The organism is Foetidibacter luteolus (assembly GCF_009650435.1).
In the GTDB taxonomy this organism is placed as follows: domain Bacteria; phylum Bacteroidota; class Bacteroidia; order Chitinophagales; family Chitinophagaceae; genus Foetidibacter; species Foetidibacter luteolus.
This window is the reverse complement of sequence record NZ_VVIP01000040.1, coordinates 57672-115342: the sequence shown is the minus strand read 5'-3', so window position 1 is coordinate 115342 and position 57671 is coordinate 57672. Positions and strand designations below refer to the sequence as shown.

At 43.7% G+C, this 57671-nt stretch carries 45 protein-coding genes and 5 tRNA genes (1 of these 50 only partly in view); 21 read left to right on the top strand and 29 right to left on the bottom strand.

Going from position 1 to position 57671, the window contains the following annotated elements; genetic code table 11:
- Positions 1–732: the 3' portion of an RluA family pseudouridine synthase gene (locus F0364_RS12500; RefSeq protein WP_153798122.1), read on the top strand. The gene continues 324 nt to the left of window position 1, outside the view; the window shows 732 of its 1056 coding nt (coding positions 325–1056); the start codon falls outside the window, past its left edge; its stop codon occupies positions 730–732.
- Positions 733–890: 158 nt separating this feature from the next.
- Here the strand turns inward: F0364_RS12500 and F0364_RS12495 are convergent, their stop codons facing one another.
- The 14 genes from F0364_RS12495 to rpsU all read right to left on the bottom strand — a co-directional run bounded on the left by F0364_RS12495 (position 891) and on the right by rpsU (position 7211).
- Positions 891–1370 (bottom strand): DUF4920 domain-containing protein, encoded by a 480-nt coding sequence (locus F0364_RS12495; protein WP_153798121.1) that lies wholly within the window; start codon positions 1368–1370, stop codon positions 891–893.
- 175 nt (positions 1371–1545) lie between these two features.
- Positions 1546–1803 carry a DUF6364 family protein gene (locus F0364_RS12490; protein WP_153798120.1) on the bottom strand — a complete coding sequence of 86 codons (258 nt, stop codon included), beginning with the start codon at positions 1801–1803 and terminating at the stop codon, positions 1546–1548.
- Positions 1804–1948: 145 nt separating this feature from the next.
- Positions 1949–2542: a transcription termination/antitermination protein NusG gene (gene nusG, locus F0364_RS12485; protein ID WP_235921073.1), complete on the bottom strand. Its 594-nt coding sequence runs from the start codon at positions 2540–2542 to the stop codon at positions 1949–1951.
- A gap of 2 nt (positions 2543–2544) precedes the next feature.
- Positions 2545–2742: a preprotein translocase subunit SecE gene (secE, locus tag F0364_RS12480; protein ID WP_153798118.1), complete on the bottom strand. Its 198-nt coding sequence runs from the start codon at positions 2740–2742 to the stop codon at positions 2545–2547.
- Positions 2743–2811: 69 nt separating this feature from the next.
- A tRNA-Trp gene (locus F0364_RS12475) sits at positions 2812–2883 on the bottom strand.
- A 110-nt stretch (positions 2884–2993) separates the two neighbouring features.
- The gene (gene tuf, locus F0364_RS12470) at positions 2994–4181 is read right to left on the bottom strand and encodes an elongation factor Tu (RefSeq protein WP_153798117.1); all 1188 of its coding nucleotides are present in this window, start codon (positions 4179–4181) and stop codon (positions 2994–2996) included.
- 277 nt (positions 4182–4458) lie between these two features.
- A tRNA-Thr gene (locus F0364_RS12465) sits at positions 4459–4530 on the bottom strand.
- A gap of 89 nt (positions 4531–4619) precedes the next feature.
- A tRNA-Gly gene (locus tag F0364_RS12460) sits at positions 4620–4692 on the bottom strand.
- 105 nt (positions 4693–4797) lie between these two features.
- Positions 4798–4880 (bottom strand) — tRNA-Tyr (locus F0364_RS12455).
- Positions 4881–4954: 74 nt separating this feature from the next.
- A tRNA-Thr gene (locus F0364_RS12450) sits at positions 4955–5027 on the bottom strand.
- A 230-nt stretch (positions 5028–5257) separates the two neighbouring features.
- Complete coding sequence (locus F0364_RS12445) at positions 5258–5527, bottom strand: hypothetical protein (RefSeq protein WP_153798116.1); 270 nt, start codon at positions 5525–5527, stop codon at positions 5258–5260.
- A 55-nt stretch (positions 5528–5582) separates the two neighbouring features.
- Positions 5583–5882, bottom strand: a complete 300-nt coding sequence (gene hpf / locus F0364_RS12440) for a ribosome hibernation-promoting factor, HPF/YfiA family (RefSeq protein WP_153798115.1) — start codon at positions 5880–5882, stop codon at positions 5583–5585.
- Positions 5883–6051: 169 nt separating this feature from the next.
- Positions 6052–6948 (bottom strand): phage lytic cycle repressor MrpR family protein, encoded by an 897-nt coding sequence (locus tag F0364_RS12435; protein WP_153798114.1) that lies wholly within the window; start codon positions 6946–6948, stop codon positions 6052–6054.
- 65 nt (positions 6949–7013) lie between these two features.
- Positions 7014–7211: a 30S ribosomal protein S21 gene (gene rpsU / locus F0364_RS12430; protein ID WP_153798113.1), complete on the bottom strand. Its 198-nt coding sequence runs from the start codon at positions 7209–7211 to the stop codon at positions 7014–7016.
- Positions 7212–7873: 662 nt separating this feature from the next.
- Here rpsU and F0364_RS12425 point away from each other — a divergent pair.
- Positions 7874–9292 carry a glycoside hydrolase family 125 protein gene (locus F0364_RS12425; protein ID WP_153798112.1) on the top strand — a complete coding sequence of 473 codons (1419 nt, stop codon included), beginning with the start codon at positions 7874–7876 and terminating at the stop codon, positions 9290–9292.
- 32 nt (positions 9293–9324) lie between these two features.
- Positions 9325–10002, top strand: a complete 678-nt coding sequence (locus F0364_RS12420; protein ID WP_153798111.1) for an SGNH/GDSL hydrolase family protein — start codon at positions 9325–9327, stop codon at positions 10000–10002.
- A 56-nt stretch (positions 10003–10058) separates the two neighbouring features.
- Here F0364_RS12420 and F0364_RS12415 read toward each other — a convergent pair whose 3' ends face one another.
- From F0364_RS12415 to F0364_RS12400, 4 genes are all read right to left on the bottom strand, one after another.
- Positions 10059–10685, bottom strand: a complete 627-nt coding sequence (locus F0364_RS12415) for a DUF8845 family protein (protein WP_153798110.1) — start codon at positions 10683–10685, stop codon at positions 10059–10061.
- Positions 10686–10694: 9 nt separating this feature from the next.
- The gene (locus F0364_RS12410; protein WP_153798109.1) at positions 10695–11189 is read right to left on the bottom strand and encodes an RNA polymerase sigma factor; all 495 of its coding nucleotides are present in this window, start codon (positions 11187–11189) and stop codon (positions 10695–10697) included.
- Between the two features lie 49 nt (positions 11190–11238).
- Complete coding sequence (locus F0364_RS12405) at positions 11239–12096, bottom strand: TraB/GumN family protein (RefSeq protein WP_153798108.1); 858 nt, start codon at positions 12094–12096, stop codon at positions 11239–11241.
- Positions 12097–12372: 276 nt separating this feature from the next.
- Positions 12373–13683 carry a hypothetical protein gene (locus tag F0364_RS12400; protein ID WP_153798107.1) on the bottom strand — a complete coding sequence of 437 codons (1311 nt, stop codon included), beginning with the start codon at positions 13681–13683 and terminating at the stop codon, positions 12373–12375.
- 344 nt (positions 13684–14027) lie between these two features.
- Between F0364_RS12400 and F0364_RS12395 the strand changes: the two genes are divergently transcribed.
- Positions 14028–18935, top strand: coding sequence for a translocation/assembly module TamB domain-containing protein (locus F0364_RS12395; RefSeq protein WP_153798106.1), 4908 nt, complete (start codon positions 14028–14030; stop codon positions 18933–18935).
- A 185-nt stretch (positions 18936–19120) separates the two neighbouring features.
- Here the strand turns inward: F0364_RS12395 and F0364_RS12390 are convergent, their stop codons facing one another.
- Positions 19121–19378, bottom strand: a complete 258-nt coding sequence (locus F0364_RS12390) for a hypothetical protein (protein WP_207632646.1) — start codon at positions 19376–19378, stop codon at positions 19121–19123.
- A gap of 585 nt (positions 19379–19963) precedes the next feature.
- On the opposite strand from F0364_RS12390, the gene F0364_RS12385 reads away from it, so the two are divergent.
- The 4 genes from F0364_RS12385 (at position 19964) to F0364_RS12370 (ending at position 26856) form a co-directional block, all read left to right on the top strand.
- Positions 19964–21073 (top strand): bZIP transcription factor, encoded by a 1110-nt coding sequence (locus F0364_RS12385; protein WP_153798104.1) that lies wholly within the window; start codon positions 19964–19966, stop codon positions 21071–21073.
- 24 nt (positions 21074–21097) lie between these two features.
- Positions 21098–23365, top strand: a complete 2268-nt coding sequence (locus F0364_RS12380) for a M4 family metallopeptidase (RefSeq protein WP_153798103.1) — start codon at positions 21098–21100, stop codon at positions 23363–23365.
- Positions 23366–24042: 677 nt separating this feature from the next.
- Positions 24043–25908 carry a M1 family metallopeptidase gene (locus F0364_RS12375; RefSeq protein ID WP_153798102.1) on the top strand — a complete coding sequence of 622 codons (1866 nt, stop codon included), beginning with the start codon at positions 24043–24045 and terminating at the stop codon, positions 25906–25908.
- 405 nt (positions 25909–26313) lie between these two features.
- Complete coding sequence (locus tag F0364_RS12370; RefSeq protein WP_207632644.1) at positions 26314–26856, top strand: transposase; 543 nt, start codon at positions 26314–26316, stop codon at positions 26854–26856.
- 497 nt (positions 26857–27353) lie between these two features.
- On the opposite strand, the gene F0364_RS12365 is transcribed toward F0364_RS12370, so the two are convergent.
- Positions 27354–27911, bottom strand: a complete 558-nt coding sequence (locus tag F0364_RS12365; protein ID WP_153798101.1) for a hypothetical protein — start codon at positions 27909–27911, stop codon at positions 27354–27356.
- Positions 27912–27967: 56 nt separating this feature from the next.
- On the opposite strand from F0364_RS12365, the gene F0364_RS12360 reads away from it, so the two are divergent.
- From F0364_RS12360 to F0364_RS12335, 6 genes are all read left to right on the top strand, one after another.
- Positions 27968–28264: a hypothetical protein gene (locus F0364_RS12360; protein WP_153798100.1), complete on the top strand. Its 297-nt coding sequence runs from the start codon at positions 27968–27970 to the stop codon at positions 28262–28264.
- A gap of 25 nt (positions 28265–28289) precedes the next feature.
- Positions 28290–28694: a hypothetical protein gene (locus F0364_RS12355; protein WP_153798099.1), complete on the top strand. Its 405-nt coding sequence runs from the start codon at positions 28290–28292 to the stop codon at positions 28692–28694.
- Between the two features lie 152 nt (positions 28695–28846).
- Positions 28847–29929 carry an efflux RND transporter periplasmic adaptor subunit gene (locus F0364_RS12350; RefSeq protein ID WP_153798098.1) on the top strand — a complete coding sequence of 361 codons (1083 nt, stop codon included), beginning with the start codon at positions 28847–28849 and terminating at the stop codon, positions 29927–29929.
- A gap of 458 nt (positions 29930–30387) precedes the next feature.
- Positions 30388–33555: an efflux RND transporter permease subunit gene (locus F0364_RS12345; RefSeq protein WP_153798097.1), complete on the top strand. Its 3168-nt coding sequence runs from the start codon at positions 30388–30390 to the stop codon at positions 33553–33555.
- Positions 33548–34981, top strand: a complete 1434-nt coding sequence (locus F0364_RS12340; RefSeq protein WP_153798096.1) for a TolC family protein — start codon at positions 33548–33550, stop codon at positions 34979–34981. The genes F0364_RS12345 and F0364_RS12340 overlap by 8 nt, the downstream gene beginning before the upstream one ends.
- A gap of 608 nt (positions 34982–35589) precedes the next feature.
- The gene (locus F0364_RS12335) at positions 35590–36393 is read left to right on the top strand and encodes an FkbM family methyltransferase (protein ID WP_153798095.1); all 804 of its coding nucleotides are present in this window, start codon (positions 35590–35592) and stop codon (positions 36391–36393) included.
- 149 nt (positions 36394–36542) lie between these two features.
- Here F0364_RS12335 and F0364_RS12330 read toward each other — a convergent pair whose 3' ends face one another.
- The 5 genes from F0364_RS12330 to F0364_RS12310 all read right to left on the bottom strand — a co-directional run bounded on the left by F0364_RS12330 (position 36543) and on the right by F0364_RS12310 (position 42795).
- The gene (locus tag F0364_RS12330; RefSeq protein WP_153798094.1) at positions 36543–36689 is read right to left on the bottom strand and encodes a hypothetical protein; all 147 of its coding nucleotides are present in this window, start codon (positions 36687–36689) and stop codon (positions 36543–36545) included.
- A gap of 326 nt (positions 36690–37015) precedes the next feature.
- Positions 37016–38182, bottom strand: coding sequence for a hypothetical protein (locus tag F0364_RS12325; protein WP_153798093.1), 1167 nt, complete (start codon positions 38180–38182; stop codon positions 37016–37018).
- An 11-nt stretch (positions 38183–38193) separates the two neighbouring features.
- Entirely contained in the window at positions 38194–40407 is a 2214-nt protein-coding gene (locus F0364_RS12320; protein ID WP_153798092.1) for a hypothetical protein, read from the bottom strand.
- 3 nt (positions 40408–40410) lie between these two features.
- Positions 40411–41241, bottom strand: coding sequence for a hypothetical protein (locus F0364_RS12315; RefSeq protein WP_153798091.1), 831 nt, complete (start codon positions 41239–41241; stop codon positions 40411–40413).
- Positions 41242–42192: 951 nt separating this feature from the next.
- On the bottom strand, positions 42193–42795 hold the full coding sequence (locus F0364_RS12310; RefSeq protein ID WP_153798090.1) for a hypothetical protein: 603 nt from the start codon (positions 42793–42795) through the stop codon (positions 42193–42195).
- A gap of 611 nt (positions 42796–43406) precedes the next feature.
- Here F0364_RS12310 and F0364_RS12305 point away from each other — a divergent pair.
- Positions 43407–43979: a hypothetical protein gene (locus F0364_RS12305; RefSeq protein ID WP_153798089.1), complete on the top strand. Its 573-nt coding sequence runs from the start codon at positions 43407–43409 to the stop codon at positions 43977–43979.
- Between the two features lie 557 nt (positions 43980–44536).
- Here the strand turns inward: F0364_RS12305 and F0364_RS12300 are convergent.
- Together F0364_RS12300 and F0364_RS12295 are read right to left on the bottom strand one after the other, a co-directional pair.
- Positions 44537–45541: a glycosyltransferase family 4 protein gene (locus F0364_RS12300; RefSeq protein WP_153798088.1), complete on the bottom strand. Its 1005-nt coding sequence runs from the start codon at positions 45539–45541 to the stop codon at positions 44537–44539.
- A gap of 1 nt (position 45542) precedes the next feature.
- On the bottom strand, positions 45543–46490 hold the full coding sequence (locus F0364_RS12295) for an NAD-dependent epimerase/dehydratase family protein (RefSeq protein ID WP_153798087.1): 948 nt from the start codon (positions 46488–46490) through the stop codon (positions 45543–45545).
- Positions 46491–46648: 158 nt separating this feature from the next.
- On the opposite strand from F0364_RS12295, the gene F0364_RS12290 reads away from it, so the two are divergent.
- From F0364_RS12290 to F0364_RS12265, 6 genes are all read left to right on the top strand, one after another.
- Positions 46649–47506, top strand: a complete 858-nt coding sequence (locus tag F0364_RS12290; protein WP_153798086.1) for a polysaccharide deacetylase family protein — start codon at positions 46649–46651, stop codon at positions 47504–47506.
- A gap of 125 nt (positions 47507–47631) precedes the next feature.
- Positions 47632–48195: a Crp/Fnr family transcriptional regulator gene (locus F0364_RS12285; protein WP_153798085.1), complete on the top strand. Its 564-nt coding sequence runs from the start codon at positions 47632–47634 to the stop codon at positions 48193–48195.
- Between the two features lie 112 nt (positions 48196–48307).
- Positions 48308–48700 carry a RidA family protein gene (locus F0364_RS12280; RefSeq protein WP_153798084.1) on the top strand — a complete coding sequence of 131 codons (393 nt, stop codon included), beginning with the start codon at positions 48308–48310 and terminating at the stop codon, positions 48698–48700.
- A gap of 574 nt (positions 48701–49274) precedes the next feature.
- The gene (locus F0364_RS12275) at positions 49275–50807 is read left to right on the top strand and encodes a matrixin family metalloprotease (RefSeq protein WP_153798083.1); all 1533 of its coding nucleotides are present in this window, start codon (positions 49275–49277) and stop codon (positions 50805–50807) included.
- A 355-nt stretch (positions 50808–51162) separates the two neighbouring features.
- Entirely contained in the window at positions 51163–51672 is a 510-nt protein-coding gene (locus F0364_RS12270; protein ID WP_153798082.1) for a hypothetical protein, read from the top strand.
- A 316-nt stretch (positions 51673–51988) separates the two neighbouring features.
- The gene (locus F0364_RS12265) at positions 51989–53194 is read left to right on the top strand and encodes a metallophosphoesterase (RefSeq protein ID WP_153798081.1); all 1206 of its coding nucleotides are present in this window, start codon (positions 51989–51991) and stop codon (positions 53192–53194) included.
- Between the two features lie 1024 nt (positions 53195–54218).
- On the opposite strand, the gene F0364_RS12260 is transcribed toward F0364_RS12265, so the two are convergent.
- Positions 54219–56243, bottom strand: a complete 2025-nt coding sequence (locus F0364_RS12260) for a beta-L-arabinofuranosidase domain-containing protein (RefSeq protein WP_153798080.1) — start codon at positions 56241–56243, stop codon at positions 54219–54221.
- Positions 56244–56646: 403 nt separating this feature from the next.
- Complete coding sequence (locus tag F0364_RS12255; RefSeq protein WP_153798079.1) at positions 56647–57474, bottom strand: universal stress protein; 828 nt, start codon at positions 57472–57474, stop codon at positions 56647–56649.
- Positions 57475–57671: the final 197 nt, after the last annotated feature.

The window sequence follows — 57671 nt, the reverse complement described above, 5'->3', positions numbered from 1 at the left end:
CTTAATAAACCAGCTAATATGGTTGTGCACCCCGGCGTAGGCAACTATACCGGCACTTTACTAAATGGCGTGGCTTATTACCTGCAGCAAAACCAGCCGGGACTTACAGACGAAGAGCTACCTCGCTATGGCTTGGTGCACCGTATAGATAAAAATACCACTGGGTTAATAGTGCTGGCCAAAACAGCTTCAGCGGCGGCACACCTGGCAAAACAGTTTTTTAACCATACTGTTCAGCGCAAATACACGGCACTTGTGTGGGGTAATATTGAAGAGGACAAAGGCACCATTAACGCACATATTGCCCGCCACAAACGCTTCCGCAAAATGTTTGACGCCTACCCTGACGGCGACCATGGCAAGCACGCCATAACGCATTATCGCGTACTGGAAAGGATGAATTACGTTACGCTGGTGGAATGCATTCTTGAAACCGGCCGTACCCACCAGATACGGGTACACATGAGATACATTGGCCACACGCTTTTTAACGATTGGGAATATGGCGGCGATAAAATTTTAAAGGGTACCGTTTTTACTAAATACAAGCAGTTTGTAGATAACTGTTTTGCTATTTGCCCCCGCTGCGCCCTGCATGCCAAAACCCTGGGCTTTAAACACCCGGTTACCGGCAAAGAAATGTTTTTTGAATCTGAACTACCACCGGATATCAGCGCTGTTATTGAAAAATGGAGAAATTATGTGCAACACAAACAGCTACCATTAGAATAATAACCAGGCATACGCCTGGTAGATATACATGTTTATGGGGCCCGGCTGGTGGAACATAAAATGAAGCTTCTGTTGCGTCGCACTCTTGTACTACAGTAATTCTATGCACCAATTGCCGTAGCCACTTAAGCCTGCTGCCGTAAGCGAACTGTTTCTAATCAAACAACCAACACTCCCTTAGCCTGTATCACTATTTCTTTTTTGGGTTCCTTTATCGCTTCAATTTCTTCTTTGCTTTTACCGGCATCTTCCGCAAAGTGGCGTAACTGCTCAACAGAAGTTATCTTTTCTTCAGCGGTACCATTAATTACAACAGTTTTTCCATTCAATGCCAAAGGAACGGTAAAAGCGTGGTCTTTCATCCTTACCATCATCTTACCATCTGGGCTTTGCACTTTTATCCAACATCCTTCTTTGGTGCAAACATCTGTAACTACGCCCTTCAATACCACTTCCATTTTTTTCTCGCCATCCTTTTTGCTTTCCATCAGGTAAACCAGCTTCTCCACAGAAACGGCATTCTCAACAATAACCTTATCTCCAAAACTGGCGCCTTTATCTGCAGGCACCTGCGGCGGCTGAGCAAAAGATAATTGTGAAACAAGAATTAAAATAATAATTATCACTAACTTCTTCATATAGGATGGTTTAAGTAACAATGAAAGTTATTGAATTTTAAGTACGTGCTGTATTAAAAAATCTCCTGATGAAAGTACGTCTATAGCAGCAATACTTACAATACGGCTGGTGATGGAGAAAGCTGGTACTCCTTGTTAAGCACGGATACAAGTACATTAGCGTCTAAAAAGACTTTCATTTTTCGTCCTTGAAATAAGTGGCGCTTACATTTTTTCTGCTTCTTTTTAGGGTCTTGTATTCTGCCGGCCCTTCAGCAACCATGCTCACCCATTCAGAAACAGGCAAATCATCAATACGTCTATAGGAATACCTGGTTACTTTGCGATATAAAAATTCAGTAAGCCCCGATAGACTGATACCCTGTTTTTCAGCATACTCCTTTGCAGCTTCCACAACTTCTGCATCAAAACTTAAAGTGATTTTGGCATCCATGACTGTATTTTATACGATAAAACTAAAAAAATTACGCGTATAAACTCCAAAGAAACCAAGATGGAAAGTTGAAGCTCCGAAACTTCAGACAAACAAAAAACCATCCGCGAAAACAGATGGTTCCAAAAATTTGCTACAAATATGGTTACGCAAGCTTTTCTACCTGCATATAATTCAATTCAACAGGCGTAGAGCGGCCAAAGATTTTTACGGTTACTTTTAGTTTCTTCTTCTCATCATTCACTTCTTCAATTACACCATTAAAGTCGTTAAAAGGACCTTCAATAATGCGTATGGTTTCACCAACAATAAAAGGCTCGCTCATGGTAACACCCTGGTCATTCATCTCATCTACCTTGCCCAACATTTTATTCACCTCGGCCTTTCTCAAAGAAATGATATTTCCTTTAGAACCTTTGCCATCAGTTAAGAAGTGCATGATATTGCTGATATTACTGATGTAGTGAATAATGTCATCAGTAAGCTTTCCATTCTCAACTTCCAGCATTACATAACCAGGAAAATAGTTTTTCTCACGCATCACTTTTTTGCCATTCTGCACTTTATACACCTTTTCCATTGGCAGGAATACCTGCTTTATGGATTCTGTCCAGCCATTGCGGGAAACTTCTTTATCAAGCTGCTCCTTAACCTTACGCTCCTTGCCACTAACAACACGCAGAACGTACCATTTGGTTTCAACTTGTTTTACCTCGGGTTCCTGAACTGTATCTGCCATCATTAATTCTTAAACAATGAATAAATTAATTTAAGCACCTGGTTGCTGCCAAAATCCATTACAGCCACCATCGCTGTAATAATTAGTGTCGCCACTAAAACGATAACGGTACTTTGCTGCAGTTGCGTCCAGGTGGGCCAGGTTACTTTTTCCAAAAGCTCCCTGTATGATTCCCTGATGTATGTTGATACTTTATTCATTCAATCCAATTTGCTGATTAGCTAATCTGATAGTGTGCCAAGGGGCACCACTAACCACACTTTTATCTGCACGGGCACTAGGATTCGAACCCAGATCGAAGGTTTTGGAGACCTCTATACTAACCGTTGTACGATGCCCGTATAAAAAAGAACTGCTCTTTAGAAACAAAGTACTCAGGCGTATCCCACCCGAGTACTTTGCAAATTTATGAAACTTTCCAAAGTCTCCCTTAAAGGAGGTTTGGAGGGTTTTATTTGATGATTTCAGTAACCTGACCGGCACCTACTGTACGGCCACCTTCGCGGATAGCGAATTTAAGACCTTTTTCCATAGCGATAGGCATGATCAGTTTTACTGTCAGGCTAACGTTATCGCCAGGCATCACCATCTCAGTTCCTTCAGGCAATACTACTTCACCTGTAACGTCTGTAGTTCTGAAGTAGAACTGAGGACGGTATTTGTTAAAGAACGGAGTGTGACGGCCACCTTCTTCTTTGCTCAGTACGTAAACTTCGCATTTGAATTCAGTGTGTGGGGTAATGCTTTTAGGAGCGCAGATTACCATACCGCGGCGGATATCTTTCTTTTCAATACCACGCAACAGAAGACCTGCGTTATCGCCAGCTTCACCCTGGTCAAGTAATTTTTTGAACATTTCAACACCTGTTACAGTAGAGTTCAAAGGAGCGTCAATCAAACCAACTATTTCAACTGCTTCACCTACTTTAACACGGCCACGCTCAATACGGCCTGTTGCTACTGTACCGCGGCCAGTGATAGAGAATACGTCTTCAACGCTCATCAGGAACGGAAGATCAACCGGGCGGGGAGGCAGCGGAATGTACGCATCAACTGCAGCCATCAGCTCGTCAATTTTAGCTACCCATTTTTCTTCACCAGCCAAAGCGCCGGTTGCAGAACCCTGGATGATAGGGGTATTATCGCCATCGAAACCATTCTTAGTCAGCAACTCGCGGATTTCCATTTCCACCAGTTCCAGCAATTCAGGATCGTCAACTAGGTCAACTTTGTTCATAAACACAACCATACGGGGAACACCCACCTGGCGGGCCAGCAGGATGTGCTCTCTTGTTTGTGGCATAGGGCCGTCTGTAGCAGCTACCACAAGTATGGCACCGTCCATCTGAGCAGCACCGGTAATCATATTCTTTACATAGTCAGCGTGACCAGGACAGTCAACGTGAGCATAGTGACGGTTAGCCGTTTGATATTCAACGTGGGCAGTGTTAATAGTAATACCACGCTCTTTTTCTTCAGGCGCACCATCAATTTCATCATACTTCTTTGCAGTGGCCAGACCCTTCTTAGCCAAAATAGTAGTAATGGCGGCAGTAAGGGTAGTTTTACCGTGGTCTACGTGACCAATGGTACCAACGTTTACGTGAGGTTTTTCCCTCTTAAAGGTCTCTTTAGACATTTTATCGGTTTTTTAGTTGTGTTATAGAATCAATATGTATCCTTCGCAAACTTTCAAAGGATTTTTTATGAGCCCGGCTTCAGGATTTTCATGGGGATCGTCCCTTGCGTCGCACTCTTGTACTTTCAGTTCCATGGTCACCAGCCCACATTATCTTATTTGCACTGGGGTTACCCATAAACTATTTCAAAAAGCTGAGCCGTTGATGAGAATTGAACTCACGACCTTCCCGATACCAATCGGGATGCTGTGTCCCAAATCTCAACGTCTCTTCCGGAGCCGTTGATGAGAATTGAACTCACGACCTCTTCCTTACCAAGGAAGTGCTCTACCACTGAGCTACAACGGCTTCTCAAAGTCATTGAGTCAGCGGGGCCACCAAGCCATTAGTAATATCCTATATGACTATTGACTTATTGACTATATGACCTCAGTCAGAGCGGGAGACGAGGCTCGAACTCGCCACCTATAGCTTGGAAGGCTATCGCTCTACCAAATGAGCTACTCCCGCAAGTTTTGACTAACCGTTTGGCTAATCATCTTATCTGTTGTTAAAAGAACTCGTTTTACAAAAATTAGCTAATTGGCATAAATACCAATTAGCTAACTGTGTAAGTGGGTAGAGAAGGATTCGAACCTCCGTACTCCGAAGAGAACAGATTTACAGTCTGTCGCCTTTAGCCACTCGGCCATCTACCCATTTTTTAATGAGAGCACAAAAGAAAGGAAAATATAAATGCTGTAAACAAATAATATTTTTTGCGCTTCATCAGAGCCACTTGTCGGAATCGAACCAACGACCTACTGATTACAAATCAGTTGCTCTACCAGCTGAGCTAAAGTGGCATTTTACCTGCACCTTAAAAAGAACTTGCCCCCTGCTTCAAAAATAGTATCTAACCTGTTGATGCTAAGTGCTCTAAGGCATTTAAAACACTAATCATCCTGTGTATTAGAGAACTACCTTATTTTTCGGGATGGCAAAGGTAAGAGAAAACTTTATTTGGCAAAATTTTGATGATTTTTTTTTAGAGGAGTTTTCAACGGCTGTGAATAATATTTACAGCATTGCAATCTCAGGGCAAATATACTGTACTCTCAGAGGGATTTGAAGCAGGATAAACAACTTTTAATGTATCGGCGGGTATTACGGTGTTTTCAACCTCGGCGCTGTCGGTAACAATTTGTCCGTTCACTTTAAAAATATAGCTAAGCATCAGTTTGCCATTAGCCGTCATTTTTCTTTCGACAATTTTAGCCTGCCCCTCCAATGTACCAGAGGGCCTGCAACTGCCAATTAATATCGCAGTAATAAAAAAAAGAAGGTGTACCAGATTGTTTTTCATTGCCTTGATATAACAAAAAAAGGGCCTGATTTATTACCAGGCCCTTGAATTTTTTTTAAACGGTTTGTTTCTCTTTTTTACGTTTTATCTGGTTTACGAGTGAATCGAGAGCAGAATCAAATGATTCTTCAAAAGATTTGGAAGACGCTTTCACAAATAGGTTCTGACGGGGGACATGTACCCTTATCTCCGCTATTTTGTCTTTAATCGTGTGTACTACATTATCCAGTTTTAGAAAAACGTCCACCTTGATTATCCTGTCGTGAAAAGTTTGCAGTTTTTCGATTTTCTTGCTAACATACTCAAGCAGTTTCAGGTCAGCGTCAAAGTGCACTGTTTGGATTTTAACGTTCATAGTACATTTTTTTTAGTGAAACAATATTTTAAAGAACTGATGAATAGTTTCATCGGGTATTAACGCCGGAAGCGTAATTGAAGATAAGCCAACCAGTATAAAAAATCAAATTTAAGCCCGGCTTTTTAGGGTTTCTTACATTAAAATTCACTATAATTCTAAGGCCCTGTCAGGCTTTGGGATGGGCCTTTTTATAAGCATCTTTCAGTTTTTCAATGGAGTTGTGCGTATATACCTGGGTAGCTGCCAGGCTGCTATGCCCCAGCAGTTCCTTTATAGCGTTTAAGTCGGCCCCGTTATTGGTAAGGTGGGTTGCAAAAGTATGCCGCAAAATATGGGGGCTTTTCTTTTGGCGGGTGGTAACTTCCCCAAGCCATTTGGTTACCAGGTTATACACATATTTGGGATAGAGTGGCCGGCCTTTTTCTGTAACAAATACACGCCCCTCACCCGGCGCTATTGCTTTTTTGTCCTCAATGTATTGCTGCAATTGCTGTAGCAGTTCTTTTTGGAGGGGAATAATCCTTTCCTTGTTTCCTTTACCCAACACTTTCAGATGGTTGTATGAGCCATCAACCTGCGTTTCCTTAAGGTTTACCAGCTCACTAAGGCGCATTCCTGTACTGTAAAAAAGCAGTAACACAAGCCTGTCTGTACGCCCCTGCCAGTTATCGGGAAATTCAACGTATTCAAAAAGTGTTTTTATTTCATCCTCGCTCACAAATTCAGGCAGTCTCTTGCTAATCTTTGGCGCAACAACGGTTGCCATCGGTGTTTGCGCTATCTCACCCTGGCGGGTCATGAAACGGAAAAAAGACTTTAGTGTAGATATTTTTCGGTTGATGGTTTTGGCGGTGTTGTCATCCCCTTTCAATTCCGCCAGCCAGGACTTTATAATACCCGGCGTAATTTTATTAACCCCCGGCCCGTCAAACTGGCTGATTAGAAAGGAAAAAAACTGCTCCAGGTCTGTTTGGTAGGCAATAACGGTGTTTTGGGAAAAACGCTTCTCAAAACTAAGATAACTGATAAAGGCCTGTACTTGCGGATAACGTTCTGTATGCATAAAAAAGTAGCCATAAAGTTATACAACCTTATGGCTACTAATAAAATTATGCTACGAAAAATGAATTAAGCTTCGATTTTTCCGCTGGCGATTTTCTGCTTGTAAACCGCTTTCAGAATTTCGTTGCGGCGCCTTACTGAAGGTTTGGTAAAGCTCTGGCGTTCTCTTAACTGAAGCAACGCTTTGCTTTTTTCAAACTTCTTTTTGTACTTCTTAAGCGCTTTATCTATGTTTTCGCAATCTTTTGAATCTATTATCAGCATATTTTGTGTATACCCCCTCAGGTATTTTTTTGAGGCGCAAAAATAAGTATTATTTCCAAAAATCCAAATGAATGATGCAAGTGATTTTTTACCTGTCATCTTTACAACATGCTGATGCGGGCTTTATGCTCATTATTCAATATATTTTTGGGGGTGTCCCTCGTACCTCGGGCCGGGCTTTCCGCTATTACTCCGGCACAAAAGCTATGCTGCGATGGCCTCACCGGGGTAACCGCTTCAATCCCTCACCCGAAAAACAGTTACCGGTTACCGGTAGCTGGTTGCCGGTCTGTTGAAGTATAAAAGGCTTATAATTTGTTTAGCTGCGTAAGCGCACAAGCGCTTACCCGCTGCTAACATTGAACGTTGAACAAAAAACATTGAACAACCAAAACTTCTGCCCGGGTCTGAAAAGCTGCCCAGCGAACCAGCCGATGAACGGATTGATTATTATTTATTCTTTCACTGAAAGACTAAATAATAACAAAACCATGTTTGCAACGATGATGCCATACAATTCCGTTGCCCGTAGCCAAAAATTACATACTCCTGCTTACGCTTGTTTTCGATGTACCATGAGACAAGTTCAAAACTGTTGTTACGTTGTCTAATCTTGTATATTGCGCAACTATTCCATCCCTGTAAAATTCATCCATCTAATTATGCAAAGAAGAACATTTATCCAGCAATCAGCTATGGCTGGCGCCGCACTTGCATTTTCAAAGTACAGCAAAGCCGCCGGTGGCGCACAGGATTTTCCGGTAGTAAGGATACCTGAAGCCGAAAGAAAATTTAAAAGTGCAGCAGTAGAAAAAGCCATTGCCGAGGTGAAGAAAAATATTGGCAATAAAGAAATAGCCTGGCTGTTTGAAAACGCTTTCCCCAACACGCTGGACACCACGGTTGATTTTGAAGTAATTGACGGAAAGCCTGATACGTATGTAATTACCGGCGATATTGATGCCATGTGGCTGCGTGACAGTACGGCGCAGGTGTGGCCTTACATTCCTTTATGCAAAGGCGACCAGCATTTGCAGGAACTGATTAAAGGCGTTATTAACCGCCAGGTGAAATGTATTTTACTTGACCCCTACGCCAATGCTTTTTACAAAGACCTGAACAAGGTTAGCGAATGGAAGGAGACAGATATTACGGAAATGAAGCCGGGTATTCATGAGCGGAAATGGGAAATAGACAGCCTTTGCTACCCCATAAGGCTTAGCTATGGCTATTGGAAAACTACCGGCGACACCAGCCCCTTTGATGCACAATGGAAAGAAGCTGCAAAACTGATAGTGAAAACCTTTAAAGAACAGCAGCGCTTTGATGGCCCCGGTCCTTACAGTTTTCAGCGTAAAACGGCCTGGGCTACCGATGGCGTACCACTTGGGGGTTATGGTTACCCGGCCAAGCCAAACGGCCTTATTTGCTCTACCTTCAGGCCCAGTGATGACGCCACAGTGTTTTCTTACCTGATACCCAGCAACTTTTTTGCTATTACCATATTAGGATACCTAACCAAAATACCGGGCCTTGACAGCGCTTTTGTAAAAGAAGTAGCCGACCTGCAGCAGCAGGTTAAAACAGCGCTATATAAACATGCGGTAATTGATAACAAAATTCACGGTAAGCATTTTGCATTTGAAGTAAACGGTTTTGGCAGCTATAACCTGATGGACGATGCCAACGTACCTTCCCTACTTTCGCTGCCTTACATTGACGCTATTAAGGCAAACGACCCGCTGTACCTGAATACACGGAAGTTTGTATTGTCATCTGAGTACAACCCGTTTTATTTTAAAGGAAAAGCCGGTGAAGGTATTGGCGGCCCGCATACCGGTGTTGATACCATTTGGCCGATGAGTATTGTGCTGCGCGGGCTTACCAGCATTAGCGACACTGAAACAAAGCATTGTATTGACACATTGCAGAAAACCCATGCAGGTACAGGCTTTATTCATGAGAGCTTTCATAAAGACGACGCCGGCAAATTTACCCGTAAATGGTTTGCCTGGGCCAATACCATTTTCGGCGAATTTATTTACAAGGTTTACCACGAAAAACCTTACCTGCTTAAATAGCCCGCTATATTTACAAGTAAAAACTTGCTGACATGAATAACAAACTGGTTTTATTGGGCACTTTTATATTATTGCTTGTGATGGCCTCATTTGTTGCTGATAAGAAAAAGAAAGTGGTATTTTTTGGAGACTCTATTACCCAGGCAGGCGTTGGCCCAAAGGGATACATTACCGTACTGGACAATATGCTGAAACAGCAAGGCATAAGCAACTACGAACTTGTGGGCGCCGGTATTGGCGGTAACAAAGTGTACGACCTTTACCTGCGCATGGAAGATGATGTTATCAGCAAATCCCCGGATATTGTGGTAATCTATGTAGGGGTAAATGATGTTTGGCACAAGAGCATGTACGGCACAGGCACCGATGCTGATAAGTTTGAAAAGTTCTACCGGGCTTTGATTAAGAAACTACAGGCCGCAGGGGCCAAAATAGTTGTATGCACACCCGCTGCCATTGGTGAAAAAACAGACTTCAGCAACAGCCAGGACGGCGAGCTGAACAAATTCTGCAACATCATACGCAAAGTTGCCGCCGATGTACAGGTTCCACTGGTTGACCTGCGGCAGCAACTACTGGATTATAATAAGGCCAATAACCCGCAAAACCTGGACAAGGGCATTCTTACAACAGACGGCGTACACCTGAACGACACAGGTAACGAATTTGTAGCCAAAGCCATGTGGGACAAACTGAAAGACGTTAAATAAAATAAACTCTGCGTTTTGATTTCTTTACTAATAGCCGGGCAAAAACCCGGCTGTTTTTATTGGTCATCCAATTCTTTTATCAATCCCTCCAGTTGGCGCAGGTATTTGCCGTACAGTTTATTTAAGTACCACTTGGTAAAATAATACATGCCAATACCCAGTGCTGATATATAAGCAACCATAAAAGCTATAAGCCCTGCATTACTGCCGAATTTAATGCCTTTGTCTTCAATACTTTTATCAGGCTCGTTATACCCGGCCCAAAAAGCAAGAGCAAAACAAAGGGGCAGCAAACTCATGGTAAACTGAAAGTACCGTTTAACAAATTCCCTGAGCAGACCATAAAGGGTAATGATATTTTCTTTAACAGGCATAGGATGGCTGCTGACACGGTTAAGCTTTTTCAGCAGATAAATCAACACTACAAAAAAAGGGATAAGCACTACCGTGAACACACCAAAATATACCCGCATTGACCAATAGCCAGACTTAAAAGCCAGCACCACACAGACAATAATAAATATTACAGCAAAAACAATTTCAAACAAAAGGCTGCGCTTAAGTTTACCCAATACAGAAAGGGTATCTTTTTTAAGCAAAGCAGTAATCTCGTCCTGCGATTTGGCAGGCGGTGCAGTTTCCAGCTTTTGTTTAAGATGCAATTTCAGTTCATCCAGTTCCATACCGCTGTTTTACGAGTACTCATAATGCTTTTTGGTTTCTTCTTTAAGCCTGGTTTTAATGCGGTTCATTTTAACCGCTACATTGTTGGCTGTTATACCGAGTAAATCCCCGATTTCCTTGTAATCGTAGTCTTCCAGGTACAGCATAACAAGGGCCTTATCAATCTTGGATAATTGCCCGATGGCTTTGTACATGGCAGATACCTGCTCTTCAACAGGATCATGGTAATCTGTTTTATCCGGAAAAATTTCAGCCGAAAGCACCTGGGGCTGCCGTTTGTCTTTCCTGAAGAAGGTGATGGCAGTGTTAAGCGCAACCCGGTACAGCCAGGTGGAAAATTTGGCATCGCCCCTGAAGCTGGTAAAAGCCTTCCAGGCCTGCAGGGTAATTTCCTGGAACAGGTCTTCCCGTTCAGCAACATCATCCATATAAAGGTTGCACACCTTATGAATAATATTCTGGTGACGGTTTAAGAGTAATATAAAATCCTGTTCTGTAGGCAATACTTTTGGTTTATGCGTTAAGGTAGCCGTTGTTCAGCTAACCAGCAAATCAGTACAATACAGGCTTTATCTTGTATCCTTTTTTCTTCAGCAAATTCAGCACACCATTTTCCCCTCCCAGGTGGCCAGCCCCAAAGGCAAAAAAGGTAGGTTCCAGCGCAGCCTGCTTTTCAATTTCAGGTATCCACTCTTTATTACGTTTTACCAGCAACTCAGATTCAATAAAGCCAAACCGCTTGTCGCTGGTCATTATGGACTGCATGCTGTCAATATTTTTGCTTTTGTAAATAGCTACCATAGCCTGCAGGGATTGTTTGGTAGAGTCAGGATTGTCCAGCATTTCCTTCAGCATCTCAGTCTGGTCTTTCAGGCTCAGGGAGTTTATGGCTTCCAACTCCCGTTCCGGTGTTTCAAGCCCTTTCACTTCTATTTTATTGTCGTTAGCTTTTTTTGCAAGTGTCATATCCCAGCTTGCAGGCTGGCATTCCATCAGTCGCATCAAAACCAGGCTTACCAGGCCAAAAGGCTTTATTTTGGTAACCATGTCGGCCGAAATGCCAGTCATCTTTTTAAAATTTTCCGAAAAGCTTTTGTACTCGTCTTCGGTAAGCAGGCTTTTCCATGAGGTATCCGTTAACATCATACCCTGCTGCACTTTCATTATCACAGCGGGGTCGTCCATATCCATTTCCAGGTAGAGTTTTTTTGCCCCTTTTAGCTTTTCATCAATCACAGGAGATTCCTGCAAATCTGCAGGGCATATCAAATGAAATGTACCATAGAGGTAAGATGGCGCTACCAGTCCATTGCCGGATACTTCCCACAGCAATGTTTTATCAGCAGCTTTTTGGGCAGTGGCCCCGGTAATAACCATAAAAACAGTAAGTACGCCCAGTATTATTTTCATGCGATAATGATGTTTTGCAGAGTAAGTAGCTCTTCTGCAGGTTTTATTACAGGAAGCGCCACTAAAATTGTTTGACTTAATCACAATTTTACCTGATTTTGCTGATTATCCTGCAACGTGAACCTGTAACGATGCTTAACCGGAAGTTTCTGGCGCCCCCGGCGGCAGAAATATGGCTACCATGCGGGAAAAGCCGCACAGCGAACCCAGCCGTACAAGTGAGTGACACAACGATGCCTCATGCTTATTCCTGCTGCCGGTCCCATAAAAAAAATACTATTGCGCCAGCAATTCAGATGGTATTACCTCGTTACTAAGCAGCCACTCAAATAACTGCCAGCGTTTGGCAGGGTTTGCCTCCGTACCACCTTTTAGCGCTATATATTGTTTTACCAAATCCTGCCCGTAATTGTAGTTAATTACGTAACTGCGGTATTTTTTAATAAAGTTCAGGTAAGTGGCAGCCACTTTATCGGGCATCATCAGGTAGCCGGTAAGCCACTGCAAAACCTGCTGCTCGTTAAGCTGGTTGTTTATAAGGCCGCGGGCAGCTTCGTTACGGGCATAGGCAAGTTTTGCTTTTATTGACAGGGCGGCAAAATAAGCACTTAGCCCGGCTGTATCCAACCCCGCCAGCGGCGCCAGCACGGTTTTTACATACTCTTCCTGCTCACGGCCCGGAAAAGCCATTTCGATACCATAATTGGCACTGCCTTCCGCAATAAGCGATTGGGGGCTGAAGAGCGGGTAAAAAGAAATTTCCGCCATGTTTTTATCCCTATACAGGTTCTTTTCAAGCAACATATTGTACACATGGTGGCCGGGGTAACCTTCGTGGCAGGCAAGGTCTATGGCACGCTCTATAAAAATGGGTATGCCGGTGTTTACCTGTATAAGGCTTTTGTAGTTACCCTGGTACCAGTTGTAGCCGCTCCAGGGTTTGCCGGTAACATATTCCAGCGTAAAACTTTCGCCCTGTGGCAGGTTATAATGGGCAAGCGTTCTCTTGCGGGCCTCTGCAATGGCCGTTTTAAAAATGGTGTCAATCTTATTTGTTGGAATAATAAATTTCGAGGCCATTTTATTAAAGCGTTCAGCTACGCTGCCATTGCCCGGCAATACACTGCCTAACTGCAGCAGCAGGGAATCGTAATACGCTTTGCTGTACACCGGCGCCGTAACGCTGAACAGGTCTTTTGCTTCTTCATCAAAAGCCGCCAGTTCGCCTGAAAAAATACGGATGCGCCTTGCAAATGCTGTCAACTGGCTGTTAAGCCATTTGGCCCTGGCCTGTATGGAATCCGCCATGCCGGTGGCGGCAAAAACGGCCAGTTTTTGCTGCAGGCCAGCTACCTGCGCCAGCAGGCTATCTTTAGGAAATTGGGGCAGCTTAACCGTATCAGGCTTCAGGCTATCGGGGCCGTAATAAGCATCCGTAAAATCGCCGTCATACTTGCCGATGGTAAGTCCCAGCCGCACATAGTCCTGCGCCAGGCTGTCCAGGTTGTTTCCAGTGGTAACGTTATCCTTTGCTGTATTGCATGCAAGCGCAAGCAGCATCATAGTGGCAGTCATTATTTTTCGCATAAAACAAATGTATTAATTGTTTTCAACCGGGGCGGTTTGGCGTATAAGATACCACACGCTGCTCTTCAAAAAAATTTTTATGGGCCCGGCAGCAGGAATTATTAGGAGGCTTTACTTGCGTCGCACTCTTGTACGTTCTGTCCGCTATGCAGCTTTGCCCACCGGGTAGCCCTGGTGGCAGATGTCAACCTTTCCGGCACAGTTGGAGACAGCCTGTGTTAATGTTTTTGTTTTCCTAATTCTCTGTTACAAGATGGTGTACTGGTAATTCGTTATAAGTTATCTTTATTTTTACCCAAAAAAGGTATCGTCTGAAAAAACTGGTTCAAATACTGCCGCGGCTTTTGTTTATCTCTGTTGCTGTTTTTACCGTACTGGGGCTATGGATGTACGATACCCTTACGCCACTGGCACTAATAGCCGTTACTGTTTTCTTTGCCTTATGTATATGGCGGCCAAAAATTGGGGCCCGCATATTGGTTTCATTACTGGGGCTGGTACTGCTGGTTTGGCTATTGCTGCAAATGGAGTTTGTACAAAACTTTATTATTGGCAAGGTAACTACCCGTTTGTCCCGCGATTTAAAAACAGAAGTAACCATTAAAAATGTAAGCTTTTCGCTGTTCAACCGTTTTAACCTGGAAGGTGCTTTGATAAAAGACCAGCGTAAAGACACACTGTTGTACGCAGGCAAACTGAAAGTGCGTATTACCGACTGGTTCTTCTTAAAGAAAAAAATTGAGCTGAAATATGCCGGCCTTGAAGACGCCTTAATTAATCTTGACCGCAAAGATTCCGTATGGAACTACCAGTTTATTGCCGACCATTTTTCATCTAAAGACACACTGCCCCAAACGCCGAAAGTTGACACCGCTTCTAAAGGGGTTGAACTGGATATTAAGAAAATTGACTTTAAGAACGTTATTTTCATTAACAACGATGAGTGGAAAGGGGAACGGATGCTGGTAAAAATTGGCAGCATGGTATTGGATGCGGAAAAAATAGACCTTGGGAAGAAAATTTTCAGGATAAATGAAATTGAACTTGACAAACCTGCTTTTACGCTAAGAGATTTTGATGGCAGGCGGCCGGACAGCCTGAAACCGAAAGATGTGGATACCGGTATGTACTTTAACAAGGGAAATATAAACTTGTTTGTAAAAACGCTGCAATTGACCAATGGTTTTTTTGCAACGGAAAAGCTGGGCGAAACATTACAACCGGGTTATTTTGAAAGTAACAACATCAGGGTAAGCAAGCTTAACATAAACGCCGGTGATGTAACGTTTAACAAAGACACCATTAAGGCCAGCCTGGACATGTCTCTAAAAGAGCGCAGCGGCCTTATTGTGAAAAAACTGAATGCGAAATTCAAGCTTACCCCACAAATAATGGAGTTTGCCCGCCTTGACCTGCAAACCAACAAAAGCCATTTGCGGGATTACTACGCGATGAAGTTCAGGGACTTTAGCGACAACATGAGCGATTATATAGACAGTGTAACAATGGATGTGCGGTTCAGGAACTCGGAAGTTAATTCTGATGACATTGCTTTTTTTGCCCCCGAACTGGGCGACTGGAAAAAAGAAGCGCTGGTGAGTGGCCGTTTTAACGGCACCGTAAGCGATTTTAATGTAAAAAACCTCTTTATTAAAAGCGGCAACGCCACTTACGTAAGCGGCGCACTTGCCATGAAAGGCCTACCCGATATTGACAAAACCATTATCCAGTTTACCGATGGCAATATTCAAACCAATTACCTGGAATCAGCAGTACTGTACAAGGGTCTAAAGGGTATTACCTCCCCCAACCTTACCGCGCTGGGCAACATACGTTTCCTCGGTAGTTTTAAAGGCACAGTTTCAGACTTTACTACAGTAGGCACTGTAAGCAGCAACCTTGGTGGGGCTTATGCCAACGTAAGCATGAAGTTTCCTGCAAAAGGGGTGGCCTCTTACAAAGGAGAACTAACTACCAAACAATTTGACCTTGGTAAATTCATCAACAGCGATGTGCTGGGCAAAGTAACCTTTACCGGCAAAGTAGACGGTAAAGGCTTTTCGCTTAGCCAGCTCAATACCAGCCTGGATGGCAATTTTGAACAATTTGAATTTAACGGGTACAGTTACAACGACCTGGTAATTAACGGCGTTTTTCAAAAAAAATTCTTTAACGGCGAGTTTAAGGCCGATGACCCCAATTTTAACTTTACCAGTAACATACAGATTGACCTTAATGATTCTCTGCCCACCTTTAACATACTTGGAGACCTGGTAAACTCTGATCTGAAGAAACTGAATTTTGTAAATGAAAATTTCCAGCTTACCGGCCTGTTTGACCTGAACTTTAAAGCCACTAATATTGACGACTTTTTGGGTACTGCCAAAGTGCTGAACGCCAACCTGCTGCACGACAGCAGCAGGCTTAGTTTCGATTCTCTTACACTTAGCGCTTACCTGGACTCTACCAACGTAAAAGTGTTGCATGCGGAAAGCAATGAATTCGATCTTCGGCTGCGGGGCCGTTACAACATACTTGATTTACCTAACAGCTTCCAGGCGTTTTTGAATAAATACTATCCCTCGCTTGTCAACAAGCCGGCAACAATACCCAAAAACCAAAGCTTTGTTGTGCAGTTGCAAACCCGCAATTTTGATAAATATGCCCGTATAATAGATAGCCGCTTGTCTGGCTTTGACAATGCTTCCGTTACCGGCTCGGTAAACACTAACGATTCGGGCTTCTATTTCAAGGCGGATATACCCTTGTTAAAATTCAAGCAATACAAAATTGAAAATGCGCAGATCAACGGCATTGGTAATTACGACAGCCTGTATGTTTTTGGGCAAATTGGCAACACCTATACCAGCGACAGTTTTTATTTTCCAAATACCAACCTGGCTATTACCTCAAAGAACGACCATTCTGATGTGCAACTGTTTACCAGGGCAAGTACAGCGCTGGATGATGTAAAGCTGGGGGCAGACGTTTATACGCTACCCGATGGCGGCGTACGCATTAATTTTCAGCCATCTTCTTTTGTGGTTAACGATAAAACCTGGACACTGGAAAAAGAGGGGGAAATCGTCATCCGGAAAAACTTCACATCGGCCAAAAACGTAAAGTTCACCCAGGGTTTCCAGGAGCTTTCCATCGAGACAGAAGAAGAGGATGGCGGCAACACCAATAACCTGGTAGTTAAGCTGAAGAATATAGTATTGGGCGATTTTACCCCAATGATAACCCGTAAGCCAGTTATGGAAGGGCTTGCCAATGGCAGCATTTACCTGCGGGATTTTTATGGCAGGTTTAACGCGGATGCGGATATAACCGCCCAGGAATTCAGGCTCAACAACGATTCCGTTGGCACCGTTAAACTAAAGGCATCATATAACAACACAACAGGCAAAATTAACTGGGATGTACTGTCAGACAATGTTGCCTACAACTTTACAGCAAAAGGCCATTACAACCTGAAGGATTCTTCGGGCATGCCGCTTAATACTACTGTGGCACTTAACAACACCAGGGTTACCGTACTGAATGATATACTGGAAGGTTTGTTCAGCGGCATTGACGGCCAGGCTACAGGCAGCCTTACTATACAGGGCGAGGCCTCATCCCCTGCTATCCTGGGCAATGTTATGCTGCGCAATGCCGGGCTTACGGTTGACTATACCAAAGTGCATTACCTTATAGATTCAGCCTATATCCGCTTTACAGACGAAATGATTGATTTTGGTGAATTCACCATAAAAGATGAAATGAACCGCACCGGCACAGCCAGGGGAAAGATTTACCAGAAAGCCTTTCAAAACATGCGGTACGATTTTGACGTAAGCACCAACAAATTACTGATGCTGAATACCCAAAAGCCAGACAACAGTACTTTCTACGGCAGGGCTATCGGCAAGGCCACCTTTAGTGTAAAAGGCCCCCAGGAGAACATGAAAATCATCATCAAAGGCGAGTCTAACGATACATCTCACATTTTCATCCCTATCTCATCCGGCAAAGAAACTTCCGATGCAGATTTTATTGTATTCAAAAAATACGGTAAGGAACAGTCACCTGAAAAATCAAACGAAACAAAGATTGATATTGACCTTGATTTAACAGCCAATAAAAACGCCGTTATTGATGTTATACTGGATGAGCTTACCGGCGACTACATACAGGCTACCGGCTTTGGTAGGTTACTGATACATGTGCCCGCCATTGGCAACCTTACCATGAAAGGCAGGTACAATATAGACCGTGGTAAATACGATTTTAATTTTCAGTCTTTTATCAGAAAACCGTTTGATTTGCTGCCGGATGTTGGCAACTACATAGAATGGAATGGCGACCCTTACGATGCCCGCATTAACATAGAAGCCCAGTACACCGCCTACAATGTTACCCTTAAGGACCTTGTAATGGGCCAGAACAGGGGGTTGCTAAGCATAGGCGGCAACAGCAACGACATTTACAGCTATCGCGGCGAAGTGTATGTAATTGCTGAACTCTCCGGGAAACTAAGCCGCCCGGATATTAAATTCCGCTTCGATTTTCCGGCTTACACTACCATTAAAAACAACCAGGAAATTGCCGCCGTTTTACGCAGGCTGGAAAGCGATGAAAGCGAAATGCTTAAACAGGCCAGCATGCTGATTGTGTTTGGCTCCTTCTTCCCCGAAACAAGAAATACCAACAACGATTTTGGCCAGATAGGCGCATCTCTTGGTCTTAATACCATATCGCAGCAAATAGCCAGCCAGGTAAACAAAGTGCTTTCAGGCGTGCTGTATAAAATAACAGGCGACAAAAGCCTGCAGTTTGATATCACCACATCATCCTACAGCACCTCATCCCTCATGAGCGGAAACAACAACAACCGTATTGACCGGCAAAACATTGGCGTGAAGATTAACAAAAGCCTGCTTAACGACAAGATCATCATAACATTTGGCGGCGACTTTGATTTTAACCTTGCCAGCACCTCGGCCGTGCAATCCGGCAGTTTTCAATGGCTGCCTGATATTTCCGTGCAGTTTGTACTTTCTGAAGACCGTAAACTGCGGGCAGTTGTATTTAATAAAAGTAGCCTGGATGTCAGCACCACCGGCGGCGGCGCCATTGGCCGCAGAACCCGCCAGGGTGTGGCCCTCTCCTACACCAGGGACTTTGAAAAGCTGTTCGGCAATAAAGAAAAAGAGCCCAAAAAACCAGAACAGCCAAAAGACAGCACCAAAAACAAAGGCGGTAATTAAATCACATTATCTTTTATAAGTTTTCCAAATTGTGCATTGCCCCTACCCTGCGGGAAAAGCTGCATAGCGAATCTCAAAGTACAAAGCCTCGTGTATGAAAAACGGTACTGTAAAAGGAAAATTATACCCGGCATGCAGACGTAGTTTTGCTCTCCAGCACTTGCCCAATAAAAGGTTGACAAGTATTAATCAATAGTTGCGGCATCTATAGCAAACACCTTGCTTTCAAGGGCAACTTCCAGATCGCTGTAGCTTATATACAACTCTTTAGCCTGCGTAATAAGCAGCCTGGCCACATCACAGCAAACAAGGTAAAAACGACTTTCATTAGCAACAGAAAGTGTACTTTTTACCGCCACATTACCTAAGGCAGGATGACACATTTTATTTGCATTTGCTTTTAAGCAAAACGCTGATACTCCTGCATGAATAGTAATTGACATGCTTCGATAAAAAAAGTAAGAAGTTGTAAAGGCATTTGTGATTTTAAGCGGTCAATTGGAAAGGCATTCAACATTTACGGGCAGGTTAGTTTATCAATAAAAATCTTCTTTGTACCCCGCGAAATATTCTTATAAAATTTCCCTGGAGCCATGATTACCGCGGCCACACAACAAACAGCCATAAAAAATCAACATTTGCCGTTACAGCATTGATTATTTTAAAAATAATTTTGCAGAAGTACTTGCATCTTTATTTTACTAAGTATAATTTTATGGCATCCGCGAGATAAAAAAGTCCTCTCCTATTAATTAATTAATCTTTTACCAGATTAAAATGTAACTCTTTTATTTATTACCAAAAGCAACTGTTAGTACAATTAGCATATATGTAACCTGGCTATACAGCCGTGGAAACAGATAGGGCCTGTAGAGGCTTTTGCCCGTTGTACTAATGTACCTTCTTACCTGGACTTGGTATAGTGCAAGTATCTGCACAGATTGTTGCCGCCTGTAAAATAAAGGAAAGTGTGAGCCTCAACCCCTTAATGGAGTAAACACAAATCTTAATGCACAAAAAATTTACACATGAAAAAGAAATCTGCAATAGCAATAGCTACGCTTATGCTATGCATTACGCAAAACATTAACGCTCAGTCATGGGTTATAGGTGGTAACAGTACTACCAAAGACACTACGTTTGGAACAAAAACCAATTTTGGTATCAGGTTTATTGTAAACAATACGGAAAGAATGCGCCTTACCAATGCCGGCTATTTAAGCCTGGGTACATCTGCGGTAAAGGCAAAACTTACTGTTAATGGCGGCCTTAGCAATACATCTGCCATTATGGGCAGCAACAACCGTGGTATTGCCTTTACTTATGATGATCCTGCAGTTGGCTTCAACGTTTACCGCAGCTCTGGCTGGAAAGCTTTGGCAGACGGATACGGTGGTTACATCACTTTAGAGAATACTTCAGGCAGAATGCAATTCGCCACTTCTCCGAGTGCCTTAAAAGATGCCGCCGCCGCCGCTGTGGTGCGCATGAGCATTACCCAGGACGGCAATGTGGGCATTGGTACAACAGTGCCTAATGCCAGGCTGCATGTAAACGGCAGTCAGACACTTAACGGCAACCTTTCCTTCACACTTGGCTCACAATCCATACAGTTTGCCAACCCGGGCGCTTCACCCGCACCCATGATGTACATGTTTGCTTCCGGAACAACCAACCCTGCCAGGATGGTTATTGCCCACTCTCCGGCGTTTCCAAGCTGGGGATTGCAATATTCCGATCCCGCCGACCAGTTTGACTTCCTGGGCGCAGGCATCAGCAGGATGCACATTAACCTCGGCAGCGGCAACATAGGCATTGGCACTACAACACCCGCTTACAGGCTGGATGTGTGCGGTACCATAAGGGCCCGTGAAGTACGTGTAGAAACCGGCTGGTGCGACTATGTATTTGAAAAAAATTATAAGCTGAGATCTATTGATGACCTGGAACAATACATCAACGACAACAAACACCTGCCGGGTATTGCCCCCGCCAGCGAAGTTGAAAAAGAAGGGCTTAAAGTGGCTGAAATGAACAAAGCCATGATGGAAAAGATTGAAGAACTTACTTTATATGTTATTCAGTTAAGCAAAGAGAACAAGAAACTGCAGCAGCAAATTGATGCATTGAAAAAATAAGTATGACAATCAAAAAAAACTATCATGAAAAGCTTTATAAAATACATCACTGAAAACATACGGCCGCCGCTTCTACTGCTGCTTATTTTGTTTATTTCCGGCCAGCTTGTAGCGCAGCAGGGAACGCCGCTCAGTGACAGGTTAAAAAAAATGGCCAAAGCCGGCAGTACACGGGAATGGATAGACTTCTTTGAAGACTCTACCATAAAAGCAACATCTATTTTTAAAGATTACAAAGCCGCTTTCGACCTGGCGAACGACGATGAAATGGTGGTAAAAAAGGTCAAGAAAGACAGGCTTAATTTTTCTCACTACCGTTATCAGCAGTATTACAAAAACATCCCGGTGTTATATGGAGAATATATTATTCACCAGGAACCGGAGAGGATTGTGAAATCCGGTAATGGCAGGCTTATTACCGGCTTAAACCTGGGCAATACAGCACGTGTTTCAGAGCAGCAGGCGCTGGATGCGGCTATTGCTTTTATGGGTGCAGGCAAATACCTGTGGCAAAACCCGGAAATGGAAAAAGAGCTGAAACGCCAGCAAAAAGATCCTTCAGCCACTTATTATCCTAAAGGGTCATTGGTATATGCTCCTTCCAGCAACGATAGTAAGTTTAAACCTACTGACTACAGGCTGGCATGGTTCTTTAAAATATACCCTGACCAATCCCAGGTAATGGCAAAGAATGTGTATGTAGATGCCCTTACCGGCAAAGTAATACACAACGTAAATATATCTATGGCTTGCTCTGCAGGAAGTGGCACTTCAGCTTTTAACGGAACGGTAAACATCAGTACCGAATTTACGGGAACCGTTTACCGCTCTCACAACAACTGCCAGGCTACAGACCTGTATGTGTACAATTGTGGCGGCGGTGGAGCATCCAATACATATTATACAGACCTGGATAATGTTTGGGGCGCTACTGAGCTAACACGCTCTGCCACACAGGCCATGTGGGGTACAGAAATGACTTATAATTATTTCAATGGCCAACATGGCAGGCAAAGCTGGAATGGATCTGCCGGCGACATGATCTCCTATAACAATGCCAATGCAGGCTCTAACAACGCCTGTTGGGGCTGTACCGGTAACTCCGCCATCTTTTATGCAGGAAACACCAACTCATCCACCGATGACTGGAACACCAACGATATAGTGGGCCACGAGTTTGCACATGGCGTAACACAGGATGAAGCCGGTTTAATTTACAGCTACGAATCAGGCGCCCTGAACGAATCATTCAGCGATATTTTTGGCGAAATGATTGAAAGCTGGTCTGAGGGTATTAACGACTATCTTGTTGGTGCAGACAGGGGCGCTATCCGCAGCTTATCCAACCCAAATGCTTATGGCGACCCGGATACTTACCTTGGCACTAACTGGTACATTGGCAGCGGCGATAACGGCGGCGTGCACATCAACAGCGGCGTACAAAATCACTGGTTCTACCTGTTGTCAGAAGGTGGCAGCGGTACGAACGACCTTGGCCAGGCATACAATGTAACAGCCATTACACGGTTTAAAGCCAGGCTTATAGCTTACCGTGCATTAACCGAGTACCTTACTTCCACATCGCAATACATAGATGCAAGAAGGGCTACACTACAGGCTGCGTGGGATCTATACGGCCAATGCTCACAGGAAATAATTTCCGTAGGCGATGCATGGCATGCCGTAGGTGTTGAAGCGCAATCACCTGCATACACACAAAACGCATGCGGCAATTATCCGGCTAACGGCACATGGGTACAGGCCATTTCAACCACTTATGGTGGCAATGGCTGCGCTACTACCATTACCCCAAGCGCATCGGTTGTATATTTTACAGCCCGTGACCGCGTAAGGCTGTTGCCAGGCTTTACTGCCCAAAGCGGCTCTAACTTCATCGCTTACCTGGAGCCATGTTCATCCACAAGATGGCGCACTACAGGCGAACAGGTAATCATGAGCGATCCTGAAAAGGGCATCAAGCCTCCTGTAGCGGTTAATGTTGACAATTCCGGCGAACTGGAAAGGCTGGCGCAGGAACCAGGTGTTGAAGTATCGCCCAATCCTTTTGCGCAATCTTTCATATTAACCATCAATGCAAAGAAGGAAGGAAAAGCGCAAATAGTGCTGTATAATTCCTATGGCGCAAGGGTACAACGGCAGGCTGGTGTTAACCTTATCAAAGGTGTTAACAGGGTAACAGTAGATGGCTCCGCACTTGCTTCAGGCATGTACATGGTTGAGGTAAATATGGGTGATTCTAAACTGGTAAAAAAGGTTATCAAGAGCAGGTAGAATTCGTCAACAAACAATAGCCGGCACTTAAATGGCTATAAAACCTGTTGAAATTTTAATAAAAAAGGGCGTCTTCAGGCGCCCTTTTTTATTTCTCTTCTTTTGCTGTGTTACTGCGTAATAATTGTTGTGGGGGTGCCCCCAAGCTGCGCAAGGGGTCGGGCTTTCCGCTCATACTCCGGCACAAGCCCCTGCTGCTATGGCCTCACCGGGGTATCCGCTTCAATCCCTCACCCAATGGTGAAGCCTGTTGCCTCTTTGCAGGCAGGTTGTGTAGCTGATTTTATAGTACATACGGAAATTATGCAATAGCCTAAGGCTAATGGGTACTGCATCAGGAATTAATGTAAGCCAAAAGCCGGGTAGCGGACTAATGGTTACTGGCTGGCAGACAATATTATTAAGTAAGCTTCAAGAAAATATGCCAGCCAGAAAAAATTTTCTATAAAGCCTGAAAGGCTTTACTAAGAATAGCCCCGGTTGCAAACCGGGGTTACCGAACCGGGACAGCCCAACCCTGCAGGGTTGAACTCTTTCACGGTATCCCATGTATAAAGTATTACGATGAGCCACAACTGTAACATTGTCACCAGCTACTATAATATTGCATAACCCTCTCCTCCATTTTGTAAACGCAAAGTTTTAAGTACATTAGCTGCTACCACAAGCTAATGCTCATGAAATTGATTACCGCCATTTTTATACTGCTTACATTACATGTATCCGCACAGGTAACACTTCCTGTTGCAAGAAATATACAGGCCGCATTTAACAGAGATACACGCAGCAATACAGGGCAACCCGGCAGCAGGTACTGGCAGAACAGGGCAGCATACAAAATCAGCATCAACTTTAACCCTGCTACCAGGCTTATCAGCGGAACAGTTGATATAAATTATTATAATCAAAGCCCTGATACATTAAAAGAAATTGTATTCAAATTATACCCCAACCTGTATAAGGCTGGCGCCATGCGGGTTTACCCGGTAGAAGAGCAGGATGTAAGCAAAGGCATGGCCATAGAAAAACTGTCTGTCAATAACCAGCCGCAGGATGCCGGCGAGGCTATTATCCAGGGCACTAACATGACGGTGCCGGTACCTCCGCTATTCCCCAGCCAACAAATACATTTTACGATAGAATATTCTTACACATTAAACAAAACATCGCATATAAGAACTGGTGAAATAGAAGAAGGCGCTTATTTTATTGCTTACAGTTTTCCACGCATTACCGTGTACGACGATGTAGATGGCTGGAATAGGAACGAGTACCTGGGCACTTATGAGTTTTACCATGACTTCTGCGATTTCAACGTTGATATATCCGTTCCCACCGGTTATGCCGTATGGGCCACGGGCGATTTAAAAAACTGCAGCGAGGTATATACACCTGCCATTTGCAGCCGCATTACAACTGCAGAAACAAAGGATGATATTGTTACCATTATTGATAGCCAAAACCTGCAACAAAAAGATTTCACCGTTGCCAAACCCATCAATACTTTTCGTTTTGAAGCGAAACAGGTTACTGATTTCGCTTTTGCTATCAGCAACCATTATACCTGGCAATCCACAAGCCTTGTGGTAGATTCTGCCACGGGCAGGCGCACCAGGGTTGATGCTGTTTACAATCCCATGCACACAGACTATACCGATGTAATAGCCGAAGCCCGGAAAACGGTAGAGCTGATGAGTTTCCAATTTCCCAAATGGCCCTACCCTTACAGCCACGAAACTGTATTTGACGGGCTGGACAAAATGGAATACCCCATGATGGTAAATGACGTACCGCAGCATGGGGCGCTGGCCAGCTTTTCGTTAACCTCTCATGAAATATTTCACACCATGTTTCCTTTTTACATGGGTATTAACGAAACCAAATATGGCTGGATGGATGAGGGCTGGGCAACAATTGGAGAGTGGTTGCTCACGCCCATATACCTGCCGGGCATTATTGACAGTTTTGCCATGGCCGGATATGAATCTGCCGCCGGCAAAGAAATTGACCTGCCCATCATGACGCCCACCACACAACTGCAGGGCATTTATTATGAAGAAGAAACAGCATTTTCTATTAATTCTTATCCCAAACCCGCCCTGGGTTACCTGTATGTAAAAGATATGCTGGGCGATGAACTGTTCATTAAGGCCCTGCATCATTATATCAAAACCTGGAACGGTAAACATCCCCTGCCCTACGACTTTTTCAACTGCATCAACCAGGCCGCCGGTGTCAATCTCAACTGGTTCTGGAAACGCTGGTTCTTCGATGCCGGTTATCCAGACCTGGGTATCACCAATGTAACAGCCAAACAGGTAACCATCGCATCCAAAGGCAGCAAGCCCGTGCCCATAGACCTCACCCTACACTTTACGGATAACACAACACAATCAATACACCGAACCATTGCCGTTTGGCAGCAAGGCAACACAACGGTTACACTGCCATTACCGGCAGCTAAGAAAATAACCAAGATAGAACTGGGAAGCTTTTACAACGCGGATGTTGATAAGAGTGATAACTTTTGGGTTGGGAAGTAATGCCTTTTGGCGCACATCGTTCTTTTGCTCCCGGTGCGTGGGTACAGGCACCAATGGACTCCCCCGGTGCGTGTCTTCACGCACCGGCATCCTGAACATAAAAAGGCACATTTGATTTCAGCCTGCTGATGCTTGGAGACACACTACGGCTATTACGTGTTGCCAGAATACACGCACCACGGATTTTTGATTGCGTGGGGGAGCACACCATGGATTTGAAACTGGTGCGTGGAGACACGCACCAGGGGTTTTCCTATGTATGCTTCATTTTCCTTCGGTCATTGCATGTCAATTCCCCCCTCGGTGCGTGTCTCCACGCACCGGTATTTAGCAAACAAAAGGCAGATACATTTTAAGCTTTCTTCCGATAATCCCTATATTTATTCCGTACCAATACCCTATGCTTTGTACCAGAGAAAATCGAATGTCAATCCTGGAGAAATATATTTTTGGACGGCGACTATTAACAAATGGCAACAGCTTCTGATCAGCGATGTATATAAAAATGTGATCATCCAGTCGCTTCAGTTTCTTTCCGACAAACAAAAAGTAGATGTGTTTGCCTTTGTCATTATGCCCAACCACCTACACTTTATCTGGCGGGTTAATGAGTTAAACGGCAAAGAATCTCCCCATGCGTCTCTGCTTAAATTCACAGCACATACCTATAAAAAGATGCTGCTGCAACATAACCCAACCGGATTGTCTTCCTATGCTATCAATGCACCTAATAAGCAATATGAGTTTTGGCAACGCGATTCACTGGCAATCTCCTTATTCAATAAAGAAATAGCCGTACAAAAGTTGAATTACCTCCACAACAACCCTGTTTCCGGAAAATGGCGGCTTGCCAAATATCCATACGAGTACCAGTATTCGTCCGCCCGTTACTACGAAACCGGTGAAAAAACTTTTCCATTCTTGAAAAATTTATGGGATGAATTTTAATGTTTACAAGAGGGTGGTGCGTGTCTTCACGCACCACGGGTATTCCTGTGTATGCTTCACTTTCCTTCAGTCATCGCATGTCAATCCCCCTCGCTGCGTGTCTTCACGCACAGGCATCCTGAACATGAAAAGGCACATTTGATGTCAGCCTGCTGATGCATGAGACAAACTACGGCTATTGGGTGGTGCGTGAAGACACGCACCATGGGTTTTCCTGTGTATGCTTCACTTTCCTTCAGTCATCGCATGTCAATCCCCCTCGGTGCGTGTCTTCACGCACCGGCACCCTGAACATGAAAAGGTACATTTGATGTCAGCCTGCTGATGCGTAGAGACACGCACCACGTAGAGCATTTTATTTCCCCCGGTGCGTGTCTCCACGCACCGGTATCCCGAACCTGAAAAGGCACTATTTGCTTTCAGCCTGGTGGTGCGTGGAGACACGCACCACGGATGGAGACTTACCAGTAACAGCATCTTACCTGTTTTTCAAGAAATTATTGCACCCTGTCCACCACACGGGTATAGTAAACTCCACTCTGTATTACCCAGGTAACTTCATACCTGTTTTCGCCGCTGCCGTTGAGCATGTATATGTAGTATTGCCTGCTTTTCTTTGACCAAAACACTTTGCAGTCAGTCTTGTTCTTTTTTCCTCCAGGTGTACAAAAATTAGGGCTGTACAAATCCCTGAATGCAGATTCAGGTAACAGGTAAATGCGTTTGGTATCCCTAACAAATCTTATTTCACTTATTCTTTTATTAGCCTTAACGCCGGTAGATGCTATTATCACATAAATATCCGCGGAAAAGAACCCGTTGTCAAAAACCAACAGGCTGTCACCACATTTCACAAAACGCACTTTTTTAAGTCCTTGAGGCTTTGAACCGGAAGTACTCTGCCGGCCAGCTATAGCAAAAGAACTTATCTCTTTTTTTGTGACGCCATCTTTCAGATTGGCCAGTTTTTCTTCTTCGCGAAAAGTTGTTTGACCGAAAAGAGCCGCAGAAAAAGACAAGGCAAATAATAAAGCAAGCGCATGTTTTGGTTTCATTTAGAAGCGTTAAGTACCTGCTAAAATTCCATATTAATTCCGCCGAAAACAATGGGTTGATCGTTATTGTTTTCAAAAAAGAGTTCCCTCACTTGCACATCTCTACACCAGGGATAAAAAATTCTCAAACAACCGCCTTCGCCAAAAGTTTCTGGCGCCAAAAGGCGGCAGAAACAAAACACCACCCACCCCCCCCAAATGATAAAAACTTGCAAAAAATTAGTTTGCCGGTTGCTGCCTTACCTTTAATTTTACTAATCTTGCCAGCCTTACCGGGCCATCATTTGTATGACGCGGCTAATGCGGCAAGAAAAACACGATGGCTTTCCACACAGGAAAGCTTTGTTTTTTAGGTGGGTTCACCAATCATTTTGAGACATGCTAAAGCTGTTAACAAGGTTATTGCTGTTTTTGTCTTTCCTCCTGTTGGGCGGGCATACACATGCACACCACGACAGTGTTAACTGCTCTCACCGAAAAATTGTTGAAAGCCCCGCACAAGCCGGCCTCTCTTATTCAAACAACAGGGAACTCCTCAGCAAAGCCGGCGCCCCGGGTAAAAGACATGAGTACGATATCGTTAAAGCCGAAGAAATTGAAGATGACGACGACTCCGAATCCTACAGGAAATTCACAGAAACCGGCAAAAGCTACTTTCAATACTACTATGCACGCCCGCCGGGATGTACCGCGGACAGCTTCCATAACCCTTTACCTTCCCGTGAACACCTCTCTTACCTTTCGCCGGATAAATTCATCATCCACCGCTCCATAAGAATCTGATGCCATTGCAGGCGGCATCTACATGCCTGCCACACATACGCTCACTTTTATTGCTTTGCCTGCACTGCATCAAATATGCAGGTAATGGCTGTCATGTTCAGCCGCAAAAATTTCTCACGCAAAACTGAAATAAGAACTCACACTGTTATACCATGAACAGAATTTTCACGCTCATAGGCCTGTCTGCCCTGTTGTGCTACACCGGCTGCAAACCCAAAGAAGAAGAAAAAGAAGCCCCCACCAAGTACCTGGCCACCAGCCCGGTAAAGATGGATACATCGGTGGTGAAAGAATATGTGGCGCAGATAAGGTCTATACGCAACACAGAATTAAGGGCCCAGGAAAAGGGCTACCTGCAAAACATTTATGTGGATGAAGGCCAGTATGTTAAAGCAGGCCAACTGCTGTTTAAGATAATGCCCAAACTTTACGAGGCCGAATTAATGAAAGCAGAAGCCGAGGCCAAAGCTGCCGAGATTGAAGTACAAAATACCAAACCGCTGGCTGATAAAAACGTGGTTTCCAAAAACGAGCTGGCGCTGGCCAATGCCAAACTAGACAAAGCTAAAGCCGAACTGGAACTGGCCAAAGTACACCTAGCTTTTACCGAAATAAGGGCCCCGTTTGATGGCATTGTTGACCGCCTGCACTTAAAGCTGGGCAGCCTGGTGGATGAGGGCGAACTGCTCACCAGCCTTTCTGACAACAGCAAAATGTGGGTGTACTTCAACGTTTCGGAGCCGGAATATCTTACCTATAAAACCGATGCCTCTTCCAACGGTAAAAAGCAGGTAAACCTGCTGATGGCCAATAACCAGCAGTTTAAGTATCCCGGCCTGGTAGAAACCATTGAAGGCGAGTTTAACAACGAGACCGGCAACATTGCTTTCAGGGCCACTTTCCCCAACCCCGACAACCTGCTGCGCCACGGCGAAACCGGTAAAGTGCTGATGAAAGTAGCATTAAAAGACGCCGTGGTGATACCCCAAAAAGCCACGTATGAAATACAGGATAAACGCTATGTTTTTGTAGTGGGTAAAGACAATACGGTAAAGTCCAGGGAGATAACCGTGGCCGCCGAAATGCCCGACCTGTTTGTAATTGAAACCGGCCTTTCTGCCGACGAACGGATATTGCTGGAAGGCATTCAGAAAGTAAGGGACAACGATAAAGTTGCTTACGAATACGAAGAGCCTAAGTCAGTAATCGCCCACCTGCGGCTGAAAGCGGAGTAGTGCCAGATACCAGTTTCCGGTTACTGGTTACAGGTTGCTGGTTACTGGTTACAAGTTGCTGGTTACTGGTTGCAGGATACAAGAAAACTGTAAGCAATTTTTGTCCGGGCGACATTGCTGCTATCGTCGTCTGTTGCGCAATCTTGCGTGGCGAAGCAGCAAGATTGGAACACTTGGGGTGAGGCGTTTCGGGTGAGGGATTGAAGCGGATACCCCGGTGAAGCCCTGTGCAAAGGCTCTGTGCCGGAGTATGAGCGAAAAGCCCGACCCCTTGCGCAGCTTGGGGGCACCCCCAAAAAACCAGATACCGGTTGCCGGTTACAGGTTACAGGTTACCGGTAGCTCGTAACTCGCAACTCATAACTGGTAGCTGGCAACTGGCAACTCGTAGCTCGTAACTGGCAACTCGCAACCGGCAACCCTCTTATCGCATTTGATTCATTTCAAAAACATGATACATGTTTAGTAATCTCATTAAAAGGCCTGTCCTTTCCATTATCATATCCCTGCTGATTGTTTTTTTGGGGATACTGGGCATTATGCAGTTGCCCATTACGCAGTTTCCCGCTATTTCGCCACCCACGGTAAAAGTGGTGGCCGAATACCCGGGCGCCAATGGCGAACTGCTCGTTAAAACCGTTATCATACCGCTGGAACGTGCCATTAACGGCGTACCCGGTATGAAATACATGACCTCTGATGCCACCAACACCGGCGAGGCCAACATACAGATCATCTTCGACCTGGGCACCGACCCCAACCAGGCAGCACTGAATGTACAGAACCGTATATCATCGGTACTGAACAAACTGCCGCCACTGGTAATACGCGAAGGCCTGCTGACCAGCCTTGAACAGCCGGCGATGTTGATGTACGTAAACCTGTACAGTAAAGACAAGAATACGGATGAACGCTTCTTGTACAACTATGCAGACATTAACGTAATGCCCGAACTACGCCGTTTAAAAGGCGTGGGCAACGCCCGTATATTGGGTACCCGTGAATATTCCATGCGTATCTGGCTGAAGCCGGACCGCATGCTGGCTTATAAAATCTCCTCTGAAGAAGTGATGAAAGCCCTGGGCGAGCAAAGCCTGGAAGCCTCACCCGGTAAGACCGGTGAAAGCTCCGGTAAACGTTCGCAGGCTTTTGAGTACACGCTGAAGTATTCGGGCAGATTTAGCACAAAAGAAGAGTATGAAAACGTGATACTGCGCTCTAACCCGGATGGCGAAATACTGCGCCTGAAAGATGTGGCGGATATAGAGTTCGGCAGCTTGTTCTACGATATATATTCCAACCTTAACGGGCGTCCTTCTGCGGCCATAACGCTGAAGCAGCTGTACGGCAGCAATGCCAGCCAGGTAATTGAAGAAGTAAAAGCCAAGCTGGAAGAGATAAAGAAGACCTCCTTTCCTGCCGGTATGGACTACGAGATTAGCTATGACGTATCCAAGTTTTTGGATGCCTCCATTGAAAAAGTAATACATACGCTGGCTGAAGCTTTTATACTGGTGGGCATTGTGGTGTTCCTGTTTTTGGGCGATTGGCGCTCTACGCTGATACCTGCGCTGGCCGTACCTGTCTCGCTGATAGGTACTTTCCTCTTCATGCTCATCTTCGGGCTTACGCTCAACCTCATCACGTTGTTCGCGTTGGTGCTGGCTATCGGTATAGTGGTGGATAATGCCATTGTGGTAATAGAAGCCGTGCATGCCAAGATGGAGGAAGAACACCTCTCACCCTACCAGGCCACCAAGAAAGTGGTGCATGAAATAAGCGGTGCCGTGGTAGCCATCACCTTTGTAATGGCAGCGGTATTTATACCGGTGGCCTTTATGTCTGGCCCAGTGGGTATCTTTTACCGGCAGTTCTCCATTACCATGGTAACCGCCATCATCCTGTCCGGCGTGGTGGCTTTGTCTTTAACACCGGCGCTCTGCGGCATGCTGCTGAAGAATACACATGGCAAGCCCAAAAAGAAAACACCCATCAACCGCTTTCTCGACAGCTTTAACCGTGGCTTTGAAAAACTCACCGGCAGGTACACCAGCCTGTTGCGGTTAATAGTTAACCGGCGTGTGGTAACCTGGGGCCTGCTCCTCGCCTTTTGCGCAGGCACCTGGTATTTCAGCAGCACTACGCCAACGGGCTTTATACCCAATGAAGACCAGGGTATGATTTACGCCGTGGTGCAGGCGCCGCCCGGTTCCTCACTGGAAAGAACCAATGAAATATCCGAGCGCCTGCAAAAAATAGCCGAGAAGATTGACGGCATACAGTCTGTTTCCGCACTTGCCGGTTATGAAGTGTTGACGGAAGGCACCGGCTCCAACGCGGGTACCTGTTTGATCAACCTGAAAGACTGGACGCAGCGCAAACACTCCGCTGAAGAGATCATTCTGGAACTGGAAGAAAAAGCCAAAGACATACCCGGCGCTACCATCGAGTTCTTCGGTCCGCCCGCTGTACCCGGCTATGGCGCCGCCGGTGGTTTTGACCTGCGGCTGTTGGACAAGACCGGTAATGGCGATTACAAGAAGTTTGAAGCCGTGAACAAAGACTTTGTGGCCGCATTAGGCAAACGCAAAGAACTCACCGCCCTCTTCAGCTTTTACAGCGCCAGCTACCCGCAATACATGATAAAGATTGACAATGATATTGCCATGCAGAAAGGCGTAACCATCGCCAACGTGATGACCACCCTCTCTACCCTGCTGGGCAGTAACTACGAAACCAGCTTCATCCGTTACGGCCGTCTGTACAAGGTAATGGTGCAGGCCGCACCGCAATACCGTGCCGAGCCGGAAGATGTACTGAAACTCTATGTGAAGAACGACAAGGAAGAGATGGTACCTATCTCCGACTTTGTGAAGATGGAGAAGTTCTACGGCCTTAACGAGATCACCCGATACAACATGTTCACTTCCTCCGCCATTAAGGGTGCGCCTGCACCAGGTTACAGCTCCGGTGAAGCCATCGCCGCCATTAAAGAAGTGGCAGCCAAAACCCTGCCCCGCGGCTATGGCATTGACTGGGGCGGCATGAGTAAGGATGAAGAAGGCCGTGGCAATGAAGCCATATTCATCTTCATCGTCTGCCTGGCCTTTGTGTACATGATCCTCGCCGCGCAGTATGAAAGCTTTATGCTGCCATTAGCGGTAATACTCTCCCTGCCCGCCGGTATTTTCGGCGCCTTTCTGCTGCTGAAAATAATGGGGCTGGAAAACAACATTTACGCACAGGTGGGTATGGTAATGCTGATTGGTTTGCTGGGCAAGAATGCCGTGTTGATCGTGGAGTTTGCCGCACAGAAACACCGGGCAGGGTACAATGTACTCGAAGCCTCTATTGAAGGCGCTAAAACAAGGTTCCGCCCCATCCTCATGACCTCCTTTGCCTTCATCGCCGGTTTGATACCGCTGGTGTTTGCCAGTGGTCCCGGCGCTATTGGCAACCGCACCATCGGCTCCGCCTCCGCGGGTGGCATGCTGGTAGGTACCATCATGGGCGTTATCGCCATACCCGGTTTGTATTATGTATTCGGTAAAATAGCCGAGAAGAGAAAACTCCTGCAGGACGAAGTGGAGAATCCATTAAGCGAAGAAATTGATCACAATGATTAGAAAAACTGTTTACAAGTACATCAGCATCGGCGGCATTTGCCTGGGCTTTGCCGCCTGCTCCGTTCCGGCTGTGGTTAGCAAAACGGAAAACAGCAACACGCCTGCGGCTTACAACAGCCAGCAGGACAGTACCAACAGCGCACAGGTAAAATGGAAAGAATATTTTACTGACCCCTACCTGAACGCCCTGATAGATACCGCCCTGCAACACAACCAGGAACTCAACATTACCTGGCAGGAAATAGAAATAACCCGCAACGAAATACAGGCCCGCAAGGGGGAGTACCTGCCCTTCGTAGGCCTGCGTGCCGGCGCCGGTGTTGACAAAAAAGCCCGGTACACCAACCTGGGCGCACTGGAAAAGAACATAGAAATAGACAAAGACAAAGAAATGCCCGAGCCGCTGCCGGACTACCTGGTAAGCGCCTACGCCACCTGGGAGCTGGATATCTGGCACAAGCTGCGCAACGCCAAAAAGGCGGCCGTTACCCGCTACCTTTCCACCGTGGAAGGCAGGAACTTCATCGTTACCAACCTGGTGGCGGAGATTGCCAACTCCTACTACGAGTTGCTGGCGCTGGATAACCAGTTGGACATTGTTCAACAGAACATTGCCATACAGACCAATGCGCTGGAAATAGTGAAGCTGCAGAAAGAAGCCACCCGTGTTACAGAGCTGGCTGTACGCAGGTTTGAAGCCGAAGTAATGAAGACCAGCAGCATGCAGTACGATATACAGCAGCAGATAACCGAAACGGAGAACAGGATCAACTTTTTGCTGGGCCGCTTTCCGCAGCCAATAGCAAGAAGCAAGCAAGGGCTGGACAATGTGGCGCCCGCTGCCGTAAATGCTGGCCTTCCCTCCCAGCTATTGGCGAACCGGCCTGACGTTAAACAGGCCGAGCTTGACCTTGCCGCTGCCAGGCTGGATATTAAGGTAGCCAAGGCGCAGTTCTACCCCTCGCTGGGTATTTCCGCCAACTTTGGCTGGCAGGCTTTTAACCCCTCTTATTTGGTAAAAACGCCGGAGTCCATCCTCTACTCCCTCACGGGCGACCTGGTAGCCCCGCTGGTAAACCGCGCCGGCATAAAAGCCACTTATATTAATGCCAACGCCAAACAGGTGCAGGCCGCTTATAATTATGAACGCACCATCCTGAACGCTTATGTGGAAGTAGCCAACCAGTTAGCCAAAATAGGCAACCTGGAAAAAAGCTACAACCTCAAAAGCAAACAGGTGGCAGCGCTCACCGAATCCATCAACATCTCCAACGACCTGTTTAAATCTGCCCGCGCAGATTATATGGAAGTATTGCTCACCCAGCGGGACGCCCTGGAAAGCAAGTTTGAACTGGTGGAAACCAAGAAGCAGCAGATGAACGCGATGGTGAATATTTACCAGGCCCTGGGTGGTGGGTGGAAGTAGAACTTTTGTTTTGTCTCTATCTCTAACGGGATGCTCGTCCATGAATGTAGCCGGCGTAAGCCGGCTATGTTTTTTTGGGGACGGGCGGAAGTATTTCATGGCGACTTCGTTGTGTCACTCACTTGTACGGTTGGTTTTTTATGGCGGCTGTTAAGCGAAGGGATGAGGCTTTGGAATGGATATTTTTACATGGAGGTGACAACACCTGCATGGGTTGTATACTTAACACCAACTGCGGCCAAGCAGAAAATCTCCTCTACTACCCTACGGGCAAAGCCCAATAACGAATCCAAGCATACCCTGTTATGCTATGGGATGAAGCATTTATTGTTATATAAAACAGTAGAGCACATGTGAGCACACCCCCGAGTTCCAATTCGCTCGTTAGGGCAGGCAAATACCCACCTTAGCGGAGAGAAGTTACTGAAAAACCGTTAAAACACCTTTTGAGATTATGCGGCTAAAAATGTAATTTCAATGTTGACAATATCACATTTATTTTATCCCTGCATAGCTTAAGATTTTTTAGGTACGCTTCTCAAAAAGTAACTAAAAACTCAAACTTTTAATCTGACAACACTGTTCAACTTAGAAAGAATTTTAAGTAAATGAAAACTTTTATTAAAAACACTGTGATTTATCTATTTGGTCACGAAAATGCCAGGACCTTAAAAAAATTCTTTGCTTCTAAAGGTTTTTCCGAAGATGATCTCATACTGAAATATTTTGAAGCCAACCCAAGGAAGGGAATAATGTTTGACGTTGGTGTTCATTACGGACAAAGCTTTATTGAATATGCAAAAATGGGTTGGCAAATAATTGGCTTTGAACCCGACCCGATCAATAGAAAATATGTTCCCAAGGTGAAAAATCTGAAATTGTATGAAAATGCGGTTAGCGATCAAGATGGGCTTGAACTTTCCTTTTATCGTAGTCGTCAATCAACCGGCATATCTTCGTTAACACCTTTTGAAAAGCATCATAAACTAATAACTACTGTCAAAACTATCACCCTTTCTACTGTTATAGAAATTGAAAGAGTAGATACTATTGATTATTTGAAAATTGATATTGAGGGGCATGATTTTTTTGCACTCAAAGGTTTCCCATTTTCGAAATTACAGCCAGAAATAATCATGTGTGAATTTGAAGACTTTAAAACAATACCCTTGGGGTATACGTATAAAGACATGGCTAATCTCCTAGTATGTCAGGACTATGATGTATGGCTATCAGAATGGTATCCTCTTAGAAGATATGGGGCCGAGCGTATTTGGCGAGATATTCGAACTTATCCTACCCCACTGTTCGATGGGAACGCGAATGGTAATCTTGTAGCCATTAAAAAAAGAAACGGCAATAAATTTAAACTGTCAATGGAATCTTACTTGTCAACCATAAAGAATGCATAGCTATAAATATCTGATATTCACGCAAGCATAAAAATTTCCTCCTCCGCAAAGTGTCCGCCGAATTACTTCCCCGCAATAGTCTCCGGTACGGGACTTTGCGGCAGGGATGGTACTAATGCAAAAAGGATACGCAATTCCGCTGTTGCAAGTTATTTGGTCAGTTCAATATCCATCAACTCCATGTAATTGGTAATGGCGTAAATTCCCTGCTGCCCGGTGAAGTAATATTTCGCAGAGCTGTGAAGATAATTCTCTGGCAGGCGTGTAAGCAGGTTTTCTCCTTTGCAGGCATTCATGTGCATGTAATTGAGTTTCTGTTGTATGAAAGCCTGGGTACGGCATTCTTTCCATTAAAACGAAGGTTCAAAAACGATTTGTAAACATTATAGCTGTTGGTTAACTGAAAAAAGGGTATCCATTACGCACAGGTGAAAGTGACAAAAAAGCCATCTGTTTCGGGTATAGATTTTAGTACACTCATAACTCCAAGATAGTAAACCTATGATTGTGGCAGAGCGGCATTTTCTTACTAATGGGCATTTGTGTTTTCCCTGCTGAAAAGTCCCTGGCAGGAGACTTTGCGGAGAAGTTCTTTAATGTACACTGTGCGGGGAAAAAAATTTTATTCAGAAGTTTTTTTGTACCAATTAATTGTGAGGCCAGCGTTTACACCCCACATGTACAAACGAGTGGCCAATTGCCCATGGTTAATTGGCGTCCAATCCCACATATAAAATGGCATTAAATTAAAATTAATCCTATCATACCGATGGCCTAGTGTGATTCCAATACCCAGTTTGTTGGTAAACCTAAAACCTTTTTCCATGGTATTGGGTAAGCCAGTCTTTTCATCATTGATCCAATATTTGTCGGCATAACTGCCATATATGCCTGCTGCTATTAAAAGATGCAAAAAACTACTGTCTTTTGCAGTAGAATACATATAGCCAACGCCAAAACTCTTAGAACTTATCTTATATCTGTGTATTACTAAAGGTGTATCAGGGAGGCCACTGTTCCAATTAACTGAGTGGTACCTCGACTCAAAGCCCAGAGAAGTGTACATTCCTTCAGCATACGCCATGTGCCTTTGATTTATTCTATATCCAACTGTCAGGCTGCCTCCCCAAACAGAAATATTACGCTCTTCCTGTTCTCTTGTAGTGAGCGACCCGGTATTTGAAAAAAAAGCAGTGTCAACAGTAATTCTGTTTCCCGAAAAACCACCAATAATGTTTATAGAGCCAAACCAACCATACCACGATGTTGCTGTTTCTATTGGCTCTGGCATTTTATCAGGAAGAGAGTTTATATATTCCTCCAAAATTTCGCAATCAACATCGATTGAATCGTTCTCTATATTTGTAGCCTTAACATTTTCCTCCTTTACCGAACCTGGTAAATTATTTAGAATATTCAAGATATCAATTTTGTCATTTTTCTGTTTAAGCGTTGAAGTTACAATAATAGCCCCCTTTTTGTCGAAGTACTTCACTTTATCAATTATTAGCCTGCATATAATATCTTGTTTATTAAGTGATTCAATCCGGTTAAGTGAATCAATTTTTTTCTTCAACTCAGCTGAATCATACGTTACTTTTATTCTTTTTAAAGATATTTTTCTGCTGTATGATTTTATTTTTTCCAGTCCTTCTGACAATATAATAATTGTGTCGCTCCCCTTCTTATAAATACGGTGGTTCGCCCAATCTTCATTTTCCAATTGTTGTGCTTTTACTGTGATTGAGCACAGAGATAATATCACTACTGCTATTATTGCTTGTTTCATGGTTGTGCTTTTTAACGTGCAATAGTCCAGTTGTAAGCATAGCCTACCTGTAGTTGCGAGAAAGAAGTATTCGCGTCCCCGAATTGTGTGTAAAAGCGCCATCGCATAAATAAATTAGAACTGCGATTTTTATCCGGGGCTATTTTCACAGATATTTCATACTGATTGGATAGCTTTGCTTTTTTTTCAAGCGGAAAAAACGTTGTAACATCCGACTTCTCATAACTCATCACTTGCTTGTACTGGTTATTGCTATACAGATTTGTATTGTTAAGTTGCCAAGATAGTTTTGGCGTAATCCGGCTTTCCGGAAAAAATTCAATTGATATTTTGGGGAATTGAAAAATTAGAAAATACGCGTCAAGTTTTTTAGCAAATGGTTCAATGGGTTCACCAGAGGGCAGCAGCACGGTATCAGAAATACTGGTGTGGCCATATTTTAAACCAAAATCAAGATAAGCAGTAAATTTGTAATCAGGTTTATCAAAAAGCATCATGCCCACGTTTACGCCTATGGAGTGGTTTTGGTAACGCATAAAATCGAGGTTGGTGGCGTAGTATGGCGAAATGAGATTATTGTTAACATCCCTTACGTTGGCGTTTTTTAAAACCAGGTCTCTGTTATTCTGTTCAATTTTAGTAAGAGAACCAAATATATCCAGATAATTAAAAAAGCCAAAATCTGAGCGTGCTTTGCCAGCCTGTACCCTGGCAGTATTAATATTAAAGCGTTTGCTTACTTCAATTTGCACCAGGCCTTCCGGGTTGTTCTTGTGTATGCCTCTTAAATCGACATACATTTTTGCGTCAATAATGTTGATGTATTTTTCTTTACGCAAAACTATCTCAGGTGTTTCTGCAGGTATAATGGTAAAGGCAGTGTCGGCGGGGCTGTAATCACGGGTAAAGTTGTTAAGCCTGTTGTCGTAATTCCTGAAAATATCGCTTAGGTATATATACCACCCATCGTTATCTCTTTTACCGTTACGTACATAAAGCCGGGTGTCTGCTATACGCCGGTAATTGTTCACTGATGAAAAACCAACAGCATAAATACTTTCAAAAATATATTCACTGCTGCCTATTGAAAGCCATACTTTGACAGCCTCAATAAAACCACGCTCAAATTGAAGTTCTATTTTGTTAATTTTTTTATATACAGGAGCGCCTTTTGTCAATTCAATTTTTTTGGTTTCGTATAATTGCGCTATAGAATCCTTTTTCGAATAAGCAGTGTCTCTTTTATCAGCAAGGCGCTTATATATTTCATTAAAATTAGGGCTAGATGTGTCTTTTTTCTCATTTTCATTAAAATCTGGGTTTGTTCTCGTGTAATATACCAAATCTGGTATCTGCTTAATTCCATTTCCCAGCGCCTTACTTATTTTTCCCTTATGGCTTTTAAGTACTCTCAACAGTTCAGATAAACAAGCCGAATATTTTGCGTTATATTTTGTATCTGAAACAGATGAAGTATCTTTCAGAATGGCAATACACTCCCTTGAATACCTGGTAAAGTAATACTTGTATTTAAGAGAATCAAGAATAAATATAATAGGTATAAAATCCTTCTCCCTTCTATCTTCTCCCGGTCTTTTTACAGTCAGCATTTCTGTAAACAAATCGATTTTTTGACCCAAATTAGCCGCATCATTTTTTAGTTCAGTTTCCAAAGAATCCTGCGAATTTCTTGCAGAAGCTTCGATATCAATAATACTATTGCTTGTAGTGTCAGATCTTTCCCGTCTTTGTATATAAGTAAGGCGGTTTATCGCTTTTTCGTTATTTTGAACATTAAATAATAATAAGCCTCTGCTAAATTGCAGGATACCCGCTTCTGGAGCGTCTCCGGTGGTGTTCTTAATGCTCCATATCAATTGATAAACTTTGTAAAGAGAAATCATTTTGGGTGACTTACGCTTGGGGAATATTGATTTGCATTTAGTGGTAAATTTTTCTTCAAACACATCAAAGCTCAACTGCTTGTTTAAAGTAAAATCAGCTTGATCTTTTTTTTCTTTGCCAAGAAAAATTGAATAAAAAGCATCATCAGTTTTTGAATCGTCATATTCGCATTTTACATGCAGGGGCAACGCGCCACTTGTATCACCGAACTCAATACTATAATCCGCCTCCCTGGTAATTTTTTCATGCGTAGTAGCAGTTTGTGAACAAGCTGTACTGCTGGCTACGGCAATAAGTATGAACAATAAATATTTTTTCATGGGTTATTGTTTTTTAAGCTTTAAAAGAATTGAGTCAGTAAAAGACGGGGTGGCAGGTATGGGTTGCCTGCTGGCTAAAGGAAAACCCAATTTAATATTGCCGCCTGACTGGTTAAAATAACCTAGGGTAACACTTGTAGTGGATGAAAACACACCGCTATTGTACATTAAAAACTGCCCACCGTTAAAGAAACTTGTATCGCCAAGTTTGCCTTCAATATTATAAGCACTCTCGCCAAGGCTCATCCTGAATACTGATTGCCCGTCTGCAAATACTACTCCTCTAGCCGAACCTGTTGAATATTGTGCGTTAGTAGTGTTTAAGTATTGTACAGATTCCCCATCATACACATCTGACAACTGGGAAAATTTATTTTGGAATGAAACTATTCCTGCAACTATTTGTGCAGTTCGCAATAAAACGCCCCTGAATGGCAGCGTTATTGAATCAGCTTTATTGGTTTCTAGCTGCGAAATGATATAAGTATATTGGTTTTGGCAGCTGTTAATAGATGGCGCCCCATCGCACATTTCAATATATACCTTGCAAGTGTTCATAGCCTCGCTGGTAAGATTAATGGCTTTAACTGTAATTATCCTGTCCACGTTATTAAAAGTATCTTGTCTCAATTCAATCCGTACAATACCGGTGTTGCCATACAGGCAGGTAATGCTTGTATCAAATATGCTGTTTTTAAGCGGGGGCAGTTCCAGAGAGTTTTTGTTGCAGGCTATAAAGAATAACAATAATGATGCGATAATAATGATGGCTTTGCTCATAAAAGAAACATTTTGGTAATAGCCTGCATTGTTTGTCATAAACAAACCATTCATGCAGACCGAAACTAATATTTATAAGTTCTGGGTGGTACGCATCCTTTGATTGGTAGCTGCAATAGGAAAAGGATTTATTCGTCTGCCAGCATAGCAGCAAACTCTTTGGTAGCCTTTTTTCGTACTAAGAGCAAGAAAAGCTTAATAACAACATTGCAAGTAGCCTCGTCACTGGTTGATTGTTCGCAATTAACGCAATACGCTGATTTCTGTTTGCGTCTATTTACGTACGGTCCTCATTCTATGCAAATACAAAATACCCTTGTTTTGCTTTAGGAATATTTGCTATTTCAATTTTGCTTAACGCCATAAAGCCGTACTCGCTCTCACTTTCACAATCATTAGTTGAGCCGGATTCACCTGAATAAGATACATAACGAGGGTTTTAAACATATTCTTTACCAAATTGGGTAAATCCACCATTGATTCGTCATCTCACTTAAGGGTTTAAAAAGTTCAGGCTGATTTAAATCTAATATAAAGAGTAGTTATTGCATTGTCAATAGTCCTTTAGAAAAAGTATAAAGATTTAAAGACTGGCTTCCTTGCCCCACCAAGTTTCTTGCGAAAGACTTAGCAAAAAATTTTAATCGTTGGTGTTCTTATGCCGCCGTTGATGTTGATGCGACGGATGCCTAGGCCAGTGTTTATAAACTTCTTTAGTATACAAAGCCCATGCCTCAGTCTTACGCTGACGTTTTGGTTTCATTTGCTATTCTTAGGCGAACGGGAGAAACCTGTTACCGCCATCGTGCCAATTAAACTACGTTATGTAGAGCCAATGATTTGTCTCATAAATTTATTTGATTAGGTCAACATCCATCAATTTCATATAACTATTGACAAGATAAGTTCCCTGCCCTTTGGCCGGTAAAATAAAACCTTAAGAACTGTCCGCGTAATTTTCAGGTAATCCCGCCGGTTTGACCTTTACAGGCATTCATGTGTGTCTCATTTGATAGGCTCATTATTGCTTATCCTCCTTCGAAGAATTTGACCCGAAATTTTACCAATGGTTTCTGCCACATCTTTACCTAACTGCTGTCCAGAAATATGATAATAACCCCTTATATGACAATACTCATGAATAAGATGTGCTGCATATTTAGCTGTTACAAATAGTCCAGGGCTACCATTTCTAAGGTACCATGTTCTGGTCGTTATGGTGTACCCCCCTTCAGATGAGAATCCGATATTAGGACTTCTGTCAAGCAATCTTTGTAAACGAGGAAGCGGAACAATGAATATATTTATGAGAGTATCGTTGTATCTAAATAAGGAATCTAAAACTCTTTGACCTTCAATATATGAATGGCATGAATTAACAGCTCTGCTAGGTAAATTAGAGCACTTAAATTTACATTTCATTACAGAATCTTTAAACTCGGTTGTCGATAGAATAAAGCTTGCAATTTTGAGTGCTTCAACCGTTGAATCTTTGAAATTTCCCAAACTGCTAGAATATGTGCCAAGCCTCAATGATAGTTGAGCTTTAACTGTAACTGGCAAAAATAAAATTAGCCGTAGCAATAAACTCAGTAATGCATTTTTCATAATAGCATATAAAGATTATGCAAAAAAACTCAATAAAAAAAGTTCTGCAAAGGGTTTTTTAACCCTATTTCGTTTCCTCCCGTTCACCGAAGAATGCCAAAAGAAAACCAAAACGTCTGTGCATGACTGAGGCGAAGTTTTGAGCCAGGCGTCTTGTGGGGAAAGCTTACAAGGCTTAAGATGCCAACACCGCCAAGCTACCTCGCCGTCGTTGGTGTTGATGCACCACGGATGCCCAGGCAGGTGCCTCGCCGTCGTTGGTGTTAATGCGGCACGGATGCCCAGGCAGGTGTTGTCACCTGCCTGCGTAATTTTGAGGGAGGACTTCCTACAGACTAATTGAACAACACTCCTACCCTGCGGGAAAAGCCGCGTAGCGAATCAAACCGCACAAGAGTGCGACGCAACTAAAGTTAAATTCATGTCCTCCTGCCTGGCCCATTAAAATCCCTCCTAATAAAAACATCTACTCTCCCAAACCACTAAACTGCCCTTAGATAGCAGCCAGTATTTTTTAAAACCCAGCATCCGTTTGCAATATTTTGTTTGCGAAAATTTGCAAACGTAAATTTGCAAACAATTTTTCCTAAATATTATTTTATCCGATACCAATGAACCGAAAAAAGAGGCCGCTGACGCAACGAAAACTGGCGGAATTTCTGCTGGTTAGCCATGGCCATATTTCCATGCACAAGAGTGGTACACGTGGTTTACCCAGTGCGGCCCGTGAAAGACTTGCCCGTTTGGAGGTTGCCCTGGTGAAAAACGATGGCATTCCCTCTGCCACCGCCGCTAAAGAGCTACAGAAAATAACGGCCAAAGACAAAGAGACACTGGAAAATGAATGCATTGAAATAAACTATCAAATTCATTTGATAAACAGGAAACTGGAAAAGGTTATTCAAAAATACGAACATGCATCGCAGGTACTGCATGCTATACCTGCCATGCTGAAAAACCTGGCCCCTGGTGAAATCGGCGAATTTGAAGAAAAATGGCTGTTGGTTAATGAATCTGACCAGCTAAAAAACTGGCTGCTAACAGTTTGGGCACTCAACAGTTACTGCTGGTACGCAAAGCCGGACTGGAAAAACAGTTATCAGCTTTACAATCACTTTTATCTTCCTCTACAGAAAAAGAGCATTAAAGAGCAATCAGGCAAAAAAAGGCCAGGTTCCGGTTAACCAAGCTGTAAAAAAGCAAGCTTATTTTTAAAAGTAGTCCGGGGAACCTGGTTAGATAAATGATAAAAAGTTGTTGGGCTATATTTTTTTAAAGAACGCACATCAACAATCTGAGCAATTATCAGCAACCAAGCGCTCCCGTTCTACCAGGAATGTCAAATGAAAAACAAAACGCTGGCGCAAGACTAAAGCGTGGGTTCTGAGACAGGCGTTTTTGCAGGTTCCCGGCAAAGCTTAAGTTGCTAACGCTACTATTCCAAAGCAGCAATCTTAAGCCAGCATTACAACCCTACCCTGCGGGAAAAGTTGCGCAGCGTATCCAACAGTACAAGAGTGCGACCCCGAGTTCCGCTTCGCTCGTCGGGGCAGGCGCAACGATGCCTCATACCTGTTCCGTCGCCGGGCCCATAAAAATTCACCTTCTTTCAGTAATCTCATGCATCAACGGTAAGTTTGGATTAGTTATGTATACCTACCAAAGTATTCAAAGAGTTTAGCGTAGCTTTTCTTCGGGTTTGTTATAAAAGCCAGACTTTCATCTGAGTGTACAGAATATGCTAATGATTGGCTTGTTTTATTGATCTAAAACTACTCAAGCGAAAACAGAAAGCAATTGTTAACAAGCCGACTACAGTTGTGTATATCAAAAAAACATTCTTATCCAAAACAGCTTTGAATAGTATTGCCGAAGACCACATTATTGCAAAAAAATATAAGCAAAGGGCAACAGTTGCTTCACTATATCCTTTTCGTGCCATTCTGTGTGAGAGATGGTCTTTGCCGCCCTGGAAAATACTAACTCCTGATTTTATCCTTGATAAAACCACAAACAAGGTGTCGGTTATTGGCAATGCCAATAAAATAAGAGCGGTTGTAAACTGTTCGGCTGGTGAAACTGCTACGGCCCTGACTGTCAAAATACTAAGAAATGACATGTGATATCCAAGTAACAGGCTGCCTGAATCTCCCATAAAAATACTAGCTGGTTTAAAATTGAAAGCAAGAAAGCCAATGCATGCCCCCATACAGCAAAATGAAATTAAGGCCGCTAAATTCAAATGCAGCGTTAGTAACACAATGCCACATATACCCGCAATGATGGCCGATACCCCCGCAGCTACTCCGTCCATATTATCCAAAAGGTTAATTGAATTAGTAATCAGCACAGTCCAGAAGAGCGTGGATAGGCAGTCTGTAATGTAAAAGCCGGTTTCAAATGTAGTTTCAGACAAAACCAAAAAGCTGCCAGCCAGGAGTTGGCCAAAGATTTTAAATAAGGGGCTTTTATCTTTAATATCATCCCATAGCCCCGTTGTGAAAGAGGTAAGGCTTCCTCCCAGAAGCAGCCAGGATATTTCTTCACTCAATACAAAATACGATGTTGTTGAGGCTATGAATATCCCCACTCCGCCCAAAAGCGGTATGGGCTTCCGATGCCACCTGGCCTGGTTGACTATGGCCACCATCTTGAGACGTTTTGCCAATCGGATGACGAGTGGGGTGACCAGCAAAGCAATAGCGGCAGCCAGCAGAAAAGGTTGTAGTAATGAAAAAACGTTCATATCACCTCGCAATTTTCTTTGAAAAAATTTTATGCCTGATAATTTTTTCAATACCTCTTTCAACCGGTATAAGTTCTTTTGCTAAGGCATGTTTCATTTTGGTGTTGTCTGGTAACCTGCGAAATGTATCTCCCTGTTTTAGCGGTGGTTTTACAACAATTTCAGAACTGGACCCCGCAGCTTGTATAATCATTTTTGCGACGCGGTAAATCGAAACTTCATCATTGCTGCCTATATTGACTACATCGTTTACGTAAATTTCTTTTTTGAAAATGTTGTAACATGCCTGTGCGTTGTCTGATACATAACAAAATGTCCTTGTTTGACTGCCATCGCCATAGAGAAATAATGTTTGATGATTCAACGCGGCCTCCACAAACCTGGGAATGACAAAGTCAGTGGATTGCCGGGGACCATATGTATTAAAAAACCTGAAAATGGTGTACTCAAGGCCATATAATTGATGATAGGCCTTTAAGTAGGCTTCTCCTGTACTTTTCACGATTGCATATGGCAGCGTCGCATTTAAAGGCGTGGTGTTTTCGTTTTGTGGAAACTCACTTGCATGCCCATAAACTTCAGATGAGGATGCATAGTAAATTCGCTTAACGCCTGTTATTTTTGATAAATGAAGTATGTTTTTTATTCCGTCAATATCCTTCAGTACGGCCAAAGGCTTTGTAAGCGTCCTTTGTACCCCAACCACGGCCGCATAGTGAAAAACATACGTGAAATTATGCTGGCGCATAACTTTGGAAAGCTTTTCATAATTGTTAACGTCAATTTGAAAAAAACTTAACCGCTCTTGCGGAAAGGCAGGAAGGTTAGACATTTTTCCGGTAGAGAGATTATCAACAACGACTACAAAATTCATTGAGTCCTTGAGCAATAATTTTATGAACGCAGCTCCAATTTGACCTGCACCGCCAGTAACAAGAATTTTTACCATATTTTATAAGTTAGCAAACTAAGTATTTAGGGTTGCAGTTAACCGGCTGCATCGATATATTCCCTTTGATTTGAATATAATTTCTTTTTTTTACACGACATAATTTCAATACAAAAATTTTTAAAGTAAGGGAAATAATTACGGCTTACCCCAAAAAGATGAAAGCACAACTTAACATCATGACGGTTGACCTGGAAGAATGGTTTCACGCCTTCTATGAAGCTGATTCAGGCGCATGGGACAACCTGGAATCGAGGATTAACCGAAATACGGATTATATCCTGGACGTGTTTACAAAGCATGATGTTGGGGCGACGTTTTTTATAGTGGGGTGGATTGCAAGAAAATATCCGGAGCTGGTGAAAAGAATTGCTGGAGCGGGTTTTGATATCGGATCTCATTCGGATATGCACAAAGTTGCCTTTGGAATGAGTAAGCAAGGGTTTATGGAGGACGTAAAAAGGTCTGTCAGCACGCTGGAGGAAATTATCTGCTGCAAGGTGAAAAGCTACCGGGCTCCTTTCTTTTCCATTACTGAATCTGTCATTCAATACCTGGAAACTTTGCATCAACTTCAGATTGAAGTAGATTCATCCATCTGCCCCTGCAAAACTGTCTATTCAGGCTACCCAAATTTTCCCGAATATGGGCCGTGTTTTTTGGAAATAGATGGCTGGCAAATCAAAGAAATCCCTGTAAGCACTACGAGGTTTTTAGGGCAACGATTTATATACTCAGGAGGCGGTTATTTCAGACTACTGCCAGGCTGGCTAATTAAACGTTGCTTTCAATCAAAAAATTATAATCACAGCTATTTCCATCCCCGCGATTTTGACGTAGTTCAACCAGACTATCATGCGTCACTCGTTGACAATATCAAAAGAAAAATTGGCGTTTCAGGCGCAAGGCAAAAATTCGAAATGTTAGCTTCATTGTTACAGTTTACAGACATTCAATCAGCGAATAAATTAATTGATTGGTCTGAAGCTCCTGTCGTTAAGATATCGCCTAAGTAATATTACAGCGTGCTTAAGGTTGATAGAAACGAGGCAAAAGAGTTTCGCAAATTCTACAACGAGGCCCATAAAATTCCGCTCCATTCTCAGCAATCTCATGCATCAATGGTAAGTTTGTTTTAGTTATGTATATCCAACTCCGCAACCATATCGAAAAGATTGTACCACTTACAGACGATGAATTTGCGTTTGTCAGCAGTCATTTTACACTGAAGCATTTTAAGAAACACCAGTTTTTAGTGCAGGAGGGTGAGTTGGTGCCCTATAATTATTATATAGTTTCAGGGCTTACCAAACTGGTTTATACGGATGACGCTGCAAAACAACATATACTTGCTTTTGCCATGGAAGACTGGTGGGATAATGACTTTCAGGCTTACTACACCCGGACAAAAGCAACGCTTTCTTTAGAATGCCTTGAAGATACAATTGCCCTTTGCCTGTCGCTGGATGGTTACCATGCGTTGCGTACAGGCTTACCCAAAATAGAACACTTCTTTCTTGAAAAGGTTACACGTGGCTTTCTTGCTGCACAGCGCCGCATCCTTTCGCTGCTTACTACCAATGTACAGGAACGTTACAAACAGTTAATCAGTCAAAACCCCGCCTTATTACAGCGTGTTTCCAAGACTCAGTTGGCCGCTTATCTTGGCGTTTCCAGGGAGGCCCTGAGCAGAATAAGCTTTTAGTGATTTTACGCACAGCATAATCGTGACCAATGTCACAAGTGTAATTCATCGTTACCAGGGAACTTTGTACTGTTATCAAAAATCACAGTATTAACAACTAAAAATGTAAGCAATGGAAAAGCGGATCATCAACCCCTGGAAATGGCAGGACGAATTAAGCTATGTACAGGCTGTAGAAGTGAAAGAAGTAAAAGGAACATTGTACGTTGCCGGACAGGCCGCGGTACACGCAGATGGCACATCCAGCAACGCGGATATGCGTACCCAGCTTGGGTTGGCCATACAGAACCTGGAAACAGTAATAAACGAAGCGGGTTATGAATGTGGCAATATCGTAAGGCTGACGGTTTACACGACTTCCTCTGATGAGTTTATCAAAAACTGTTTTGATCTTTTTAAGGATTTCGTTGCAAAACACGGCATGAAGCAGGCGGTTACGCTGCTGCAGGTGGTAGCCCTGAATGAAACACTGAATGTTGAACTGGAAGCAACGGTAGTTAAATAGGACTTAAGCGTACTGCGGACTATGCTCTTCTAACTACCGATCCTAAGTAAAGCAAAAAATGTGAAATGTGTATTTCACATTTTTTGTGTAAAACTGCCGGCGTTTGGTGCTAACAAAGATGATTGCAATTGAGCACAGAGTAAGGATTAGCAGCAGTCCAAATGATTTTGCATTAAGACAATTTGATAAACTACAGCTCCTTGATTTACAAGTGTGAAAAGCAACAGAATTTTAGCATGGGGCGGCCCAGTTGCGCATAGCTAAACCCCTCGCCGTCGTTGGTGTTGATGCGCCACGGATGCCCAGGCAGGTGTTGTCACCTGCCTGCGTAATTTTAAGGGAGGACTTCCTGCAGACTAATTGGACAACACCACTACCCTGCGGGAAAAGCCGCGTAGCGAATCCAGCCGTACAAGAGTGCGACGCAACGATGCTTAATGCCTGGTCCGTTGCCGGGCCCATAAAAAAATTCGCGCCGCTAACCGGAGTGTTTAGCTTAAGTTCCCCTGATTTTTTTCCTTTTTCAAATGCATGGATTATCAAAGAAATCGTATTTTAGTTAAAAGCCTTAAACGTGCACAATTTCTGCCTTGCTGTTTTGTTTACAACGCTTACTTTTTCTTCAAATGCCCAAATAGTTTCGTGTATTGATAAAACTGTAGTAACCTCTCTTGGCGTTGGGGAAAGTGGCGTACTTGACGTAAATGCAAAATGGACCAACGCCTCTACACTAACCGTTCGTTTTCTTGGTGGCAGTTTGTACATTCAGCAAAAGATTAAACAGTATGCCCATGTGTGGGAAAATTATGCGAACATCCGGTTTAATTTTATTGAGTACGGAGATGCTGATATCCGTATCGGTTTCAACAGGGGAGGTTATTGGTCTTACGCCGGCACCCAGGCAAAGCGCATTAATCAAAATGAGCAAACCATGAATTATGAAGGTTTCAATGAAAATACCCGGGAAATTGAAATCAAAAGAGCGGTTCTTCATGAGTTTGGTCATGCACTTGGCTTACTTCACGAGCACAAATCTCCTTTAAGCCGCATACAATGGAACAAGCCTGCCGTGTATGCACATTATCTTCAAATGCAGAACTGGTCGCCACAGCAGGTAGATGAGCAGGTACTAAACCGCTACAGCGTCACTATGTCTAACAAGGACTATGATCCTGCTTCAATCATGCATTATCCCATAGATCCTGCCTTAACATTAAATGGTTATTCGGTAGGCTGGAATACAGATCTTTCGCCTGGTGATAAAAAACTTATCGGAGAAATGTATCCTTTTTCAACCACTACAACTTCAACAGGTGGCAATAATGCTTCAACTGTGTATTGCACACTTAAAAATATTACCCTGGACCATAATGTTTACATAGGAGGAAAATATGGCATGCGCATTAAAGGAACGTTCCAGGTTGATAATGCCCAGGGGCGCAGGTGCAAATTTGTTACCTGTTTCTATACATCGAATGGAACACCTTTGCGTGACTTTAATCAACAATATTATTCCAGCAATGGCAATGTAGCAGTTGGAAAGGATATCGTTCCCAATTACAGTTCAACCCTTTTTACCAATGAAGAATTATTCATTCCTTATGATGAACTGCACCTGCTTAACGGAAACCATAGCCTTAAAACCACCACATCTGTTTTTGATGACCAGAACAGGGAGATTGCGACAGGAGGAGCAGCTTATTTTACTTATCGTAACGGGCCGGTGTTTTCAGATATTGTGAATGTACAGTCTTTTGATAATACCAATTTCAAGCTGGTTGTAATGCCCAAATTCACTATTGAGAATGCGAGAAGTGAGCAGTTCTCCGTAGTTGCCTATTTTTATTTTGAAAATGAAACACCGGTTACTTATTATGATAACGGGCTGGGGCAATACAGGAATTTGTCTTTCAGCAGCGCATTCGCCCCGGGATATGATATTACAACTTACAACTACGGTTACTACAGTGACCTGTTTTTAAATGTTCCCTATAGTTATTTCCCATCGCCGGGAAGAAGAACTTTTTACAAGTACTTCACGGCTATTTTTAAAGATGGCCAACAGGTTGCCACCAGTAACTGGGCAACGTTTTACCTGGATAAATAATTATACAACTAATCTTACTTTGAGCGTATCGGGCAATAAAACAGGTAAAGGTTTTTTACAAGAGCACCGGCAACGGGCTTGTTAGCTGTGTAAGGCCACCATGGCTTGGTTAATGGCTTTTTGATGATAGTGGTAGTTGTATTTTTACTGCCTGTTGTTACCGGTTTTACATTACGTATTTTACTGTTAGCAACAGGCAATAAAAAACTTTATGAGCCCAACTGCATTGCTGCTATAAAACTTCGTTGCGTCGCACTCTTCTGCGCCTTGTACTTTTTTCAGCACATGCGGTAACCCTGCCAATGGGGTGGAGAGTAATATTTAAATATCTTTAACCGGTACAACTGCTTTTTCCATGAACAATCTTAAACCCAACGAAGAGCCCGGACTGCTGGATGAATTACTGGTTGAAACGCCACAAAAAGGAAAATTTTTTAACCTGTTAACCATCTCGCTGTTTGTATTTATAGCTGTTATCTTTTTGGATTGCCTGATAAACTTTTCACGCTTCTCCTTTAAAAAATTTGATTGGCAAATAGCTACCATCATGCTGCCATTACCCATTGTAGGGTTTGTCTTTCATTTGCTAAGCAAAAAGGCAGGATGGGTAATTAATCTTTTTTATTGTTTCCTCTTTTCATTGCTTGTAGGTTTTGCCCTTGTAAAATACGCTATCAAAAAAAGTGATATATCCATAGGAAGCAATTGGCAAGCCTATCTAATTTTAACCTCAGTTTCTGCATCAACTATACTTCTGCTGTCAAAACCAATGCGGCAATACTTCCGGGCAGGCAAATTACTTTTGATTACTACATTAGCCGCTTCAACCGGGCTAGCCATACTAATCTTAACTGCAGTAACGTGATGGTTGCTTAAATATAGCGCATAAACAAAGGCCCGTTGCGGAATTGTTACCTATAACTGATAAGTAAACTCTGGGAAGCATGAAATTTATCAGCCAGAATAAAATAAGTGGCATAAAAAGCACACTTACACCTCTGGCGGGAGATTTGCAGGTAAATAAATACAGGCAAAGAAAACCGCAGCCAGCCACTGAAGCAAAATTGTGCTACTCTAAAACAAAGCTTAAGCGGTAGCGGTAATATTATGCCCGGTATTCACAAAACATTTAAAATATCCGTAGCAGTTGTTCGTCTACCTTGTTAAAATGTTTTTGATATATGGCGAGACTTCCATTAATACTAGTACTCTTCCTGCTGGGCGACGTTTATTTTTACCAGGCTGTTGTTACACTTAATCACAATCCGCTGGTGCATGTAGGCTACTGGGTATTGGATATTTTACTTTTAGCCGGCATGATTTCCATTCCATTCATACGCAGGGCAGGCGATGGCGCCCAGCGTTTTATTGCCGTGCTTATCGGCGGCATGCTGCTTGTTTTTATTCCCAAACTGTTTGCATCCCCGGTGTTGTTGGCAGAGGATATCGGCCGTTTATTTCGTGGCTTCCCGGCAAGAAGTGTGTATGTAAGCGAAGCAACATTGGCATTAGCAGCAGTAATTTTCCTGGTTACGCTGTTCGGTTTAACAAGGGGAAGGCATTTTTACAGGGTGAGAAAGGAAACCATCTATTTTCCTGACCTGCCCGATGCCTTTGACGGTTTTACCATTACGCAATTGTCAGATGTACATTCCGGCAGCTTTAGCAATGCCAAAGGCGTACAAAAGGGGCTTGACCTGGTAAATACACAGAACAGCGACCTGCTTTTATTTACAGGCGACCTGGTGAACAATATGGCCTCAGAAATGGAGCCCTGGATACCCGGCTTTACAAAGCTGGCCGCCCCTTATGGCAAGTATTCCGTGTTGGGCAATCACGACTATGGCGACTACATACGATGGGAAAGTAAAGCAGCGCAGGAGGCCAACCTTACACGCCTCAAGGAGATACATGACGAGATGGGCTTTAAACTATTGCTTAATGAAGCAGTAACCATCAGCAAGCAGGGGCAAAGTATTGCATTGATTGGTGTGGAAAACTGGGGCAAAGGCGGCTTTCATAAATATGGCGATTTGAAAAGGGCTACCACAGATGTGCCCGACAACTCGTTTAAAATACTGATGTCGCACGACCCCTCTCACTGGGATAAAGTAACCGTAGACCATCATCAGCATGTGCACCTTACGCTGGCCGGGCATACCCACGGCATGCAGTTTGGCATTGAATTATTCGGGTTTAAATGGAGCCCTATAAAATACGTGTACAAGCAATGGGCCGGCCTTTACGAGCAGGGGGGTAAATACCTGTATGTAAACAGGGGCTTTGGTTTCCTTGGCCTTAAAGGCAGAATAGGTATGTGGCCGGAAATAGCCGTGCTTACTTTAAAACGGGGCGATACCGGTGACAGACTTCTCCCCCTTTCATAATTTCCTTGTGATGAATTATCTATAGAGCGATAGGTTTTTTATTCAACAGGCTTTGGTATTTCATAGTATCAATTGTTGTGTCACTCACTTGTACGGCTGGTTTTTTATGGCGACATTTAAGCGAAGAAAAAACTTAGCCAGGATACCTGATCATCAAATAAACAATAAACATTATAAACAACAACAACTGCCCCGTTACCTGACCTATAAACAAACGTTTTGAATATCTCTCGTGAAAATAAACTCTGGAGGAAAACAGATCAGTTAAAACAATTGAAATGTATCCGGACATAGTGGTTACAGCTACTGCATAGATTGCTAACCGGGTATAATGCCCGGTTTCTGTTATAGCGTTTTCACTTTCCACATCAATAGATGGAGCCCCAAGAAAAAACAAAAACAAAAAAAATAAACTCACCAGGTTATTAATAATGAGTAAAACCAAGTATGAATGCTTGTTGAACATAATTTAAAAAGTTTACACCTTATCTTAACGTGAGTTTGGGTATCGCACATACCTGTATTGAATAACCTTATTTCACTTTTTTGCCCCCGGAAAAAGTCCGGGACAGGCTTGACACAAAAAAGGCAACCGGAATGGGAGGTTGCGTAAAAAAAGTCAAGGAAGAAACGATATACAGCAGGTTTCTTCCGTTCGCCCTGATTAAGCTTTTGTACTACTGTTATTGCAGCTGTAGAATTTTATTATACAGCGCATACTAAACTTGATGGAGCTGTAAGGATAAATAATCCTGTCTGATTTTCATTTGTATATGTCTGAACAACAATATAAAAGATCCAAAGCTCACGTTATATTAAGCCAGTAGCACCCACCCTACCCTGTGGGAAAAGCTGCACAGCGAATCCAGCCGTACAAGTGAGTGACACAACCAAAGCTCAATAGTACCATCTACTGTCGGGTCAATAATACATCTTCCCGTTTTGCCATGGCAAAACAAAACGTTGTGCAGGCAATAAATAAACAGTTAACATAACCATTACCCAACAAAATCAGTAAGGCTATTTACCTGCCCAGCACCGGAAACTGTGATATGCGAAGGTTAGAACAGCCATAAGGTATCAATATTACTTCCTCTTCTTCTTTTGCTGATTCCATGCCGTAGGTAATACTGTAGGGTATAGGGCCGGCCATCTCGTTATACAATTGCCAGGAAGGTATGCGCCGGGCCTTTGCCTTAATAACAAGCGGTGCGTTTTCCGGGTTCCAGGGGTAACTGGTCACGCTTCTTTTTTCAACACTGAAGGCTTGCTGCATTTTCTCATCGGCAACATGCACCAACCCATAATTCCACGGTGTAGCGGGGCGTATTTCTACATAGCTGGCGCCATAATCAATTGGGTCTTTGTCGTTGGTAACTAGTTTTGACTCTTCTCCAATCTTTAAAGCATAGGTAAGCGGGCCACGCTCTATAGATATTGAGTTTTCGTGCCAGGTATTTTTGTAAATGTGCATGGGCAACTGCAATTCTACCACATCGCCGTTTTGCCAGGCACGGTTAATTTTTAGCACCCGGCCATTACCTGATTGTTGCCATTGCTGCCCGTTAATTTTTACCGTTGCCTTCTTGCACCATTGCGGTATGCGCAAATGCAGGGGAAAAGATAAGGGTTTGGAAGAAGCGCCTTCCACCAATGTAAACTTCACCGCTTCCTCAAAGGGATAATTTGTTTCTTCTTTAAATAACACTTCCGCCCCACCTGCTACCATCGCCTTTACTTCGCTGGGCGAATAAACCAATGCGGCCAATCCACCATCCGCCGTGGCATACCACAGGTTTTGGGTAAACTTAGGCCAGCCCTGGTGCATGTTGCTGGTACAGCAGGGATAGCCCGACAGCAGGCCATAGCAAACATCCGTGCCGCCGTGGTTAACATCAAAATTGCGGATATGCCGTGTAATCATTACCTGGTTGGCCTGCTGAAAATACTGGCGTGTTAAAAAATCATCGGAAGCTTGTGTGGGCAGGGCGTTAAAGGCTATTTTTTCCAATTGGTCAGCATAGGCAGTGTTACCGGTTATGGCCAGCATACTCTCCAGGCTAAACATCATCTCTACCGCGCTGCAAAACTCGCTGCCCTGTGTAGGGTTATTGCCGTGCAGGGCTTCATCACCACCGTAAAGGCCATGTGCCAGGCCATTAAAAAGGCGAATGTCAGCAAGGCCTTTATCCGTGGCCTCCACATATTTTTTTTCAGGGTGGTGCTGGTAATATACCAATGGTTCTTTCAGGCCCTGTGCAAGGTTTACACAATGTATGCTGCCGGCTTTTGCAAGCATATCGGTATGCAGGAACGCGTTGGTAAAATCAAACCCCTGCCGGTGCAGTAAGTCGCCCAGCTGCAGTAAAAATTTATCACCGGTAATATTGTACAGCCAGTAAACAATGGCCAGGTTATCGCCAACGCGGTAGCGGGCCCAGAAAGTCCAGTGGCCAAGCGGCTTAGATGGCAGCTCTTTCAACTGGTATTTAAAATAACTCGTCATTAAATCAATCACCCTTTTATCCCCGGTGGCGGTATAATATTGTTTCAGTATTTTCAGCATCACCATTTTGGGCCACCAGTCGCGGCTGTTGTCACGTTGCAGGCCAGGTTCCGGGGCGTAATCTTTAGAAGGGCCGAAATAACCATCTGGCTGCCTGCTGTTCAGCGCCCATTCCACCCAGGGTTTGGCTTTAGCAATCAGCGCTTTGTCATCCAGTATGTAAGCCAGGGGCAACAGGCCGTCAATCCAGTAGGGCCCTCTCTCCCACTGGTCTCCATCGCCACCCAACCAGCCGTTGCGTTCGTTCATTACCAATGGGTAAAGTTTATCCAGTTGGCCCGTAGCGCCATCCTTTTGCCGCACCAGCATTTCTTTCAACCAACCCTGGGGCTTAATGGCGCCCAGCGGCAGCTCTATATATGGGTTTTGCCGTAACGGGCTGCGGTTATTGAGGTGCGCTTTTTCTTTTTGCGCCAGGGATGATAAACCGATGCAGCAAACGATAACCGTGATTACAAACTTAGCGTGCAATTTTTTAGCCATGCCGTTAGTGGTGTTTATTGAAAGAATTTTTATGGGCCCGGCAGGAGGAACATCTATGAAGCTTCGTTGCGTCGCACTCTTGTACTGCACCGCTTTACGAAACAACTAATTCGGCATCCCGCAGTATTACCGGATACTGTTATACTGCAAAAAGGACAAACATGTGCCATAGTATTGTTCAACCCTTTCGGGATTTTATCGTCAAATGCCCACTCCGGGTTTTATCCGGGGCTATTCACATTTAGCCCTTCGGGCTATTGCACAATTTTGCGTTGTATACACTATAACTGTACAGTGCAGCAAACGCCCATTCCGGTGACAGTATGCAAGACGTTAAAAACTGCCCGGCAGAACTACCAGGTAAAATTAATTTTGCCTTGCAGGTGCCACAGCAACGCACTGCTTAACCATTATACAACGACAGCAGCACGGTGTTGTTATTAACAGCAAGCCGCTCTGTAACACTGCCGTGCAATAACTGGTAAAGCCAGCTACGCTCTTTGTGAATGGTGATGATTACACCAGCGGATTTTTCCGCGGCAATACGTTCAACGCCTTCCACGGTATCAGCATCTTCTGTAAAAAGAAATTCAGGGGTAAAATCTCCCAGCAAAGAGTGTAGTGTTCTTAGTTCAAAGCTCGAATCAGGTCCGAAGTTTTTTTCTTCCCTGTCCACATTCAGTACCCACAGTTTTGGATGAACAGCCCGCAAAAAACCGGTAAGCGTTTCTTCCGCTTCTTTCTGCATGGGTTGTAAATCAGTAGCCAGCAAAGCAGATTGCACCGGCTGCAGGGGTACCAGGTCTGGCACAATCATTACAGGGTAATGTGCATTATGTACAATAGATACCGCCGTACCGCCAACATTGGTTTCCCTGTTTGCGGTTTTACCCTTGGCGCCCATCACTATAAGATCAATGTGCTGATGGGCGCAGAAGGTGTTTATTTCTTCTTCCAGCGGGTTATCAGAGGCAGCAACGTCAATTACAAGTTTCTCCTTGTGCCTGGCCGCCACCGGCGCTGCCAGCGCCTGCAAACGGCTGATAACAACGGCGTACAACTTTTCCGGCAGAGGCCCCAGCGATTCCGCGTCAAAATCATCAGCGAGGGTATGAAAAGAGTGATAGAGTGTAAGCTTTGAAGCTTTTAATTGTCCGGCCAGCACACAGGCATATTCCAGTGCATGAGCGGCGGCTTCGGAAAAATCGGTTAGCAGCAAAATGTTTTTCATACAAGGTTTTATAGCGGTAAAGTATGGATTATTTGTCAATTCAATTTTATCCTGGTTAAGGTTGCAAGTTGCATGTTGCCGGTTGCCGGTTGCTGGTTGCAGGTTGCTGGTCTGTTGATGGGTAAGTGATTGAGGTTTCTTTGGGGTGATGAAGTGCAAGTGCCATACAAGGTTAGGGCCGCAAACTTAAAGCTTTA

What these genes read in the sequence shown, in the direction of transcription:
- F0364_RS12495 (WP_153798121.1), bottom strand. Translation starts at nt 1,370, where the DNA reads ATGAAGAAGTTAGTGATAATTATTATTTTAATTCTTGTTTCACAATTA.
- F0364_RS12490 (WP_153798120.1), bottom strand. Translation starts at nt 1,803, where the DNA reads ATGGATGCCAAAATCACTTTAAGTTTTGATGCAGAAGTTGTGGAAGCT.
- nusG (WP_235921073.1), bottom strand. Translation starts at nt 2,542, where the DNA reads ATGGCAGATACAGTTCAGGAACCCGAGGTAAAACAAGTTGAAACCAAA.
- secE (WP_153798118.1), bottom strand. Translation starts at nt 2,742, where the DNA reads ATGAATAAAGTATCAACATACATCAGGGAATCATACAGGGAGCTTTTG.
- tuf (WP_153798117.1), bottom strand. Translation starts at nt 4,181, where the DNA reads ATGTCTAAAGAGACCTTTAAGAGGGAAAAACCTCACGTAAACGTTGGT.
- F0364_RS12445 (WP_153798116.1), bottom strand. Translation starts at nt 5,527, where the DNA reads ATGAAAAACAATCTGGTACACCTTCTTTTTTTTATTACTGCGATATTA.
- hpf (WP_153798115.1), bottom strand. Translation starts at nt 5,882, where the DNA reads ATGAACGTTAAAATCCAAACAGTGCACTTTGACGCTGACCTGAAACTG.
- F0364_RS12435 (WP_153798114.1), bottom strand. Translation starts at nt 6,948, where the DNA reads ATGCATACAGAACGTTATCCGCAAGTACAGGCCTTTATCAGTTATCTT.
- rpsU (WP_153798113.1), bottom strand. Translation starts at nt 7,211, where the DNA reads ATGCTGATAATAGATTCAAAAGATTGCGAAAACATAGATAAAGCGCTT.
- F0364_RS12425 (WP_153798112.1), top strand. Translation starts at nt 7,874, where the DNA reads ATGCAAAGAAGAACATTTATCCAGCAATCAGCTATGGCTGGCGCCGCA.
- F0364_RS12420 (WP_153798111.1), top strand. Translation starts at nt 9,325, where the DNA reads ATGAATAACAAACTGGTTTTATTGGGCACTTTTATATTATTGCTTGTG.
- F0364_RS12415 (WP_153798110.1), bottom strand. Translation starts at nt 10,685, where the DNA reads ATGGAACTGGATGAACTGAAATTGCATCTTAAACAAAAGCTGGAAACT.
- F0364_RS12405 (WP_153798108.1), bottom strand. Translation starts at nt 12,096, where the DNA reads ATGAAAATAATACTGGGCGTACTTACTGTTTTTATGGTTATTACCGGG.
- F0364_RS12400 (WP_153798107.1), bottom strand. Translation starts at nt 13,683, where the DNA reads ATGCGAAAAATAATGACTGCCACTATGATGCTGCTTGCGCTTGCATGC.
- F0364_RS12390 (WP_207632646.1), bottom strand. Translation starts at nt 19,378, where the DNA reads ATGTCAATTACTATTCATGCAGGAGTATCAGCGTTTTGCTTAAAAGCA.
- F0364_RS12385 (WP_153798104.1), top strand. Translation starts at nt 19,964, where the DNA reads ATGAAAAAGAAATCTGCAATAGCAATAGCTACGCTTATGCTATGCATT.
- F0364_RS12380 (WP_153798103.1), top strand. Translation starts at nt 21,098, where the DNA reads ATGAAAAGCTTTATAAAATACATCACTGAAAACATACGGCCGCCGCTT.
- F0364_RS12375 (WP_153798102.1), top strand. Translation starts at nt 24,043, where the DNA reads ATGAAATTGATTACCGCCATTTTTATACTGCTTACATTACATGTATCC.
- F0364_RS12365 (WP_153798101.1), bottom strand. Translation starts at nt 27,911, where the DNA reads ATGAAACCAAAACATGCGCTTGCTTTATTATTTGCCTTGTCTTTTTCT.
- F0364_RS12355 (WP_153798099.1), top strand. Translation starts at nt 28,290, where the DNA reads ATGCTAAAGCTGTTAACAAGGTTATTGCTGTTTTTGTCTTTCCTCCTG.
- F0364_RS12350 (WP_153798098.1), top strand. Translation starts at nt 28,847, where the DNA reads ATGAACAGAATTTTCACGCTCATAGGCCTGTCTGCCCTGTTGTGCTAC.
- F0364_RS12345 (WP_153798097.1), top strand. Translation starts at nt 30,388, where the DNA reads ATGTTTAGTAATCTCATTAAAAGGCCTGTCCTTTCCATTATCATATCC.
- F0364_RS12340 (WP_153798096.1), top strand. Translation starts at nt 33,548, where the DNA reads ATGATTAGAAAAACTGTTTACAAGTACATCAGCATCGGCGGCATTTGC.
- F0364_RS12335 (WP_153798095.1), top strand. Translation starts at nt 35,590, where the DNA reads ATGAAAACTTTTATTAAAAACACTGTGATTTATCTATTTGGTCACGAA.
- F0364_RS12330 (WP_153798094.1), bottom strand. Translation starts at nt 36,689, where the DNA reads ATGAATGCCTGCAAAGGAGAAAACCTGCTTACACGCCTGCCAGAGAAT.
- F0364_RS12325 (WP_153798093.1), bottom strand. Translation starts at nt 38,182, where the DNA reads ATGAAACAAGCAATAATAGCAGTAGTGATATTATCTCTGTGCTCAATC.
- F0364_RS12320 (WP_153798092.1), bottom strand. Translation starts at nt 40,407, where the DNA reads ATGAAAAAATATTTATTGTTCATACTTATTGCCGTAGCCAGCAGTACA.
- F0364_RS12315 (WP_153798091.1), bottom strand. Translation starts at nt 41,241, where the DNA reads ATGAATGGTTTGTTTATGACAAACAATGCAGGCTATTACCAAAATGTT.
- F0364_RS12310 (WP_153798090.1), bottom strand. Translation starts at nt 42,795, where the DNA reads ATGAAAAATGCATTACTGAGTTTATTGCTACGGCTAATTTTATTTTTG.
- F0364_RS12305 (WP_153798089.1), top strand. Translation starts at nt 43,407, where the DNA reads ATGAACCGAAAAAAGAGGCCGCTGACGCAACGAAAACTGGCGGAATTT.
- F0364_RS12300 (WP_153798088.1), bottom strand. Translation starts at nt 45,541, where the DNA reads ATGAACGTTTTTTCATTACTACAACCTTTTCTGCTGGCTGCCGCTATT.
- F0364_RS12295 (WP_153798087.1), bottom strand. Translation starts at nt 46,490, where the DNA reads ATGGTAAAAATTCTTGTTACTGGCGGTGCAGGTCAAATTGGAGCTGCG.
- F0364_RS12290 (WP_153798086.1), top strand. Translation starts at nt 46,649, where the DNA reads ATGAAAGCACAACTTAACATCATGACGGTTGACCTGGAAGAATGGTTT.
- F0364_RS12285 (WP_153798085.1), top strand. Translation starts at nt 47,632, where the DNA reads ATGTATATCCAACTCCGCAACCATATCGAAAAGATTGTACCACTTACA.
- F0364_RS12280 (WP_153798084.1), top strand. Translation starts at nt 48,308, where the DNA reads ATGGAAAAGCGGATCATCAACCCCTGGAAATGGCAGGACGAATTAAGC.
- F0364_RS12270 (WP_153798082.1), top strand. Translation starts at nt 51,163, where the DNA reads ATGAACAATCTTAAACCCAACGAAGAGCCCGGACTGCTGGATGAATTA.
- F0364_RS12265 (WP_153798081.1), top strand. Translation starts at nt 51,989, where the DNA reads ATGGCGAGACTTCCATTAATACTAGTACTCTTCCTGCTGGGCGACGTT.
- F0364_RS12260 (WP_153798080.1), bottom strand. Translation starts at nt 56,243, where the DNA reads ATGGCTAAAAAATTGCACGCTAAGTTTGTAATCACGGTTATCGTTTGC.
- F0364_RS12255 (WP_153798079.1), bottom strand. Translation starts at nt 57,474, where the DNA reads ATGAAAAACATTTTGCTGCTAACCGATTTTTCCGAAGCCGCCGCTCAT.